The 57671-nt window shown below is 43.7% G+C and carries 49 protein-coding genes, 3 tRNA genes, 1 pseudogene and 1 riboswitch (1 of these 54 running past the window's edge); of the genes and pseudogenes, 19 read left to right on the top strand and 34 right to left on the bottom strand.

All coding sequences use genetic code 11. The features are described 5' to 3' along the window. The 3 genes in view from G496_RS0116420 to G496_RS0116410 are tightly spaced (at most 19 nt apart) and all read right to left on the bottom strand, a layout consistent with a single transcriptional unit that may run on beyond the window. On the bottom strand, window positions 1–796 hold the 5' portion of the coding sequence (locus tag G496_RS0116420; protein ID WP_027180227.1) for a glycine betaine ABC transporter substrate-binding protein. Its footprint begins 56 nt before the window's first position; only the first 796 of its 852 coding nucleotides appear in the window; its start codon is at window positions 794–796; its stop codon lies beyond the left edge, outside the window. A 19-nt stretch (window positions 797–815) separates the two neighbouring features. Next, complete coding sequence (locus G496_RS0116415; protein ID WP_027180226.1) at window positions 816–1649, bottom strand: ABC transporter permease; 834 nt, start codon at window positions 1647–1649, stop codon at window positions 816–818. Between the two features lie 5 nt (window positions 1650–1654). Beyond that, window positions 1655–2845: a quaternary amine ABC transporter ATP-binding protein gene (locus G496_RS0116410; RefSeq protein WP_027180225.1), complete on the bottom strand. Its 1191-nt coding sequence runs from the start codon at window positions 2843–2845 to the stop codon at window positions 1655–1657. Between the two features lie 1288 nt (window positions 2846–4133). On the opposite strand from G496_RS0116410, the gene G496_RS0116405 reads away from it, so the two are divergent. Beyond that, the gene (locus G496_RS0116405) at window positions 4134–4934 is read left to right on the top strand and encodes a hypothetical protein (RefSeq protein ID WP_027180224.1); all 801 of its coding nucleotides are present in this window, start codon (window positions 4134–4136) and stop codon (window positions 4932–4934) included. Window positions 4935–5338: 404 nt separating this feature from the next. Here G496_RS0116405 and G496_RS0116400 read toward each other — a convergent pair. Further along, window positions 5339–5425, bottom strand: a tRNA-Leu gene (locus tag G496_RS0116400). 172 nt (window positions 5426–5597) lie between these two features. Here G496_RS0116400 and G496_RS0116395 point away from each other — a divergent pair. Beyond that, window positions 5598–6638 carry a hypothetical protein gene (locus G496_RS0116395; protein ID WP_027180223.1) on the top strand — a complete coding sequence of 347 codons (1041 nt, stop codon included), beginning with the start codon at window positions 5598–5600 and terminating at the stop codon, window positions 6636–6638. A 3-nt stretch (window positions 6639–6641) separates the two neighbouring features. Then, window positions 6642–9107 carry a multiheme c-type cytochrome gene (locus G496_RS0116390; RefSeq protein WP_027180222.1) on the top strand — a complete coding sequence of 822 codons (2466 nt, stop codon included), beginning with the start codon at window positions 6642–6644 and terminating at the stop codon, window positions 9105–9107. A 119-nt stretch (window positions 9108–9226) separates the two neighbouring features. Here G496_RS0116390 and G496_RS20150 read toward each other — a convergent pair whose 3' ends face one another. The 4 genes from G496_RS20150 to G496_RS0116370 all read right to left on the bottom strand — a co-directional run bounded on the left by G496_RS20150 (window position 9227) and on the right by G496_RS0116370 (window position 13263). Continuing rightward, a complete protein-coding gene (locus G496_RS20150; protein WP_034633694.1) occupies window positions 9227–10822 on the bottom strand; it encodes a DEAD/DEAH box helicase in 1596 nt (531 codons plus the stop codon). A 275-nt stretch (window positions 10823–11097) separates the two neighbouring features. Then, window positions 11098–11364: an RNA recognition motif domain-containing protein gene (locus G496_RS0116380; RefSeq protein ID WP_027180221.1), complete on the bottom strand. Its 267-nt coding sequence runs from the start codon at window positions 11362–11364 to the stop codon at window positions 11098–11100. A gap of 268 nt (window positions 11365–11632) precedes the next feature. Beyond that, the gene (locus G496_RS0116375; RefSeq protein ID WP_027180220.1) at window positions 11633–12013 is read right to left on the bottom strand and encodes a hypothetical protein; all 381 of its coding nucleotides are present in this window, start codon (window positions 12011–12013) and stop codon (window positions 11633–11635) included. 146 nt (window positions 12014–12159) lie between these two features. Beyond that, the gene (locus tag G496_RS0116370) at window positions 12160–13263 is read right to left on the bottom strand and encodes a metallophosphoesterase (RefSeq protein WP_027180219.1); all 1104 of its coding nucleotides are present in this window, start codon (window positions 13261–13263) and stop codon (window positions 12160–12162) included. A 118-nt stretch (window positions 13264–13381) separates the two neighbouring features. Here G496_RS0116370 and G496_RS0116365 point away from each other — a divergent pair, with 118 nt between their 5' ends. The 3 genes from G496_RS0116365 (at window position 13382) to G496_RS20140 (ending at window position 18916) form a co-directional block, all read left to right on the top strand. Continuing rightward, window positions 13382–13849: a DUF3124 domain-containing protein gene (locus G496_RS0116365; RefSeq protein ID WP_034633691.1), complete on the top strand. Its 468-nt coding sequence runs from the start codon at window positions 13382–13384 to the stop codon at window positions 13847–13849. A gap of 182 nt (window positions 13850–14031) precedes the next feature. Further along, window positions 14032–16803, top strand: a complete 2772-nt coding sequence (locus G496_RS20745) for a PAS domain S-box protein (protein WP_051295114.1) — start codon at window positions 14032–14034, stop codon at window positions 16801–16803. 34 nt (window positions 16804–16837) lie between these two features. Further along, complete coding sequence (locus G496_RS20140; protein ID WP_051295113.1) at window positions 16838–18916, top strand: EAL domain-containing response regulator; 2079 nt, start codon at window positions 16838–16840, stop codon at window positions 18914–18916. A 122-nt stretch (window positions 18917–19038) separates the two neighbouring features. Here the strand turns inward: G496_RS20140 and G496_RS0116350 are convergent, their stop codons facing one another. Genes G496_RS0116350 through G496_RS0116340 form a run of 3 tightly spaced genes read right to left on the bottom strand, consistent with a single transcriptional unit; the run spans window position 19039 to window position 20702 of the window. Then, the gene (locus G496_RS0116350; protein WP_027180217.1) at window positions 19039–19266 is read right to left on the bottom strand and encodes a thioredoxin family protein; all 228 of its coding nucleotides are present in this window, start codon (window positions 19264–19266) and stop codon (window positions 19039–19041) included. Window positions 19267–19288: 22 nt separating this feature from the next. Further along, window positions 19289–20338, bottom strand: a complete 1050-nt coding sequence (locus G496_RS0116345; RefSeq protein WP_027180216.1) for a permease — start codon at window positions 20336–20338, stop codon at window positions 19289–19291. Between the two features lie 46 nt (window positions 20339–20384). Continuing rightward, complete coding sequence (locus tag G496_RS0116340) at window positions 20385–20702, bottom strand: ArsR/SmtB family transcription factor (RefSeq protein WP_051295112.1); 318 nt, start codon at window positions 20700–20702, stop codon at window positions 20385–20387. Window positions 20703–21157: 455 nt separating this feature from the next. Between G496_RS0116340 and G496_RS0116335 the strand changes: the two genes are divergently transcribed. Next, the gene (locus G496_RS0116335) at window positions 21158–21874 is read left to right on the top strand and encodes a class I SAM-dependent methyltransferase (RefSeq protein ID WP_034633687.1); all 717 of its coding nucleotides are present in this window, start codon (window positions 21158–21160) and stop codon (window positions 21872–21874) included. A 342-nt stretch (window positions 21875–22216) separates the two neighbouring features. Here G496_RS0116335 and G496_RS0116330 read toward each other — a convergent pair. Both G496_RS0116330 and G496_RS0116325 read right to left on the bottom strand, forming a co-directional pair. Beyond that, a tRNA-Leu gene (locus G496_RS0116330) sits at window positions 22217–22303 on the bottom strand. Window positions 22304–22477: 174 nt separating this feature from the next. Then, window positions 22478–23767: a citrate synthase gene (locus G496_RS0116325; RefSeq protein ID WP_027180213.1), complete on the bottom strand. Its 1290-nt coding sequence runs from the start codon at window positions 23765–23767 to the stop codon at window positions 22478–22480. Between the two features lie 792 nt (window positions 23768–24559). Here G496_RS0116325 and G496_RS0116320 point away from each other — a divergent pair. The 4 genes from G496_RS0116320 to G496_RS0116305 all read left to right on the top strand — a co-directional run bounded on the left by G496_RS0116320 (window position 24560) and on the right by G496_RS0116305 (window position 28351). After that, a complete protein-coding gene (locus G496_RS0116320) occupies window positions 24560–25534 on the top strand; it encodes a 4Fe-4S dicluster domain-containing protein (RefSeq protein ID WP_027180212.1) in 975 nt (324 codons plus the stop codon). Beyond that, a complete protein-coding gene (locus tag G496_RS0116315; protein ID WP_034633684.1) occupies window positions 25534–26004 on the top strand; it encodes a hypothetical protein in 471 nt (156 codons plus the stop codon). Before G496_RS0116320 ends, G496_RS0116315 begins: the two co-directional genes overlap by 1 nt. Window positions 26005–26066: 62 nt before the next feature. After that, window positions 26067–27695 carry a tetrathionate reductase family octaheme c-type cytochrome gene (locus G496_RS0116310; protein ID WP_027180210.1) on the top strand — a complete coding sequence of 543 codons (1629 nt, stop codon included), beginning with the start codon at window positions 26067–26069 and terminating at the stop codon, window positions 27693–27695. Then, the gene (locus tag G496_RS0116305; RefSeq protein WP_027180209.1) at window positions 27695–28351 is read left to right on the top strand and encodes a cytochrome b/b6 domain-containing protein; all 657 of its coding nucleotides are present in this window, start codon (window positions 27695–27697) and stop codon (window positions 28349–28351) included. The genes G496_RS0116310 and G496_RS0116305 overlap by 1 nt, the downstream gene beginning before the upstream one ends. A 61-nt stretch (window positions 28352–28412) precedes the next feature. Here G496_RS0116305 and G496_RS0116300 read toward each other — a convergent pair whose 3' ends face one another. The 4 genes from G496_RS0116300 to argB form a co-directional block, all read right to left on the bottom strand. Then, complete coding sequence (locus G496_RS0116300; protein ID WP_027180208.1) at window positions 28413–30347, bottom strand: molybdopterin biosynthesis protein; 1935 nt, start codon at window positions 30345–30347, stop codon at window positions 28413–28415. Between the two features lie 75 nt (window positions 30348–30422). Beyond that, the gene (locus G496_RS0116295) at window positions 30423–31658 is read right to left on the bottom strand and encodes a molybdopterin molybdotransferase MoeA (protein ID WP_027180207.1); all 1236 of its coding nucleotides are present in this window, start codon (window positions 31656–31658) and stop codon (window positions 30423–30425) included. A 1-nt stretch (window position 31659) separates the two neighbouring features. After that, window positions 31660–32373: a molybdopterin-guanine dinucleotide biosynthesis protein MobB gene (locus G496_RS0116290; RefSeq protein ID WP_027180206.1), complete on the bottom strand. Its 714-nt coding sequence runs from the start codon at window positions 32371–32373 to the stop codon at window positions 31660–31662. A gap of 26 nt (window positions 32374–32399) precedes the next feature. Continuing rightward, on the bottom strand, window positions 32400–33275 hold the full coding sequence (gene argB, locus G496_RS0116285; RefSeq protein WP_027180205.1) for an acetylglutamate kinase: 876 nt from the start codon (window positions 33273–33275) through the stop codon (window positions 32400–32402). Between the two features lie 147 nt (window positions 33276–33422). On the opposite strand from argB, the gene G496_RS0116280 reads away from it, so the two are divergent. Then, complete coding sequence (locus G496_RS0116280; RefSeq protein WP_027180204.1) at window positions 33423–34631, top strand: putative sulfate/molybdate transporter; 1209 nt, start codon at window positions 33423–33425, stop codon at window positions 34629–34631. 94 nt (window positions 34632–34725) lie between these two features. After that, entirely contained in the window at window positions 34726–35082 is a 357-nt protein-coding gene (locus G496_RS0116275; protein ID WP_027180203.1) for a PilZ domain-containing protein, read from the top strand. Window positions 35083–35373: 291 nt separating this feature from the next. Here the strand turns inward: G496_RS0116275 and G496_RS0116270 are convergent, their stop codons facing one another. Further along, entirely contained in the window at window positions 35374–36543 is a 1170-nt protein-coding gene (locus G496_RS0116270) for an MFS transporter (RefSeq protein ID WP_027180202.1), read from the bottom strand. 199 nt (window positions 36544–36742) lie between these two features. Between G496_RS0116270 and G496_RS0116265 the strand changes: the two are divergent. From G496_RS0116265 to G496_RS0116255, 3 genes and pseudogenes are all read left to right on the top strand, one after another. Beyond that, window positions 36743–38008: pseudogene (locus G496_RS0116265) on the top strand (PAS domain-containing protein); the annotation flags it as partial. Beyond that, window positions 38006–39964 carry an ATP-binding protein gene (locus tag G496_RS20740; protein WP_051295111.1) on the top strand — a complete coding sequence of 653 codons (1959 nt, stop codon included), beginning with the start codon at window positions 38006–38008 and terminating at the stop codon, window positions 39962–39964. The pseudogene G496_RS0116265 and the gene G496_RS20740, both read left to right, overlap by 3 nt. Window positions 39965–39966: 2 nt before the next feature. Further along, a complete protein-coding gene (locus G496_RS0116255) occupies window positions 39967–40665 on the top strand; it encodes a potassium channel family protein (RefSeq protein WP_051295110.1) in 699 nt (232 codons plus the stop codon). Window positions 40666–40757: 92 nt separating this feature from the next. On the opposite strand, the gene proB is transcribed toward G496_RS0116255, so the two are convergent. From proB to G496_RS0116165, 16 genes are all read right to left on the bottom strand, one after another. After that, entirely contained in the window at window positions 40758–41891 is a 1134-nt protein-coding gene (gene proB, locus G496_RS0116250; protein ID WP_027180199.1) for a glutamate 5-kinase, read from the bottom strand. Further along, window positions 41875–42912, bottom strand: a complete 1038-nt coding sequence (gene obgE / locus G496_RS0116245) for a GTPase ObgE (protein WP_027180198.1) — start codon at window positions 42910–42912, stop codon at window positions 41875–41877. The genes proB and obgE overlap by 17 nt, the downstream gene beginning before the upstream one ends. 438 nt (window positions 42913–43350) lie before the next feature. Further along, on the bottom strand, window positions 43351–43620 hold the full coding sequence (rpmA, locus tag G496_RS0116235; protein WP_027180197.1) for a 50S ribosomal protein L27: 270 nt from the start codon (window positions 43618–43620) through the stop codon (window positions 43351–43353). Window positions 43621–43650: 30 nt separating this feature from the next. Then, the gene (gene rplU, locus G496_RS0116230) at window positions 43651–43962 is read right to left on the bottom strand and encodes a 50S ribosomal protein L21 (protein ID WP_027180196.1); all 312 of its coding nucleotides are present in this window, start codon (window positions 43960–43962) and stop codon (window positions 43651–43653) included. Window positions 43963–44101: 139 nt separating this feature from the next. Further along, window positions 44102–47167, bottom strand: coding sequence for a radical SAM protein (locus tag G496_RS0116225; protein ID WP_027180195.1), 3066 nt, complete (start codon window positions 47165–47167; stop codon window positions 44102–44104). Between the two features lie 50 nt (window positions 47168–47217). Beyond that, entirely contained in the window at window positions 47218–47877 is a 660-nt protein-coding gene (locus tag G496_RS20130) for a ComF family protein (RefSeq protein ID WP_051295109.1), read from the bottom strand. Window positions 47878–47895: 18 nt separating this feature from the next. Next, on the bottom strand, window positions 47896–48267 hold the full coding sequence (locus tag G496_RS0116215) for a response regulator (protein WP_027180194.1): 372 nt from the start codon (window positions 48265–48267) through the stop codon (window positions 47896–47898). A gap of 20 nt (window positions 48268–48287) precedes the next feature. Further along, complete coding sequence (locus G496_RS0116210) at window positions 48288–48905, bottom strand: flavodoxin family protein (RefSeq protein ID WP_027180193.1); 618 nt, start codon at window positions 48903–48905, stop codon at window positions 48288–48290. Window positions 48906–48914: 9 nt separating this feature from the next. Continuing rightward, window positions 48915–49109, bottom strand: coding sequence for a hypothetical protein (locus G496_RS21215; RefSeq protein ID WP_156900683.1), 195 nt, complete (start codon window positions 49107–49109; stop codon window positions 48915–48917). A gap of 209 nt (window positions 49110–49318) precedes the next feature. Then, window positions 49319–49945 carry an MBL fold metallo-hydrolase gene (locus tag G496_RS0116200; RefSeq protein ID WP_027180192.1) on the bottom strand — a complete coding sequence of 209 codons (627 nt, stop codon included), beginning with the start codon at window positions 49943–49945 and terminating at the stop codon, window positions 49319–49321. A gap of 209 nt (window positions 49946–50154) precedes the next feature. Continuing rightward, entirely contained in the window at window positions 50155–50745 is a 591-nt protein-coding gene (locus G496_RS0116195) for a hypothetical protein (protein WP_027180191.1), read from the bottom strand. Between the two features lie 122 nt (window positions 50746–50867). Then, entirely contained in the window at window positions 50868–51140 is a 273-nt protein-coding gene (locus tag G496_RS0116190) for a hypothetical protein (RefSeq protein WP_027180190.1), read from the bottom strand. Window positions 51141–51438: 298 nt separating this feature from the next. Further along, window positions 51439–51539: riboswitch (SAM riboswitch) on the bottom strand. A 134-nt stretch (window positions 51540–51673) separates the two neighbouring features. Beyond that, window positions 51674–53233: a DNA repair protein RecN gene (locus tag G496_RS0116180; protein WP_027180189.1), complete on the bottom strand. Its 1560-nt coding sequence runs from the start codon at window positions 53231–53233 to the stop codon at window positions 51674–51676. A gap of 13 nt (window positions 53234–53246) precedes the next feature. Then, on the bottom strand, window positions 53247–54089 hold the full coding sequence (locus G496_RS0116175) for an ABC transporter permease (protein WP_027180188.1): 843 nt from the start codon (window positions 54087–54089) through the stop codon (window positions 53247–53249). Next, complete coding sequence (locus G496_RS0116170; protein ID WP_027180187.1) at window positions 54090–55082, bottom strand: ABC transporter permease; 993 nt, start codon at window positions 55080–55082, stop codon at window positions 54090–54092. Window positions 55083–55304: 222 nt separating this feature from the next. Further along, entirely contained in the window at window positions 55305–55670 is a 366-nt protein-coding gene (locus G496_RS0116165; RefSeq protein ID WP_027180186.1) for a winged helix-turn-helix transcriptional regulator, read from the bottom strand. Between the two features lie 134 nt (window positions 55671–55804). On the opposite strand from G496_RS0116165, the gene G496_RS0116160 reads away from it, so the two are divergent. From G496_RS0116160 to G496_RS0116150, 3 genes are all read left to right on the top strand, one after another. Beyond that, complete coding sequence (locus tag G496_RS0116160; RefSeq protein WP_027180185.1) at window positions 55805–56416, top strand: NAD(P)-dependent oxidoreductase; 612 nt, start codon at window positions 55805–55807, stop codon at window positions 56414–56416. Between the two features lie 157 nt (window positions 56417–56573). Next, entirely contained in the window at window positions 56574–57389 is an 816-nt protein-coding gene (locus tag G496_RS0116155) for a DODA-type extradiol aromatic ring-opening family dioxygenase (protein ID WP_034633677.1), read from the top strand. Window positions 57390–57518: 129 nt separating this feature from the next. Then, window positions 57519–57594 (top strand) — tRNA-Ala (locus G496_RS0116150). Window positions 57595–57671 lie beyond the last annotated feature (77 nt).

The raw sequence follows: 57671 nt of genomic DNA, 5'->3' as shown, positions 1-57671 counted from the left end.
TCTCATAGCGGTCTGAACCGGGTTCCTGGTTCCAGGCCATAACTTTCTGGAGCTGATCGATGCTGGTGTACTTGAAGTTGTTGAGCACTTTATAAACTTCAGGCATATCTTCTTTAAGACCTTTACGGACAACAGTATCAATATGTTCTGCGCCGCCTAACACCTGCTTGGGATCTTTAAGATATTTGAGGTCCCATTTTCCGAACATCCAATGAGGGGTCCATGCTGTTACAATGATCCATTCTTTGTTTTTGATGGCATTGGAAAGTGCTGCGGTCATAGTGGCTCCGGAGCCTTCAACAAGTTCAAATTTATCAAGATTATATTCTTTAAGAGCGTTTTCAGAAACTCTCATCAGGCCTGCACCGGGATCAATACCGATGATTTTGCCGTTGAATTTGTCAGCATTTTTGTTGAGATCTTCAATGGAATCAACTGTAACATATGAAGGTACAGCCCATCCCAGTTTTGCGCCGTTGGCAATGGGGCCGAGGTCTTCAACTTTATCTTTAAATCTTTCAAGGTAGTCAGCATGTGTAACCGGAAGCCATGCGGTTACCATTCCGTCTACATCACCTGAGGCTACAGCCTGCCACATTGCAGCTGCTGCAACAGGAAGAATTTCAACATCGTAACCGAGTCGTTCCTGAAGAACAGCTTTTACAATGTTGGTACTTGCTGCGGCGCAATCCCATTCAACATAAGCGAGTTTAACTTTTTTACCACCGGCAAAAGAAGGTACAGCAAGGGCTGCGATAAGAGCTACTACTGCCAGAAGAGTGACTATGCGTTTCATTTATCCTCCAAAGTTTGAGTTAGTTATTGCGTTTACCTATCTGTTGGAGCACGCGGTCAAGAATCATGGCGACGATTACAATACCTATACCTGCTTCAAATCCATTACCCATCTGGAGTCGCTGGATAGCCTTCCAGACTTCACCACCGAGTCCTTTCGCTCCGATCATGGCGGCGATAACAACCATGGACAGCGAGAGCATAACGGTCTGGTTTACACCGGCCAGAATTGTGTTGGTGGCCAGTGGAAGTTCAAGTTTTATCAGTCTCTGCCATCTGGTCGAACCAAAGGCTTCGGCACATTCAACAAGCTCTGTGGGAACCTGACGGATACCGAGGCAGGTAAGCCTGATGGACGGCGGCATGGCAAAGATGACTGTTGAAAAAATAGCTGCGACCTTACCAAGACCGAAGAACGGAATAGCCGGGATAAGGTATACAAAAGCCGGCATTGTCTGCATTACGTCGAGAATAGGCATTACAATGCGGTTTGTAGTTTTGTTCATAGCTGCAAGGATGCCAAGCGGGACACCGATAAGGATAGCAATCAGGGTCGAGATCAGTACCAGTGCTATAGTGCTTATGGTAGCATTCCATAAACCGAGGTTTAAAATAAGAGCCAGCCCTACAAGGGTGAAAATACCAAGAGAGCGTTTTTTAGACAGGAACCAGACCAGTGCAGCCGCAATAACAATAAAAACAAGCGGCGGAACAGCCATCATGGCATGTTCCAGAAACTCAAGTCCGGCTTCCATGACTACCGAGAAAGCTTTGGTTGCGAATGAAAAATGATCTACAAGAAAGTTGATAAACAGTTCAATAAAGTGTCCGATCGGAATTTTAGGTATATCCATCATGTTTAGTTTCCTCCTCTTTCAGCCAGTGCTCCGATGAGAGTTCCGCGCACGATTACACCCTTAAGGTGGTTGGATTCGCTGACGACAGCCAGAGGATAGTTTATGTTTTGGATTATTGTGAAAAGGTCCTGAGCCGGCGTTTCAGGAAGAACTGTTCTGATATCGGTGCAAATGACATCAGTGAGATCTTTACTGCCCTGTTCCACTAGCATTGCGCAGTCTTCCGCGCCGACAACACCGACAAGGCGGCGTTCCTGATTGACGACGAACAGGCTTGAAATATTATTTTTCTGCATTTTACGCAGAGCCGCGCGGGGGCCGTCTGTCTTTAAATATCCGACAGCTTCGGTTTTCTTCATTACAGATTCGGCTGTGAGTACTTTGGTGATGTCCACGTCTTCAACAAAACGGCGAACATAATCGTTGGCAGGGTCTGTCAGAATATCTTCCGGCGTTCCGACCTGCACAATCTCACCGTCTTTCATCAGTACGATGCGGTCACCGAGTTTCAGCGCTTCATCAAGATCATGACTGATGAAGAGAATTGTCTTTTGCATCTTGTCCTGAAGATTGATGAGCTCATCCTGCATATCTCTGCGGATAAGTGGATCGAGAGCACTGAACGCTTCGTCCATGAGGAGAATATCAGGATTAAGAGCCAGTGCGCGGGCAAGGCCGACCCTCTGCTGCATTCCTCCGGAAAGTTGTTTCGGATAGGAGTTTTCCCATCCGGCAAGTCCTACAAGCTCAAGGGCTTCAAGTGCGGCTTTTTTGGACTTTTCAAGATCTTCGCCTTTGATCTCAAGTCCATACAGGGTATTGCTCAAAACAGTTCTATGCGGGAAAAGGGCGAAGTTCTGAAAAACCATTCCCATTTTGCTGAGACGCATTTTACGAAGCTGGTCCCGGTTTAAAGAGGTTATCTCCTCGTCATCAATATAAACTTTTCCGTGTGTGGGTTCTATCAGGCGGTTTATGCAGCGGACCAGAGTGGATTTACCACTTCCGGACAATCCCATTACAACGACAATTTCACCTTCTTCAACTTCGAAGTTGGCATTATTTACGCCGACCCCGTGTTTGGTTTTGTCCATAATTTCGCTTTTAGTAGCTCCGTTCTCTAAAAGCTTGATTACTTTTTCCGGTTGAGTTCCGAAAATTTTGTAGAGATTTTCAACTTTGATCTTACTCATTTTTTCTCCGTATAATCGATTTATTCAGATACCCGAAAAACAAATGAAACAATCATTTCAAGCCGGCTGGAAGATCTGAACTCCCAGATAAGAAACGCTGACCGCAGATCAAACTGCATAATGACGTATTTTTTGGCGTGTGTATACAGACGTTGAAAGTCTGTTGTAACGATTTGTGAAAAATGCTGCCCGGAAACAGGATGGTTCCGGAACTGGTTTCAAATGACGGGTAACATTAATTGTTATTTTTTTTCAGGCGGTTGAAAGAGGATAGCGATCTCTAAGATCGCTGGGAATATTGGTGAGAAACCAATCCTGAAAAAGACTTCGTTCCCCATTTAATTTTGAAAAATAATATATACTCATAATATAATGTAAAACCATCAAAGTACATTAAATTTAATGTAACTATTGCCATGATACTAATCTATTTCTGAGTAAAAGTGGTTTTACTGCGTAAAAAGTAATGTTGCAATTTGGAAAAAAAAGAAAGCTCAGAAACTTAATAGTGTATTATGATTAGTATCTATAAACAAAGAACTGAACAAGATGTGTTCTGATTAAGAAGATATATAAATGGTAAGTTTTTGTCAAATGTAGTCAAAAAATGTATAATTGCTGACAAAATTTTATAATCAACTTCAAGCAATAATGAGCAAAATATGCATGTGTTTAAGGACACAGTTTTTGTAGAAAATGTTTATTTTTTTCAAATGGTTATGATATCAAAATAGGGGGTGTGTTTTTGGCCTGTATTTTTATGAATATTGTGGTCGGATATTCGTCCTATAATGGCGGACATAATTGGCTTGTAGTAGTAAAATCTATGTAAAAATACGCATAAAAAAAATAAATAACTTTTTAATACTTTTGTTTTCAAAATTGTAACAAATATATAGTTATATTTTTTAAAAATAAGGTCACTAAAAAACAGTTTTATTTAAGTTTTATTTCTATTTTGTAACTTTTATAACTATTAATATTTATTATTAGTTTAATTTAATAGTAATTATGTTTTAATAAGATTTAATTTTATTTTTAAATATAATGTTAAAATTAATAAAAATGCTAAATGAATATTTGCTCTTCATAAAATACGTTTTTTTAAATTTAATTAAGCATAAATTAAATACAAAAAAATTAAATATTGATTGAAAATATGAATAATATATAATCTGGAGTTATTTTTTGCAGTACAGTTGCAGTCTTTATTTGACAATGAAATTGAGGGATGTATATAAGCGTTCTTATTATATCCACTTAAATTGATTAAAAGGAAAATTTAATTATGCAGGGAATTTATTCTAAAAAAACATTTTTATCAGCGGCTTTATTACTTGTTATGCTGCTTTTCACCACCGCAGCTAATGCAGGCTGGGTGTTGTATGATGACTTTTCTTCAGGCAAAATAGATATCACTAAGTGGGAAATCAACGACGAATCCTCCGGTACTGTCAGCTGTTATGTCTCTAACAACAAACTTATTTTCGCAAAATCAGCTGCTTCTAATGATGAAGTTGATTATGGACTGTATGTAGCGAACCTGCCAGCAGGAGCTAATGGTCTTAAAGCAGATGTTCGCCTTGTATCTGCAACCGGTGAAATAAGTGTTCAAATGGAATTTAGAGTTGATGGTGGAGATGAATACTTTAATACTGATACAGAGCATGCAACTACAACAAGGTTTAGAAATACATTTACAACATACGATAGATGGGATTCCACCGGATTTTATAACGAAGCTTTATGCAGGCGTCAGGCTGTTGATGACAGTAGCCTGAGGGAAGTTTACGGGCTGAGCCGGCTGTACCTGAATGAGTCTGATGAATTGTATAAAGTCCATACTTCATCTGTTCAGGTTTCTGATGCTGAGGCATATCTCACTAATTGTGGTGGCAGATGCAGACTTTTTCAGGAACGCAATGACGGTGTTGAAACAATGAACAACAAGGTTGTTCGTATCAAATTTAATGGTACTCCCGAAGGAACAGGAACAATGGAAGTGGATAACGTATACATCCACGTTGGAGATATGGAAACTGAAGCCCCGGTATCGCGCAGAGTAGTCGTTGTTCCTATAGGCTCATAGCCTGCATAATGCATCTCGGGTCATTGATCCGAATGAAGATATTTGGAATTAAAAATCCCGCAAGTTCGAACTTGCGGGATTTTTATTTAATATCTGTTAATTTTACCGAGATAATCATTAAGATTTAAGTAGATATAAATTTATACCGTGCTTATTGCTGTTTAGTGTATTTAAGGCAGGTGTTTACTAGTAAAAATGAACGAGCATGACTACGAATCAGTACTCATAGCGTACTTGCTATACAGTCTTATGCTTAAACTGCTAGTGCAGAATTTACTTTAAGGATCAGTGGCGGGAAAAGTGGATCAGTTGGTGGTTAAAGTTGCTGCATATATAATTTTTCAGGCAGGCTGCTAAAAAAGAAAAAGCCTCCAGTCATTGACTGAAGGCTGTTCTATTCAAAATGGTGCCGAAGAGAAGACTCGAACTTCCACGGGGGAACCCCCACTAGACCCTGAACCTAGCGTGTCTACCAATTCCACCACTTCGGCACGGAGAAATGTGTATATTTACTCTGCGTAGAAAAAGCAAGCTATTTTTACAGAATAATCCTATTTGTAAATGCTTATAAAATTACATAGTAATAATAGAACCGTATTTGTAATAAAAATCCGTATCTGTTATTCAGCGTATAGATGTAATCCGTTTTATTGGAGGAAATAAATGACACCAGAATCACTGATTCCGACAATGGAAGTTATTCCGGTCCATCCTTTCTGGCCGGAAGTTCTTCTGGTTGTGACTTTCGCGGCTCATATTCTTTTTATGAATGCAGTGTTCGGCGGGACTGTGATTGCGCTAGTCAGAGGTTTGAAAGGGCAGAGTGAGATTTCCAGAGAATTATCACGCAAGCTGCCTACGTTACTTGCCCTGACTATAAATGCCGGGGTTGCCCCGCTATTGTTTTTGCAGACTCTTTACGGGAATTTTGATTACCCGGCCTCAGTACTTATGTCTGCTTACTGGCTTGCGCTTATAGGAGTGTTGCTGCTGGCCTACTATGGGCTGTATCTATATGATTTCAGTTACAAGAGCTTATCCGCTGGTCGGCGCAGGTTTCTTTTAGTCTGTGTCATTGCCATGATGGTCTACATTTCATTTATGTTCACTAATAATATGACCCTGATGCTGCGTCCCGAGCATTGGCCGGATTATTTCAAAAACCCTTACGGAACGATACTTAATCTTGATGATCCTACGATTATACCGAGATATCTGCATTTCTTTATAGCGGCACTTGCGATAGGCGGCCTTTTTGTCGCTCTTGTAGGCAGCTGGAACAAGGATAATTCCTTTATAGAACATGGTATGCGCTGGTTTGTAAGAGGGACTCTTGTAAATCTGGTTGCAGGGATATGGTTTCTTTTTTCGATACCTGAAAATATTATGATGAAATTTATGGGGCAGGACATTCTTAGCACCCTGATTCTGGTTGTAGTGTTGATTTTTGCTGCATTAATGATTCATTCCGGTATGAATCTCCGGGTCCGCATGGCTGTCATCTCAACTGTAATTACTGTGCTGCTCATGTCCGTGGAAAGACACTTTCTGCGAAATTTTTACCTTGAACCGTATTTTAAAATCGAACACCTCACGGTATCGGGGCAGTGGACTCCTATGCTCATGTTTTATGGCTTTGTCACCATAGGAATTGTTGCGATAACATATATGATCAGACTCTGGCTGAAGGCTGAAAGGAGTTAGAAGATGGAATATCCGATATGGCATCTTACGGCATTAGGCGGAGGATTTTGGATCGCCCTCATTGCTACGGTTCATGTTTTTGTTGCACAATTTGCTGTCGGTGGCGGATTATTTCTGGTTGTAAGTGAAAGGCAGGCTTATAAAAGCGGTTCTGAAGAATTGCTGGAATATGTGCGGAAACATTCCAAATTTTTCCTTTTGTTGACTATGGTTTTCGGTGGAGTGACCGGTGTTGCTATCTGGTTCATCATTTCTTTACTGAGTCCTCAGGGTACACTGACACTTATAAGACAATTTGTTTTTGCGTGGGCCTCGGAGTGGGTCTGTTTTGCCGGGGAAATTGTAGCCCTGCTTGTATATTTTTATTCATGGAAGAAAATGGACCGCAGGGATCATATGCGGGTTGGCTGGCTTTATTTTGCTTTTGCATGGATGTCTCTTTTTCTGGTTAACGGCATAATTGCATTTATGCTGACTCCGGGTGGCTGGCTCGAAAGCGGAAGTTTCTGGCAGGGCTTTTTTAATGACACTTTCTGGCCATCACTTTTATTCAGAACTTTTATCTGTATCATGCTGGCCGGTCTTTTCGGCTATGTGACCTCAACGTGGATAAAGGATACTAAAATCAGGTGCTCCATGGTCCGGTTATGCAGTTTATGGACTCTGGTAGGCTTTCTGTTCATGCTTCCTTGCGGATGGTGGTATATAAAGGCTCTTCCTGCCGCACAAAGTGAACTGATGTTTGATCAGTCCCACCGCATTCACTACTTTATGCAGTGGTTTCAATATCTCGCCCCTGTGGTTTTTATTGGCGGACTTATTATGTCTTTCTGCATGCCCCGAAAAGTCAAACTATCCGGGGCCGTACTGCTTCTTATTCTTGCTCTCGGGCTTACTGGATCGTTTGAATTTATTCGTGAAGCAGGTAGAAAACCGTTTGTTATCTGGGGATATATGTATTCAAACTCGGTGCTGGTTGATAAAGCAGCTGAAATGCAGGGTAACAGCTTTTTCAAACATGCAAAGTGGGCCCCTGAGGATTTACGTCAGATAACTGATAAAAATAGAATGGATGCCGGCAGATGGCTGTTTCAGATGCAGTGTGCATCCTGTCATTCCATAGGCGGACCTCTTAATGATATAAAAAAGAGAACCTCAAAATATTCTCCTGCGGGTATGGATGCTTTTCTTTCTGGAATGGGAAAACTCAGCAGGTATATGCCTCCGTTTTTCGGTGATAAAAGTGAAAGAATGGCGTTGGCCGATTATATCACCGAAGAGTTGAATGGTTATAACCATGCTTCACCGCAAGGGATTACTCAAAAAGATAATGCCGTTCAGAAAGCCGCTGACGGAGAATATGTTCTGCTTGCCTGGCCGTTGCAGGGAATGAGCATTGTGAGCAATGATGGCATGATTCAGTTTGCATCAAGTCAGGGAAATCAGCTGCGCGCACAACTGATTCTTAAAGGTGATTCTCCTGAAGTTATAACAGATGATGTCTCATTGGTTTGCAGAGTCAAAGGCTCTGCAAATGAATATAAAATGGTTGCTGGAGATGGCTATTTCGAGTCTGAGCTGATTATATATAAATCAACCACGGCAGATGGTTACGATCCCCTGCCCGTGGCCGAGGTAGAAGCCCGTGACAGTGATGGCAAAGTAATCGCTTCAACCGTGACTGATGTTCCGGCAACCTCAAGAATGAACTGCTACAACTGTCATGGCGGGAAATCATTTTCAGAGACTGGCGGTCTGGCCGATAGCACCGCTATGGATATTTTGAGAACTCATGACCGTGACAACAGAACTGATTTTTGTTCACTGGTTGAAAAAGGTGAGCAGGTAAAATGCTCTTCATGTCACAATGGTAAAAGTCAGCTTGGTGTTTCCGCAGCTCTTCACGGTTTCCATGCCGTGTATTTAAGTGGACGGTCTAATGATGCCTGCACAATGTGTCATCCACCTGAAAGTATGCGTGGTTTTCACACTTCAGTCGGCCTCGAATGTGTTAACTGCCATGGCTATATAGAGGATCAGGCTATTGCTTTGCTTAAAGGTGAAGCTTCAGTGCATTCATCAGGAAGGTTTTTGAAACTGCTTGCTACAAGTTCTGATTTCAATTCAGCTGAAGAAATTAATCCAAGGCAGGCCTGGAAACAGGAACCTGATTGCCTGACCTGCCATGAGGATTTCAGCGACCCGATAGCTTTTTCAGCCTTCAATGTCTGGAATGGTGATAAAGCAGAACTTTACAGTAATCGTAAAGGAGACATGTCTGCCATAATGTGTGCAGCATGCCATGACGCTCCGCACGCTGTATTTCCATCCGAAAATGAACTTGATAATATGGGAGCTATTCGCCTGATGGGAGAAGCTAAACCAGTAGGATCAGGAGGTACTTGTACCGTCTGCCATGAAAATGAAATGGAGTACCCGGCGCATCATCCGGGGATGGGCTTGGAGTAATCTTAGCTGTTCCATGATATCTGGTTGCCTTGTAACTTAATATCGAGGCGCGATTTGAATAAAAAAAACAGCCCCTTTGAAATTCAAAGGGGCTGTTTTTTTATTTATGGTAATTGATACTATTTGCGTCTTCTAGCGAAAGGTCTGCCATCTCTGGTTGAGTGGTTGAGAGCTCTCAGAATTCCATCTGTTTCAGATGCAGGAACAGTAAATGTGGAGTATTTACCGTTAATTTTGACATTCTGAACTCTGACCGGATGGATACGGGCTTTGCGAGCGATCATGTCCACGAACTTGCGAGGGGTCATACCGTGAGCGCGGCCTATTTCTGCTGTCAGGCGAACTCTTGAACCTCTTGCATTTCTAGAGCCACCGCCATTTTGAGAAAATCCTTTGACATCCTCAATTTTTCTGTAGCTATTGATATCAAGTTCGTTTCCGAAAGATCTTTTGAGCATGGTTGCAATGATTTCGACCGGCTCTCCGCCATCAAGCAGCTCTTCAGCCAGACTGATATAGGAAAGGTGCTTTCCGCTTTCAGCTATTGCTGTAAGCTCAGCGCCAAGGCGTGCTTTTTTAGCTTCGATTACATCCTCAACTTTAGGAAGAGGGCGTTTCTGAACCTGTTTAAAGCCTGCATTGCGGGTTATAAACTTGAAGCGTCCGAATTCATGCGGAGCGATGATCGTAACCGCAACTCCGGATTTACCAGCTCTGCCGGTACGTCCGATGCGGTGAACATAACTTTCCGGGTCCTGAGGCAGGGAGAAGTTTACAACGTGTGTAAGGTCGGGAACATCAATTCCGCGTGCTGCAACATCGGTTGCCACGAGAATTTTGCAGCGGCCACGTTTAAAACGGGAAAGGATTTCTTCGCGCCTTGCCTGAGAAAGATCTCCGTGAATTGGATCAGCAGGGTATCCTTTTTCAGCCAGAAGTGATGCTATGCGGTCGGTATCAGCCTTTGTACGGCAGAATACCAGACCGTAAAATCCTTCCTGAGCGTCAATTACACGGCAGAGAGCTTCAAATTTGTCTCTTTCGTTGACTTCATGGAAGAACTGGTCTGTCAGAGGATTTTCATCTTTTTGTGGCTTGACCACTATTTTTTCGTATTCACCCATGAATTTTTCGGCAATGTGCTGCACTTCAGGCGGCATTGTTGCAGAAAACAGCAGAGTGTGTCTGTCTTCTGATGCACTTTCCATAATTTTGGAAACATCTTCGAGGAAGCCCATGTTGCACATCTCATCAGCTTCATCAAGAACGAAGAATGAAATTCCATCAAGCTTGAGAGTCTTTCTGCTGAGATGGTCCAGAATACGACCCGGAGTACCAACGACAATATCGGCACCGCGTTTCAGACTTCTGATCTGGGGCATCATTGACTGGCCGCCATAAATACTGACGACGGAAATTCTTTTTTTACCTTTGAGGGTGTTCAGTTCATCCGCAACCTGACAGGCCAGTTCACGGGTTGGGGCCAGAATTATTGCCTGAACATGTCCGGCGCGTTCCTTGATTTTTTCTATGATGGGCAGTCCGAAGGCAGCTGTTTTTCCTGTTCCTGTGCGTGCCTGACCTATGATGTCTTTTTCTCCTTTGAGGAGAACGGGAATAGTGAGCTCCTGAATAGGGGTAGGAGCTGAGAAACCTTTACTTTCCAAAGCCTCAAGAATTACTTCTGAAAGGCCCATATCCTTGAATTCTATCATTTTTTCCTTGAATAATGTTCGTTTTTTAGCCGGAGTGATTTCTCCGTGCGGGAATGATGAGGTGGGTCTATTAACTTATATGCGTCGGGCTGTCACGCCGACTCCCCGCGAAAAACACGAAATGGTATCAGCTGATATTACATCTTGAAAATACTGAAGAATGCGAAGTGATGCCCGAAAAAATCAGCCGGGAAAATATCCGGCCCATATAAATTCACAAAGCCCACCCCGGAAAACCGGGGAGGGCTTTACCAACAATATAAAATTAACGCTTACTACCAACGAGGGCGGCGTTCAGTGCGGGGGCGGGCTTCATTAACCTTAATGTTACGACCACCGAAGTCGCTGTCATTGAGGCTGTCTATGGCTTCCAGAGCGCCCTGGTCTTCCATTTCTACGAATCCGAATCCACGAGGACGTCCAGTTTCACGGTCTTCAATCAGTTTAACAGAAAATACTTCACCAAACTGGGAGAAAGCATCGCGAACGTCGTCTTCAGTTGAACTCCAGGGCAGGTTGCCTACATAAATGTTCTTAGCCATTCCTAAAAAATCTCCAAAAATTAAAAAGTAACGGTGCACTGCACCTAAAAAATAAGACCTCAGTACAAGTGCGTACAAGGCCTCTTGCAAGAAGTCAGTCTTAACGTGAGTAATTTTAAAAAAAATACTCAGACTGACAGGGACCACATAATCATTTGTAACCTGACGAGTCAAGTTAAATTTGCTATAAAAGCAAAAAAATTTGTCGGCCCTGCGTAAAGGCAGGGCCTTGTTCAAGGAGGTATTTCAAATGTTCATAGGCTGAAAATCAGCCGCCGAACCATCCAGGGCTGATTACTTCTAAAGCTTTAGTGTAATTTGTTCTTAACGAATCAAGTTTATTGCTTATTTCGCTTTCTTTATCACTCATATTGATGGGGCAGATGTCGGTCATTTCATCTTTTACGGCTTCAATCTCTTTCACCGTTGATTTAACCAGATTGATGGTGTCTGTAACGCTGGCTCTATTGGCGGTATCCATTGCGTCAACTTCCACCAGTACATCATAGAGCCGGGCCTTCCACGAATTCAGTTCCATTTCCAGACCCTTGCAATAATTTGCTACAGCTTTTTTCTTACCATCTTCAGTGCTGCAACCGTCAACTCCCAGACAACTGGGGCATGGGCCCGGATAATCCATGTTTGCCATAGGTGATCTCCTTATGGTGCGATTGAGTTAGTAAAAGGTAAATTGTTATTTCAATAATACACGAAGGAGATCGAATGTAAATCAAAATGGAAAAAAATTTTATATGAATTGTATTTTATATTTGTACCCATTGTGATTAGACGGGCTTAAAGAGTGATCCGCATCAGAATTATCTGGGATCTGCTGTTGGTGCGCAGCGGCGGACCCCAGAATCCTATTCCGCTACTGACATAGAATACAGTTTGTTTCTTGATAAGTTCCCCGAAACTGTTTTCAAAAATTTTGTCCACAAGATAGTTGAATGGAAATAGCTGACCATTATGAGTATGTCCTGAAAATTGAAGTTTAACTCCGCAATCGGCAGCTTCTTCAAGTTCTCTGGGGGTATGATCAATTACTATGGTCGGTAGTTCAGGTGCTTTCTCAAGGATATCAGCCAATGGGATTCTGGTTGAGTTAAAACGCAGACCGGCAAAATCATCTCTCCCTACAAGAAGCAGGCGGTTGTCTATGACGGTGCTGTTGTCTCTTAGTATATTTATGCCCTGTTCTTTCAGTCTGGCTACAGACCAGTCGGCACCGATGTAATATTCATGGTTGCCAAGCACAGCATATTTACCCAGCGGTGCAGACAGTTTTGCAAGCTCTTTAAGAGCCCCACTTGGTAGGCAGTCTCTGGAATCAAGCGTGTCTCCGGCAAGAATTATCAGGTCCGGTGTTGTCTTGTTAATGGCTTCGACCATTCTGGCAACGGTCTTTCTGGTCATCAGTTCACCTGCGTGAAAATCTGATACAGCGGCTATGTCATATTCTTTAGCTGTTCCAGTACCATTGGAAAAATCATAATGAACTTCCTTAACAACAGGGGAAGTTGCACTGATATATCCGCCTACAACCATGATGATGCAACCGCAGCAGAGCAGGGCAAAAATTTTTTCTTTAGGAATTTTCAGGTTGGGGGCAAGAAATTTTAGTCCTATCCTCAACGGTTCAAAGCAGACCGCCAGTGGCACACTGCATGCGATGATCGCAGCCCAGGTGTAACCTGCGCCCAAAAGGATAAGCTTTAAATTTAACGGCATGAAGTCTCTGGAGAAAACAGCTATGGGCAGGCTTAGTGTCATTATGTCGGTGGCAATGAGAATGATGAGTTTTGTCTTTTTTTTCTCACTCAGCATTCTGCATATCCAAAGCCGTATGTAGAGATAGCAAAGTATGTAAATAATGGTGACTTTTATATGAAATGACATTTAGATTTTCCTGTGTATTTTTAGCGGGTGTGTCTTCAGGTTTCTTGAGTGCTGATGTTTTGTTGCCACAAATATGATTTTAATAGTATTTTATTTGAAACCATACAGGAGTGTAATTATGAAATCAAAAATTCTGTTCTCCTTTTTTCTTTTCCTTTCCTTTTTTGCCAATCCGGTTGGCAGTTATGCCCACGAGTCATTCATGGGGCAATTGCTTTATGTTCCTGTATATTCACACATTTATATTGGGGACAGTGATCGTCCTTTTTTATTGAGTGTTACTTTAAGTATCAGGAATACAAGTAGAAGTGATAAAATACGTGTTACTCAAGTTGATTACTATGATTCCAATGGAAATCTGTTGAAGAAGTATGTCGACAAACCTGTAGAAATAAAAGAATTCAGCTCGATAAGATATGTCGTCAGGCAGTCCGATAAAGAAGGCGGCTCCGGGGCAAAATTTCTGGTCAGGTGGGAGTCCTCTAAAAGAGTTAGTGCTCCGGTTGTGGAGTCCATAATGATCGGGGCCTCTTCTCAGCAGGGAATTTCTTTCAGCTCAAGAGGAAAAGAGCTTGAAAAGCATTAATATTGTTTTCAATTGGATAATTCCCTCCGAATGATCAGGCATTAATGAAGTATGTGCATTATCTGCGTTAGTCTGTTATACTATAATAGACTGCGAATCATATTTATGGTGTACAAAAGTTTCAATGCTGTTTTAACCGTGTTTTTTCGCTAGGTGACGTGTTTTATCGGGGTAGATTCAATATGCATGATATCAGTATCAAACCGGAAGTCATGGTGCTAGGGAGCAATATTGCTCCTTCCATTGTTGTGGAAAAATATTACCCGGATACACCTCGTATAGATTTTAAAATTTTTGAAGACCTGACACAGGCTTTGAACTCTGTTAAGGACTTTGAATTTACTGCAATCGTAGCAGGTTCCGATTCTTACGCTGAAAGTGACTCAAAGCTGGTCACATTATTGCGGGAAGGCTTGAAGAACCGCAAAACGCCTGTATTTTTTATTGCGTATCAGGAACAGCTTGAAAAAAATATGAATACGGTGCTTGAACATGATGACGTTGAATATATTTTAAATGCCGAATCATGTGCTGTTCTTCTGGCCGGCAGAATAAAATCCCTGTTGAATAGATGTTCTGAACTGTGCTCTCTAAATGAGCATAATAAAGAACTGGAGGTTTTTAATAATCACTGCCGTGATGCTTTTGACAGTATGCCCATTGGATACGTCAGCTATAAGCTGTCAGAAGACGGAAAGGAATTTATTGTCACCAGTCTTAACAAGTTCACAACGGTAATTACCGGAATTTCGGAGGATGGTGCTGTTGGAAAATCTCTGATCGAAGCTTTTCCGCATCTTGCGGGATCTGGATTGCAGAAAATATTCAGAAGGGTTTTGGAAACCGGAAAATCTGAATTCAGTAACGAGAGGACTATTACCGGAAGCGGAGAAGACCGCTGGTTCAGGGATCATGTTTATAGAATGTCATCCGGTGAAGTTGCTGTTCTCTTTTCTGATATCACCGAAATAATGCATGCCCGGCTTGAGCTTAAAAAAAGTGAGGACATGCTTAAAGCGGCACTGGATGTGGTTAATGACGGTGTCTGGTCGTGGGATCTTGAAAACGATGAAATGTTTTTCAGTCCGAGATTTTTTGAGATGCTGGGGTACAGTGAAGGCGAGCTGGAACACAGCAGACATGTTTTGAGAAGCCTTGTTTATCCTGATGATATTCAGGCTCTGGATAAAAAAGTTGAAAATGATTTGAAAAAAGGAAAATCATATTCAATTGAAATAAGAATGAAGCATAAGGACGGTGGGCTTTGCTGGATATTAAGTCGTGGCCGCGCCTGTGAATTTGATTCCGAAGGTCTGCCGACCAGAGCTGTTGGTACCCATGTTGATATCACCTCTCAAAAAGAGTCCGAGCTGAAAATAAGAAAGAGCGAGTCCAGCCTTGCCGCCGCCCAGAGAATAGCCAATATGGGAAGCTGGGAGCTGATACCCGGCGCAGAGCGTATGGAGTGGTCTGATCATACATTTGAACTTTTCGGATATCATGCCGGTGAAATCGTTCCTACTGTAGATTTTTTAAGAAGTCTGGTTATTCCTGCCGAGCGCCACAAAATTAACGAAATCTTAAGTTGTTCGCTTCGGGATGAAACTTCCAGACAGGCTGAATTCAGAGTCAGAAGAGCTGACGGTGTTGTCAGGAATTTTTTATCTGTGGTCTCGTCTGACTGTGCGTCTGAAAGTGCCTCTAATGTTTTCCACGGAGTCTTTCTGGACATAACTAAACGCAAGCGGGCCGAAGAACATCTTATCGAACAGCAGACCATTCTTGATTCAATTTTGACGGGAATAAAAGCAGCGTTTCTCATTGTTGATCCTGACACAATGGAGATTCTGGACAGCAACGAGCAGGCCGCGGATCTTTTCGGATTGGATAAAGAACAGATTCTATCCAGCAGGTGTCAGAATCTTCTGGAGTCTGATCTCTGTGATATTGAAGATTTTCTGGATGAAGATTTTGTAGGAGAAGGATCTTTTCTTGACCGCGAGTTAACATTTAAAGGCCCTGACGGTAATATTATTCCTATTTCGTTAAGCCGTATTGAACTTCTGATGGATGGTGCGCCGTGTTTTGCTTTGATTCTTTTTGATATAACCGAAAAGAAAAGTCTTGAGCGTCAGCTTTCATTTGCCCAGAAGCTTGAGGCAGTAGGTCAGCTTGCTGCTGGAATAGCACACGAAATAAACACTCCTATTCAGTATATAGGCGGAAATCTTTCTTACCTTGAATCAACCTTTGAAAAGGTTTCCGCGCTGATAGAAAAAAGCAACGCTTTAAAGGAAGAACTGTCTGATTCTTCTGAATTAAAATCTGCATCTTCATTTCTGGAAACATTGGAAGAAGTTAACTCCGAATTTATTGAAGAAGAATTCCCCATGGCAATAAAGGATTCCCTGCACGGGGTGGAGCAGGTTGCCTCAATTGTTCTGGCTATGAAGAAATTTTCTCATCCTGAGGTAGAGGAAAAGACCGCCGTAGACATAAATGATGCTGTTTCAAGTGTTGTTACTGTTGCTAAAAATGAATGGAAATATGCTTCGGAGTTGAACTTGAATCTCGGGGATAATATCCCTCTTGTCATGTGCAATCCCGGTGAAATAAATCAGGCTGTTTTAAATGTCCTTGTAAATGCGGCTCATACAAATGCTGATAAAATGAAAGTAACAGGGGCGATGGGTAAAATTGATATTTCAACCAGAGTGAAAAAGAATTTTGTCGAAATTTCCATATCCGATACCGGCAACGGCATAAAAGACGAGGATGCAGATAAAATTTTTGATCCATTTTTTACAACTAAAGAGGTTGGTAAAGGGACCGGACAGGGGCTGTCTATCACCTATTCAATTATGGAAAAAAATGGTGGAAGTATTGATTTTAAATCGAAGCTTGGAGAAGGCACAGTCTTTACTTTACGGGTTCCGATAGCGGAAAATTCCTGAAGTTTAGCGCAAAAAGCTGGACGGTAATGATATTATGATGCGGAAGGATAAAGCCGGTAAGCCGGTTATTTTATTTGTTGATGATGAAGAACTCGTCCTGAAATCTCTCGAACGTCTGATGTTTTACGAACCTTTCAACGTGAAGACTGCCGGGAGCGCGGCAGAGGCCATGAGCCTGCTTGAAGAAAATCATGTGGATGTAGTTATCAGCGATGAAAAAATGCCGGTTAAAAGCGGCAGTGAATTTCTGGCAGAAGTCCGGGAAAAGTATCCTGAAATATGTAGAATTATGCTTACCGGACATGCTGATCTGTCCGCGGCTGTTCACGCTATAAATGAAGGACGCATCTTTCGTTTTCTACTTAAACCGGTTGATTTAACTGAGCTTGTGTCAGCTGTTAACGATTTTTTGGATGAAAGATTCAAAAGTCAGCAGAAGCTTGCTTTTTCACAGCAGGCCGCAGGTGTGTGCAGTCTGGAAATGTCAATTTCTGAGAAAGGTGAAGTTGAATATCTATGGTCCCTGAATACCAGACAAATGCTTAATCTTGATGAAAATGCAGTGCTTGACGGTATGGATGTCCTTTACAGCCGTGTTCATCCTGATGATCTGCAAATGGTTATTGAAAATAACGGAAGATGCACAGCAAGCATGTATTGCCCTGAAATAGAGTTCAGGATTGTTCTTCCTGATCGCGGGGAACGCTGGATTTTACAGGCCTCTGACGGATTTAGAAGAGGGGATGGCAAGGGGTACAGCATTGTAACTGTTTTTAAGGATATTACAGACAGGCTTAACCAGAGGGAAATGCTGCATTATCAGGCCTATCATGATTCTTTGACCGGAATGGGAAACAGGTCCAAATTTGTTGAAGAGCTGGAACAATGTCTGAATAGCTCTGAAAAGTGTAAAGATATTGCGGTCATGTTTATGGACATTGATAATTTTAAATTGATTAATGACAGCATGGGGCATGTTTTTGGAGACTGGCTGCTTAATTCATTTGCTGCACGGCTTAAAGATATTATTCCTGATAATGTGCTATCCGCCCGTCTTGGCGGGGATGAGTTTGCACTGATTATATACGGGGCTGCTCCTATTACACCTGAGAAACTGTCTCTTAAGATAATTAATGATCTTAAACGACCGTTTATTATCGAAAATTATAAAATCCATATCAATGTCTCCATAGGAATAACCAGACATGGCGGGCGCGATTCGGTCAGTGTTGACGATTTGCTGCGTGAAGCTGATACAGCCATGTATGAGGCTAAGGGGAGTGACAAATTTCCTGTTAAATTTTTTGAAAGTTCAATGCGGGACAGAGCTGCGGATATCTTCCGTATGACCGGGGAGCTGCATCAGGCTGTTGAAGAGAAAGAGTTCTTTCTGGAGTATCAGCCTGTGGTTGATCTGGCTACATTCAGGCTTGTGGGCTTTGAGGCTCTTGTGCGCTGGAATCATCCTGAGCATGGACTGGTTATGCCGGACAATTTTATCCCCCTTGCTGAATCAAACGGAATTATAGTGGACCTCGGTCTGCTTGTTGCAGAAATGGCCTGTTCGCAGGTCGCTGAGTGGGATAAAGAAAAGCCGGATAACAATTTTTTTATGAGCTTTAATGTTTCTGTTCATCAGATTCATCAGCTTGATTTTGTTGATAAGATTAAAAAAATAATGCTTGATTCCGGGGTAAAGCCGCAAAGGTTTAAAATAGAAGTAACTGAAAGCGGTCTGATGAAAGATATAGATGTTTCTTTAAAAGTGCTTGATGAAATTAAAGAACTCGGTATCGGGTTGCAGATAGATGATTTTGGAACAGGATATTCATCGCTTGAATATTTTCAGCGAATCCCCGCAGATTTTTTAAAAATCGACAAGTCTTTTATAACTGACGTTAATAATAATCCGGATAAATTTTCTATAGTTAAAACAATTATTGACCTTGCGGACAGTGTGGGCATGAGAACTGTTGCCGAAGGAGTTGAAAAAAAAGGTGAGCTTTCTGTTTTACGCCAACTCGGTTGTGATCTTGTTCAGGGCTATCTTTTTGACAGGCCGCTGCGGTCCAGTGATGCCGGTGATGTTAAAGAGTATAAGCAGTTTTCATAGCTACCTTGATTAAGTTCATTAATTAAAATGTTTAAATGAGTCGTGCCAAAAAAGTAAACAGGATTCTCCAATGAAGGAAAATCCTGTTCAGCATGCAAGTTGAACTGATTTAGTTCAGTCAGTTAAAGCCAGCCCATTACTTCTTTTTTGCTGGGAGCTTTGCCCACGACCATAACTTTGCCGTCAATTGCTACTGCCGGTGTGGCAAAAACGCCGAATCCGGCAATTTCTTTGAAGTCAGTAACTTTGATGACTTCTGCATCAATTCCTTTTTCTTCCACTGCTGCTCTGACATTTTTTTCAGCCTCTGCGCATTTGGCGCATCCGGGGCCCATGACCTGTATTTTCATTTTTAACTCCTTAATAAATTATCTAGATAACAGCGTTGAATAAATAACCTACGAGCAGGATACCGCATCCCACAACGCCTATAAAAGCGGCTATCAGTTTAGGCTTGAGAACTTTGCGCAGGATAACCATTTCCGGGAACGAAAGAGCTATCACGCTCATCATAAAAGCCAGTACTGTTCCAAGTGCCGCTCCTTTGCCCAGCAAAGCTTCGACAATAGGAATTATACCCGCTGCATTTGTATACATGGGGATACCGATGACCACTGAGAGGGGGACTGACCACCATGATGAATCTCCCATGATTCCAGCAAGGTATCCTTCAGGTACATAGCCGTGGATACCTGCACCCACAGCGATTCCTAAAATTACATATTTCCATACTCGGCCGATGATTTCTTTCACAGACCCGAGCGCGTATTCAAACCTCTGCTTCCAGCTCATCTGCTGGTCTTCAAGGCCGCTTTCTCCTGCCCGGATCTCCATAACCCAGTCTTCCACATGCCTCTCAAGGTTCATGCGACCCATCACCCATCCGGCGACTATTGCGATCATTATTCCAGTGGCAAAATACAGTGCGGCAACTTTCCAGCCCAGCAACCCGTATAAGAGCACAAGGGCTATTTCGTTAACCATGGGTGCAGATATCAGGAATGAAAAAGTTACCCCGAGAGGAACTCCGGCAGTCATAAAGCCGATAAAGAGTGGCACTGCCGAGCATGAGCAGAATGGGGTAACAACGCCGAGCAGAGCGGCGAGCACGTTCCCCGCTGATTCTCTTCTGCCAGCTAAAATTTTTCTTGTTCTGTCAACAGTTACAAATGACCGCAGTATCCCTACAAAAAATACCACGATCAGCAGGAGCATAAGTACTTTCGGGGTGTCATATACAAAGAATTGCACTGCTGACCCCAGATGGCTTTCGGGAGATTGTTTGAGCAGAGTGTAGCTGAACCATTCGGAGAAAGGCAGCAGTTGCATGTAGATACCGTACCATACGGCTACGGCTGCGATAATTCCCAGAACGATTGTCCCGGTGCCTGTACTTTTTTTCTCGGTAATATTCTCAGACATATCTTTCTCTTTATTTGGCTATTTCGCCAAGTGTCAATTAAAAAAATTATTTGCCGTTGGCGATAACAGATTCCACACAATGAAAAAAGTTTAAGATACACGGGACCTTAAGCCTGTAAAAAACCTGCTTCCCACGCTTGTCATCATCAACAATTCCAGCCTGCTTGAGAATGCGCAAATGCTTGGAAACTGTGGAAATATCGTATCCTACAAGGTCCGTCAGTTCGCATACACATTTTTCACCATGAGATAAGGCGTCAATCATCATAAGCCGTGACGGATGAGCCATGGCCTTCATAACTTTTGCCCGAACCTCATAATGCTCGCTGCTTTTGCTGATAGGATTTAATTCTAAATTTTTCATAATTCATTTTCTATTTAAGCCAAATGTTTTGCATGGTCAAGGGCGGCTAGGTTATTAAAATTAGACTATGAGTGTTTAGAAGCTATATCATATTAAAATTGTTGATTCTTTTGTCTATAAAATCTCGGCTGCAGAAAATTTGCTGGCGCCAACTTAAATACTTAAGCCTATAGACACTAAAAAAGCTTGTATCAGGACGTTGTGCTGTCTTTTGGGAGAGTTGTATTAGGTCACGATTTGGTAAGGCCGAAAATGGTCCTCATATTCCTGAATTGCAGAAACAAATTGAGAGTGCTAATTTAGGTTAGATTATTTTCACAACTGATAACATCTCTATTTTAATATAAAAATGGAGTTGTTATGCATAAGTTACGGGCGCCTTATATAGCTGAAATAAAAAATTTAGCATTATATGAGGATACGTCAAACTACCGTTAATCTTAAAAGGAAAATCAATGCAGTTTCAAAATAAGTCGACAATAGAAGAAATAAAGGATCGTTTTGATAATGATGTTGAGCGCTTTTCAAATATAGAAACCGGTCAAACTGCTACTATTGATGCTCCGCTTGCTATGGAATTAATTACTAAAGCGGCATTTGCTTCAACCAAAAACATTAATAGAGTGTTAGATATAGGCTGTGGAGCAGGTAATAATACGATCAAACTTCTTCAATATGTTTCTTCTTTTGACTGTGATCTTATCGATTTAAGTTTGCCAATGCTTGAAAAAGCAAAAGAGCGAATCTCTGAAATTAATAAAGGGAATATCAATATACATCATGGCGACTTTCGCAATATCAATCTTCCTGAAGAATCATACGATGTAATCCTTGCCGCTGCTGTTTTACATCATCTTAGAGATGATAAAGATTGGGAGACAGCATTTGGAAAAATTTTTAATTTAACTGCCCCCGGCGGAAGCGTATGGATAACAGATTTAGTTTCTCACGAATCCGATTCTATACAATCCCTTATGTGGAGTCGCTACGGAGACTATCTGACCAATCTAGGTGGAGAAGCATATAGGGACAACGTATACAATTATATAGAAAAAGAAGACTCACCGAGACCGGTAACCTATCAAATCGATTTATTGAAAAAAGTAGGCTTTAAACATGTAGAACTCCTGCATAAGAACTCCTGCTTTGCCGCTTTTGGCGCCATAAAATAAACAGATTAACCAGACGTTCCAGCGGCCAGCTAAAACAAGCGGCCGCTGAACTCCTTGTTCAAAAATCGAAAAGTAATTTTTGATAATGTCGAATTAGGTGATCCGTTGTATTTCAAATATAGGTGCCTTTGAAAAAACGTTGGAGCGTTTCCGGCTGGTTTACCGCGAGCATTATCTCTGTCTGGCAAAAGAAATTGTGAAACCCGATCAATCCAACCAAAGTAGGTTTCTCACTGAAGGTATCATTTCAGTGCAGAGTGCTTCATTCCAATCCTTGTATCGCATTTAGCTAACAAAAAGAAAAAGCCTCCAGTCATTGACTGAAGGCTGTTCTATTCAAGATGGTGCCGAAGAGAAGACTCGAACTTCCACGGGGGAACCCCCACTAGACCCTGAACCTAGCGTGTCTACCAATTCCACCACTTCGGCACGGAAGAAGCTTTTAGCTGTTTACTATATTCTTGGCAAGCTTTTTTTTAGTGTTTACCGCGCTGATTTATTGTTTTTATCAAAAAAATAGGCTGCGGGGTTTCCCCCGCAGCCAGGTCGTGAGCTTAATCATCTTTCCGCAGAGCATCTTTACGATCTATGCGGAAAATCAGATTATTTCCTGAAATCTATGGGCACATAAACCCGTTCCGTATTACCGGTATAGATCTGTCTCGGGCGGTGAATCCTTGAATTAGGATTGGAGTATCCTTCATACCAATGGGCAATCCAGCCGGGCATGCGGCCTATGGCGAACATTACCGGGAACATTGCCACTGGAATTCCAAGGGCGCGCAAGATTATTCCAGAGTAGAAGTCTACATTCGGGTAGAGCTTTCTTTCAGTGAAATATTCATCAGAAGTTGCGACTTCTTCAAGTTCAAGGGCAATATCAAGCAATTCATCGTTGAATCCTGATTTTAGCAGATCGTGTGTCGCATTTTTGAGGATGCGGGCGCGCGGATCGAAGCTCTTGTATATGCGATGTCCGAATCCCATGAGACGGCATTCTTTCTTTTTAACTTTCTCAATATAATCAGCAATGGAAGTTTCTCCATCTCTGATCTGTTCGAGCATTTCAATTACCGCGGCGTTGGCTCCACCGTGGAGTTTACCCCAGAGGGCGCAGATTCCCGAAGCTACGGAAGCAAAAATGTTAGCCTGAGTTGAGCCAACCATCCTGACAGTTGAACAGGAGCAGTTCTGCTCGTGGTCTGCATGCAGCATGAAGAACAGCGAGAGAGCTTTAACAGCTTCTTCGGGCGGATCATAATGCTTGTTAGGAATAGAAAACATCATGTGCAGGAAGTTGCGGCAGTATGTAAGCTCCGGGTTAGGGTACATAAACGGTCTGCCGATTGATTTCCGGTATGAAAAAGCCGCAATTGTTCTGACCTTAGAAATTATTTTACCTACAGCCAGAAAAACCTCGGACTTTGATTCAATATTGTAGAGGTCCGTGTGGTAACTGCCCAGCGCATTGATAACCGCTGAAAGTATAGCCATGGGCTGGTTCTTGTGTGAAGGGAAGCCGTTAAAATGGTGCAGGAGTTCTTCGTGCAGCAGTTCTTCATCACACAGCAGTGCGCGGAAACGCAACAGGTCTTCCTTGCGCGGCAGCTCTCCAAAAATCAGGAGCCATGCGGTTTCAATAAAGTTACCGTGCTCCGCCAGCTCTTCAATGGGGTAGCCCCTGTATCGCAGGATGCCCTTTTCGCCATCAACATAGGTTATGTTGCTTTTGCAGGCTCCTGTGTTTCCGAAACCGGGATCATAAGTGATCAGACCGCTTTCGTTTCTCAGTTTACTGATGTCGATGGCAGTTTCGCCTTCGGTGCCGATGATAACCGGAAGCTCATAGGATTTGCCGGCATAGGTGAGTGTGGCTGTCTCTTTTTCGCTCATTACTTGAGTCTCCTCTTATGAGTTCAACAACAATTTGACTGCCGATAGATGGACGCATGAAGATAAAATTTCGGTTCTTGAAACGATCTGAATTATAAAAAGCAGACAGTTCAAGCCGGTTCACGGTTCTTTTGGGGAAGCGTGTCCGATGAATAAATTCGGAAAGTTGTATGTGTCCCGAAATCTTACCCTGTACACTGTTGGCGGCCTTGGATTGAGAGACCTGAGTCGGTCAGTGTCATGCGGGTCCTGCAGATAAAATAACGAAGGGCTTGTCCCTGATGTTGAAAGAAGGAATACGAAATATCCGTTAAAAAGTCCAGTCTGGGTTCTAAAAACTCATATAAAAGCTCATTTTGCGGTACATTTTGACTCTTTAGAAATAGTTTAGATGTAACATGTTGTTTATATTACTTATTGGCGTGGGTGCTTTATATTATGGCAATATTTATTGTGGGAATAACAACTGTGTCGTAAAATATAAATACGCAGAACTACAGAGTTAACCGACGATAATTTCTACTCTAATGTCGCTGCTGAATAAAATTCTTTATACACCTACAGTTTGAAATCAACAATTCTGAAATCAAAGCAGTTACATCATGATCGTTAACTATGAATTTTGTTTATTGTAATTTTTATGAGCACTAAATTTATCTGATTCTTAACGCTGATCGTGAAAAAACTTTCATACTTTACCTGAAAATAATTATTATGATACTAAGTTAGATGAGAATATACGACCCAGAGCTTTATAATAAAGTCTACGAACTGTAAGGGTAAAAAAATAAGATGGTAAAAAAAAATATTTCCAGAAGATCATTTGTAAAAGGGTTGGCTGCCGGAACCGCCTCTCTGGCAATGCCTTTCAATGATCACAAGGCTGAAGCTTCAGATACGTCAGAGCTGGTAACTCTTCTTGATCTTTCCCGCTGTATCGGATGCGGTGAATGTGTTGAAGCCTGCCGGACTGTGAACGGTCATAAATTTCCTCAACCGCAAAAACCTTTTCCCGAGATGGTACCCAAAGGGCGGGCTAAGGTTGAAGACTGGTCAGACAGGCGTGAAGTGGATGATCGCCTCACTCCATATAACTGGCTCTATATTGAAAGTGTTGAAGTCGAATATAAAGGGGTAGTTCATGAAATCAATATTCCCCGCCGCTGTCTGCATTGTCAGAATCCTCCCTGCGCCAACCTCTGCCCTTGGGGAGCGGCTGAAAAGCAGCAGAACGGAATAGTTAGAATTCAGCCTGATGTCTGTCTCGGCGGAGCAAAATGCAGAACGGTCTGTCCATGGCATATCCCGCAGCGGCAGACCGGAGTGGGCTTATATCTGAGACTGCTGCCGGGATTCGCCGGAAACGGAGTAATGTATAAGTGTGACCGATGCTATGACCGGATTGATAAGGGAGAGCTTCCAGCCTGCATTGAAGCCTGCCCTGAAAGTGTGCAGAAAATAGGGCCGCGGCGTGAAATTCTGAATGAAGTTCATAACATCATCCATGAAAAAGGATGGTTTGCTTACGGACTTGAGGAGAATGGTGGAACAAATACAGTTTATCTTTCTCCTGTTCCTTTTGAACTTCTGGACGCTGCTTCACGCAAAGGACCCGGATTGCCCGGACTCAATAAGGTTGATGCCGCCATGGAGGATGAGGAGAACCTTGCTGCGGCAGTGGCGATTGCGCCGTTTGCCGGACTGGTTGCCGGAATGATCAAAGCCGGCAGATTTGTCAGCTCAAAATTGGGAAAACAGGAGAAATAATGAGACATTCACTGATCTCCAATAAAATTTCCATTGTTCTGAAACTGACAATATTTGTTCTGGCCCTGACCGGAGCCGCCCAGATGCCGATATTTAAAAGGTATTATATTGCGGACCTTCCCGGTCTGGGTTGGCTCAGCGATTTCTATCTTACCAATAAAATACATTATATTTTCGGAGCAGTGCTTCTTTTTCTGCTCGCATATATTTTTACTCTTTATCTGGGAGTCTTTTCCAAGACTCACTGTGTGACTGTTTCCGGAAAGATAAAAGGACTGTTCTTCATACTTGTATGTGCGACCGGTATAATGAGGGTTATAAAAAATTTGAATTCAGTAACTTTGGACCCCTTCACCGTGATGCTCATTGACTGGATCCATCTTGGGTTTGCAATTCTTCTGGGACTCATTGCCGCAGTAACTTTTATAACAGGTAAGAAGAGGTATCTTAAAAGCCTTAAAGATCATTGAAGTAAAAATTAACCGGCGTGGTGAATCATTAATTGGTTGAAGCCGAAACATGGAGGACCGTAATGAGGAAAAGACTGCTTTTAGCTGTATTTATTTTTCTTACCGCCTTTTTATTGATGTCGACCTCAGCAATTTCTGATGAAGATGCCCCCGGAAGGGAAATGGCCCGGCAGGCTGTTAAAGGTCAGCAGAAATGGGTAACCGCTGACCATTCCAGATTTGATGCTCTAAAACAGAAGTTCAAGAGTGGGTCTGAGGTCACCAGAGCGTGTCTGAGTTGCCATAACGAGGCCGGGGAACAGTTTATGAAAACCATTCACTGGACATGGCTGGACCCCTCGGCGGCAAAGGAACTTAAGGTCGGCAAGGGTGGGCTGATTGTTAATAATTTCTGCATCAATATTCAGTCTAATGAGCCTCGCTGCACTTCCTGCCATGCCGGATATGGCTGGAAAGATAAATCTTTTGATTTCACAGATCAGAGCAAAATAGATTGTCTGGTCTGTCACGAACAGACCGGCTCATATAAAAAGTTTCCGACAATGGCGGGTAATCCTCCGCCACCTCCGGGTAAGAAGTTTTCAAATAAGTTTATAGCCTCCCCCGACTGGAATCTGGTAGCCCAGAGTGTTGCCCGGCCGACACGCCGAAACTGCGGAACCTGTCATTTCTACGGAGGCGGCGGTGATGGTGTAAAGCATGGAGATCTGGATTCATCCATGATGAAACCCGGAAAAAATCTTGATGTTCACATGGGGCTTGATTCAAGAAACTTTCAATGTACCCGTTGCCATACAACCGTGAATCACCGCATAGCCGGAAGAATTTATTCCACTCCGGCAGCTACGGAGCGCAAGTCTCTTCTTGAAGATGACCTTGGTTCTAAAATTATGTGCGAATCCTGCCACAGTTCAACTCCGCATAAATCAGAAATAGGTTCTAAAATGAATGATCATACTGACAGGGTTGCCTGCCAGAGTTGTCATATTCCTACATTTGCGCGTGAGCTGCCGACCAAGGTCTGGTGGGACTGGTCTAAAGCCGGAAAGCTTAAAGACGGCAAACCATACAATGTCAAAGGTGAGTGGGATAAGCCGGTATATATGAGTAAAAAGGGTGAGATGAAATGGGCTAAAAATGTCGTCCCCGAATACTACTGGTTTAATGGAACCATCGATACCATAACGGCCAGAACAGCAATAGACCCATCGAAGGTGGTCAGAGTCAGCAGACCTGTGGGAAGCATTGATGATCGGCATTCGCGCATAATGCCGTTCAAGGTTCACCGTGGAATGACACCTTACGACAAGGTTAATAAGAATATGGTCATTCCCCATCTTTTTGGAAAGGATAAAAAAGCTTTCTGGAAAGGTTTCGACTGGACCGTTTCAGTTAAAGCCGGAATGGAATACGCAGGTCTGCCGTTCAGTGGAGAAGTCGGCTTTGTCGAGACCGAATATGTCTACCCGACAACACACATGGTTGCTCCCCGGGAGAATGCTCTGGCGTGTGAACAGTGCCACAGCAAGCATGGTCGTCTTGAAAAAATGAATTGTATGTATCTGCCGGGGCGTGACTCAAACAGTGTGGTAGACGCTGGTGGATGGTTCATTGTTATCGCCTCTGCCGTTGGTGTAGTTTTGCATGCCTTAGGTCGAATTTTTATGAAAGGTCGCAGGGAGGATGTGTAATGAATACAAATCACAATATGAAAAAGATATATCTTTACACCAGATTTGAAAGGTTCTGGCACTGGACACAGGCCGTGCTCATTTTTCTTCTTATGATCACCGGCCTTGAAATGCACGGAGTCTTCTCCTTCTTCGGTTTTAAAGAAGCCGTCAATCTGCATAATACACTTGGAATAAGCTGGCTGGTCCTCTTTGTTTTTATCATCTTCTGGCTGCTGACAACGGGCGAGTGGAAACAGTATATTCCGACAACAAAAAAACTGTTTGCTGTGGCGTTATATTATGGTTCTGGAATTTTTAAAGGTCAGGAGCACCCTGTTCAGAAGAGCAGGTCCGCAAAACATAACCCTTTGCAGCGTCTGGTCTATCTGGGACTGTCGGCTATACTGCTGCCGTTGCAGATGATAACCGGGCTGCTTTACTGGACCTATAACGACTGGGAAGCGTGGGGAATCGGTTTTCTGAATCTATCCGTGGTGGCAACTGTCCACATGGCCTGCGCGTATGCTATTCTAGCTTTTCTCGTAGTGCATATTTATATGACAACCACGGGCCATAGCCTTACTGCGCATATCTCTGCCATGTTCAGTGGATGGGAAGATGTTCCGGAAGACTACAAAGCGGAAGCGTGGGAAGTTCACGATAGAAAGCAGTAGAAACAAAAAATCCCCCGTATTGTTTAATACGGGGGATTTTTTATATTAATACTTATGAATATCAGCCAAGTCCCATACCGGGTTTCATTTCCTGCCCGGTCAGAGTGGTTTCATATCCTCCGAGATTGTTGATGGCATTTTTTATTTCATCAGAGGAAATCAAATCAAGAAGCGTTTTAATGCGGATGTCGTCAAGATGTTTTTCGGGAATGATAAGATCGTACCTCTCTCTGGCCAGCGGAACAAAATCAAGGTCCAGAGCATTTGCTGCGGCTTTTATTCCGAGTCCGCAGTCAGCGGCACCTGTCAGCACATTTGCCGCTACAGCCATGTGAGTGTGCTCTTCACGGTCGTATCCGGTGATATCTCTGGGTGAAATTCCTGATTTTTTAAGGTGGTGGTCAAACAGAATTCTCGTCCCGGCACCACGCTGGCGGTTTATATAATTAATTCCGTCAGCCGTAAGGTCTTCTATTCCGCTTATATTTTTAGGATTACCTTTAGCTACAATCAGTCCCTGATGGCGTATGGCAAGGTTTATTACCACGGTTTTGATATCCGGGAGGTATTTTTCCAGAAAGGGAAAATTGAAGTCTCCAGACTCAGGATCAAAAAGATGACAGCCGCCGAACATGGCGTAATTATTTTTAATTGCAGTCAGCCCGCCCATTGATCCGGCATGAGTGGAAACCAGATGAAGCGGATAACTGAGACCCATTAATGTGTTTCCGATAAGGTCAAGGGTATTATCATGACTGCCCACATGCATGATGACTTTTGAGAGGGCATTTTCAGAACTCAGCAGCTCAACATTGATTGTCTCGCCTTCCTCAACCCCTTCGCTGTTTTCAGGAATTCTGGCAATTCCCTGCGCTTTAGTCAGGGTTGTTATCATACCTGCCCCACGGGGAAGGGGAACTCCTACATATTCACCATCGACTTCACCAACAGCAAGTCTGATGATTTCCATAAGCCCCGGCTTGGAAGGAGTTCTCCTCGCAAGCTTAACCTGTATTCTTTTCTTTTCAGGTATAGGCTTCCCTGAAAGCCATGAGGCTATGGGAGTGATGATATCTTCAAAGCAGACAACTGCGCTTACCGGATATCCGGGTGAGCCAACCAGCAGTTTCCCTTCAGCTTCTGCAAGAATGGTCGGTTTACCGGGCATTATCGCTATGCCGTGGTTGAGCAGGCGGCCTTTTTTTTCAAATACCTTGCGGGTAAAATCTTTACTCCCGGCTGAGGAACCTGCCCCGACAACCACAATGTGCGAGTTTTTAAGGGCAAGATCGATTGCATTGGAAAGGGCCTCTTCATTATCAGGCACCGGTCTTACATTTTGAAAATCGATGGAAAGATTTCTGGAGAGTCCTGAAAAAACCTGAGAATTGGATTCAATAACTTCTCCTGATCCCGGATTCGGTTTTTCCCGAAAAGGCAGGACTTCATCGCCTGTGGGGATAAAGGTCATCTGGACTTTTCCCCACACGTTAAGGTCGTAAATTCCTGCCGAAATAAGTGCTCCGACATCAAAGGGGGTGATTGTATGGTTTTGCGGCAGGAGCATTTCTGTAGCGACAATATCTTCGCCTATTCTGCGGACGTGCTGCCATGGAAAAGCCGGAGATTCAATGCTGACGGTGTTTTCATCAACCTGAACCACGTTTTCAATCATGATAACAGCGTCCATACCTTCAGGGAGAGCATTTCCGGTATTTACCGGTTTATAGTCCCGGTTAAGCTCAAGGTGCAGGGGATTATCTTCCCGTGCCGAAAAGGTTTTGCGGCTGCATACGGCAATCCCGTCCATTGCGGCGGAATGATAAGTCGGTGAAGAGTATTTTGCGTAAACGGCTTCTGATGTAACTCTGCCCGTTGATCTGTGGGTAGGTATTATTTCAGGCTTGATAAGCTCTTCTCGGTTCAGGGCTTCCATGGCCATCTGTACTGCTTCATCTACCGGTATTGTCTTAAGATAGATATTGCGTTCGCTCATGCCTTTCTTCTCCGGTTAAATTTCATCCAATCAATAGAGTTGAACCATCGTAATTAAAAATTGGAAATATGCAAACTACAGTAACCAGATTTCAACCTGTTTTCCTGCATAACTGCCTTCAGTGTCTTCAGCTATTACCATCAGTCCTTCAGCTTCGGTCATTGTCCTGAGCAGTCCGGATTTCCCGATTAACGGATGTGCAAGAGGAAGATTGTTTTCCCGTTTTTCAAGCTTTACCCGGACATAATCTTCACGTCCCTGTTTAGAGGCGGTGTTGCGGGCCAGTTCGGCTGGAATTAAAACTCTGCCCTTGAAGGGATTTTTACTGCCGCTTATATGCTTTATGAAAGGGATAACCAGAACAAGCATAATTATCTGTACGGAAGTAACCTGTCCGGGAAGGCCCAGAATTGGTTTACCTTCAGATTTACCGAGTATGGTTGGTTTACCCGGGCTGATTGCAACTCCGTGGGCAAGGATGGCGGAGTCTTTCATTTCTTCGATAGCCTGCACCGTAAAGTCGCGGACTCCAACAGAACTGCCGCCTGAAAGCAGGACCAGATCGTTTTCAGCTAAAGCTTTTTTCAGAGCGGATTTCAGGGCTTCAAGGTTGTCGCCTATTATCCCGTAATTCTGGGGGATTCCTCCTGCTTTCTCCACAAGGCAGCGTAAAGTGTATGAGTTTACATCACGCATTTTTCCGGGAATTGATCCGGACTTTATATCTGTCAGCTCGTCCCCGGTAGACAGAATTCCTACTGAAGGCTTTTTATGGACCTTTATTTCAGAAATTCCCAGAGCTGCCAGCAGACCTACATCCTGAAATCTTATTTTCTGACCTTCTTTAAGAACAGCCTTGCCTTTGGCACAATCTTCACCTTTGAGCATCACATTCTCACCCGGTGCGGCTGATTTTCTTATCTCCACCGTATCGGCTCCCATGATGCCGGTATGTTCAACCATAACAACTGCGTCAGAGCCTTCCGGTAGAGTCCCTCCGGTAGCTATTCTGGCACATTCTCCGGGAGAAATTTCAAAATCGGGGTATTGATCCACTCCAAGTTCTGCCACGCACTCCAGATACGAAGGCTCACTTTCACCTGATCCAAAAACGTCGGCAGCATTAACAGCAAAGCCATCCATGCAGGAACGGTTTACAGGTGGAAGATCTTCTGGAGATAAAATATCCACTGCTGCAAATCTTCCACATGCCTCCTCAATGGAAACAGATTCAGTTCCTGAGCACGGGAATTCAAGCAGAAGTTTCTGAAAAGCATCTCTGCTGATAATATCAAAAAAATCGTGCCTCATTTTATTTCCCGGTATTTTTAATCGTTATCTGCAGTTCTCCGGGAGTATATCCTTTAAGCTGTCCCAGCATAGCGGTAATACCGGCGCTCAGAATATCTCTGACAAAGGGATTCAGGGCAACAGGATTTCCGTTACAGGTTACTTCCATTTCACCTGCTGTTGTTTTGCAGCCTTTTGCAGAAGCTTTTCCTGCTACAATATCCGCCGCAAATTCTTTACAGTTCTGCCTTCCGCAGGCCTTGCAGTTAAGCCCCGGAAGCAGGAATCCTCTGGAACAGACAAGCTCGGCCAGACGCTCTATCTCTTCTTCATCAAGCCCTTTTTCCCTGTTGAGCTGCGGCAGTATTTCTATTGCCAGTTCCGGCATAAACTTATCGGAATCTTCACTTCTATCTGCCAGAATGAAGCGCGGCAGCCAGCCCTCTTTACTGCTGCCTTCCATAATCAGGATGTCCGCATCAAGTAGAGGTATCAGGTCCTGCACCATGCGTTCCCTTTTCCATGAAACAAAACTTTCTTCCGGGGAATAGGCCGCGACAGCCACAGCTGTTTTTTTGTATTCTTCGGTGTCTGTTCCTTCTGCGCCATCAAAGCCGTGGTGGGAGTGCTTCAGAACACCTACTTTAAATCCTTTTTCGGTGAGCTTTTTTGTCAGAGCCAGACCTAAGGTTGTTTTTCCGCTTTTTTTGCAGCCTACGATAGAGATTGCTTTCATGATACCCTCTATTGCTCCTGTTCTGTTCAGGCTCTGATTTCAGTTCCTATGCCTGATTTGGTAAAGAGTTCCAGCAATACGCAGTTTTCAATTCTGCCGTCAATGATATGTGCTTTTTCCACCCCGTTCTGAACTGCTTCAATGCAGCAGGTCAGTTTGGGAATCATTCCGCCCTGCGCCACGCCGGAGTCGATTGCCTCGGCGGCTTCATGCCATGTCATGGATGAAATAAGCTGTTTGTCTTTATCAAGCACTCCTGAAATATCAGTCAGCAGATGCAGTCTTTTTGCCCCGAGTGAAGAAGCGACCGCGCTTGCTACGGAATCGGCATTGATATTATAGGTCGACCCGTTGTCATCAACTCCTACCGGGGCGATGACCGGGATAAACCCGTCTCTGAGCAGTGAGTTTATAAGTGTTGTATTAACTGAGGTTACTTCGCCGACTTTACCGAGATCAATCAGTTCCGGGGCGGCTTCTGATTCTATGACAAGCTCTTTTTTTTCAGCTTTGATGAGCGTACCGTCTTTGCCGGAAAGCCCAACGGCCATTCCGCCGTTAAGATTGATAAGATTGACGATCTGTTTGTTAACCTGTCCTACAAGGACCATTTCAACAACATCCATGGTCGCCTCATCGGTAACCCGGTATCCGCGTTCAAAATGACTCTCTATTTCTAGAGCTGAAAGCATTTTTTGAATCTGAGGTCCGCCGCCGTGGACCACAACCGGATTTATGCCTATATATTTCAGAAGAACTATATTCAGAGCGAAAGCTCTCTTTAAATCTTCATCTATCATGGCATTTCCGCCATATTTGATTACAATGGTTTTGCCGTAAAAGTCCCGTATGTAGGGAAGCGACTCAATAAGAAATTTTGCTTTTATGATATCTTTATCCATATCCATGGGGACAGCCCTCCTTCAGGCCGATGTTGTTACTGTTGATCTTGCCGTGAACAGAACATAAGTGAAAAAAAGATGAAGGAAAAGCCGTTATTAAAGGTGCTCCCGTGCCGGGGGTATATATTTTCAAACCGGAGGATTTAAATGCGGACAAGATTTGGAGAATTCCGTTTTAACAGAATGGAGTTTGCCGGAGCATTGGGAGATCTTGGAGCCCTGCTGCCAATTTCAATCGGACTGATCATGCTCTGCGGGGTCAGTGCGATAGGACTTTTTTTCTGTGTCGGCGCATTTTATATTCTGGGTGGGCTTTATTACCGGGTTCCCATTGCTGTTCAGCCGATGAAAGTTATAGGAGCATACGCTCTTGCCGCTTCTGTCTCAGCTGTTCAGATTTCAGCGGCAGCGCTCCTTGTCGGTCTTATTCTGCTGGCAATCGGCTACAGTGGTTTGATAGGGAAACTTGCTGCTCTGATTCCAAAGTCTGTTGTCAGGGGCGTGCAGCTCACAACCGGAGTTCTGCTTATGAGCAAGGGGGCCGGTTTTGTCATCGGAAACACGGTTTTTCAAAAAATTCAGGGAGCGTCAGAACCGTTTCTTGCATTCTCATCAATAGGGCCTGTTTCTGTGGGGCTTATTCTAGGTGTGGCTGGGTTGGCTTTAACTCTTTTCCTGCTCAACAATCAGAAAATACCGGCGGCAATGGTTATTGTTTTCGGAGGGGCTTTATGCGGTTTTCTGCTCGGTGGAGGCAGTGGGCTTTCCCAAATTTCAGCCGGGTTGCATTTTCCTGATTTTCTGCCAGCGGGAGTGCCGGGGTGGAGTGATCTTGTCTTTGTCATGTTTGCCATGGTCCTTCCGCAGATTCCGATGACATTGGGTAATGCTGTTATCGCCAACAGGGATTTGTCAGGTGATTATTTTGACAAGGAAAGTGAAAGGGTTACTGACAAGGCTTTATGCCTGAGCATGGGCTTTGCCAATTTAGCAAGTTTTCTTTTAGGTGGTATGCCCATGTGCCATGGAGCAGGCGGACTTGCTGCCCACTACCGTTTCGGCGCAAGGACGAATACTTCCAATATTTTTATCGGTGCAGTCTTTTTATTGCTGGCGGTTTTATTCGGAGACGGGCTTCTTCCAATTGTTCAGCTTCTTCCTTTGGGAATACTTGGAGTTTTGCTTTTCTTTGCCGGCGGACAGCTTGCCATGAGCATCATTGATATTAAAAACGGCAAGGACCTTTTTACCGCCATGACAGTTCTTGGTGTTGCACAGTCCAGTAATCTGGCCTGGGGATTTATTGCCGGGATCATGGTGGCTTATGTCTTCAAAAGCGGCAGAGCCTCAATATGAATCAGAAAGCCTGCTCATTATAGATGTTGCGGCAAGGCTAAAGCTTTAATAAAGTCTGACTGAACTGATAACCGGTTTTCGTCAAGGAGATAATATGCCGCCGGATAAACGCCGCAGAACACGGGTACAGGCTTCTTTTACCGTTGAGCTGGAAATGCAGAACATCATTGTATCCGCCGTGACGGTTAATCTTAGTCTTAAGGGTATTTTGTGTGAACCTGTAGATGGTTTCGCGCCCGGTGACCTGTGTATTGTCCACATTATTCTTTCAAAAGATGTCAGAATCTGTATCAACGGCAGTGTGGTCAGGTCGGACGAGAAGGGGGTGGCAGTGGATTTTCTTGATATGGATGATGAAAGTTTCACCCATTTGAGAAAGCTGGTGCAGTATAATTCGGAAGATGCTGATTCTATTGACAGGGAGCTTATTTCGCCTGCTTTTGACTCTTGATTGCGGGAATACAGAATCTTGCAGGTTTAAAGAGGCAGAGCTCATAAACTCTTGCGCATCTGCGTGCCTTTTGTGTGGGTAAGCCGCACTCTTTCAATCTACAGTAAATATGCAGAGGATTGAAAATGTGTCTTATTTTGTCTGTTAAGCAGGTTTTCATTTCTAAAAATCTTTGTTGCAGTTGATTTTCGTCCCGTAAATGGCATTCCTGTCCCTGTTTCATTGCCATTCCGTCATCCGGTTTGGCAGACTATTAAAAAAGCGTCAAGAGCTGATTCTGAGCATCAATTATTATGCTGGCTTTTTCTTATCCAACGTTAAAATACTTACTGCCATAATGCATGCTGAAACAACAACTCCTGAATAAAATACGGCGTTTATGCCAAGACCTGAGTAAATAAGTCCCATCAGAAGCGGTGCAATTGTCTGGCCGAGTCTGAGCAGCATTCCATTCATCGACATGAATGCCGCCCGATGCTCAATTGGTGCGAGTGAAGATAAAAATGACATGGTATTAGGGAGGTTGAGTCCCTGACCAAGTCCGAAGAAACAGACCGGAAGAATGCACCAGTAGGGCCCTGTCATCTGCGGAACTAAATACATTGAAGCGGCATAAGCAACTGCTGAAATTCCTATGAGGGTTTTCTGACTGAAATATCTGGACAGTTTCCCCATCTGGGCCGCTGAAATAGCTGTAATGAATGAAGCACTCGAAATAACAATACCGATGGTAATCGGCTGTGAAGAGAAGGAGTTATGCATCATTACCGGCAGGTAGGTGATTATAGGGCCGTACAGGATTATGAATGTCAGCAGTGTGATAGCAAACAGTCCCAGGACCTGAAGATTTTTCATCCCGGACAGGGCATTTTTTACATACTGAATTAAGTTACTGTCTGATTTTGGTTCCGGGTTATTGAGTTTGGCTGAAACAACCCATGCCATAGGCAGGGCAGAAAGTGAGAGCAGAAAAGGTGCTCTCCAGCTCATTTGAGCAAGTATCCCGCCAATTGCCGGCAAAATGGCTGTTCCCATGCTTAAAACTCCGGCATTAAGACCCATGGCTTTTATGCGCTCACGCCCTTCAAAAAGATCTCCTATGATAGTCAGGCTGAGTACTCCGACCGCTGCGGCCCCTATGCCCTGAATCAGTCTTAAGACAAGCAGGATTTCAAATGTAGGAGCAAAGTAGCAGGCGGCCCCGGCAAGACCGAACAGGACCAGACTTGGTACAAGAATTTTTTTTCTTCCTGTACGGTCTGCAAACACTCCGGCTAAAGGCGAAAAAATTATTCCCGGAAGAGTGAAAACGGTGAAGATAAGCCCGATAGATGAAGTTTTTATACCAAATGCTTTAATGATTAACGGCAGTGACGGGATAATGCTTGAAACACCCATGATCGCTACTAAAGTCACGGCAAAAATTATTTGAAGATTTTTATTTTTATATATCTTAGCCATAAGTGATATCCTTGTTCGTAAAATGAGAGTGGAGGCTACTCTAAAAGAATATAAAAATAAACTGGCTGAAAGTGGTGGAAAATACTGTATGAATTGTATTCATTGATTAACGGGTATAGATAGTATTAGATTATTTTCAGCTTAATCTTTGGAAAGTTGAAAAAGGCATAATCCTATTTCTGAATAAACGGGTTTTATAATGAAATTTAAATTCCTTATATTTCTTTTCCTGTTCGTCTCCTTCCTTGGAGCTTCAACGGCCAATTGTGCCGTAAAAAGTGAGATTACTCTTAATGAGGCTGAAATAGCCTGGATGAAGGTCCATCCTGAAAAAATAAAATTTTATATGTACGGCAATATGCCGCCGTTTTCTTTCAAAGACGATGATGGAAGCTTTAAGGGGCTTACCATTGATTATCTGCGTCTTCTTGAGAGAAAAACCGGACTCCAGTTTGAAATACATGATGCCGGTTCGTGGAATGCTTTGCTTAATACTTATGAAGAAGGCCGGGTGGATGTTGTTGGTGGAATTCAGCCTGAAACCGACAGGGAAGTCCGCTTTGTATATACTTCGGCATATATAAGTGTTCCTGAAGTTATTCTGGTCCGTTCTTCGGTTACCAGAGATCTTACCCCTGAAAATCTTAGAGGCATGAAAGTGGCCGTGGTCAATGGCGGCATCAGCTGGAAGGCTTTGCAGGAAAAATATCCGGATATTGAATTCGTCAGCTTTGAGAATTCTGCAAGAGGCTTGCAGAGTGTTTCTTTCGGCAGATCGGACGCTATGATAACTGACATGGCTGTGGCCTCGTTTCTTACTGAAAAACTCGGGATATCAAATCTTCGTGTTGCAGGCAGGCTTGATGCTCCCAGAAAGTTCTCTTTCGGTTGCCGCAGCGATCTTAAAACACTGCGCAATATTATGCAGGAAGGGCTTAAAAATATCAGTGAGCCTGAATCCAGAAAGATAAAGAACCGCTGGATCACTGTAGAAGGGATGGATTATTCACCGTTTGCAGACTGGCGTATATATGCCCTGAGCTTACTCAGTATGCTGGTTGTAATCGCGGCTGTATATTTCCGTTTTCGCAGGCGTGACAAAATGGTTCTGGTAAAGGCCGCCGATCTTCAGAGAGATAAAGACCGCCTTGATCTGGTTTTAAGCGGTAGTAACGATGGTTACTGGGACTGGGACCGCGATACCGATATAGTTTATTATTCACCGTCATGGAAAGCCATAATCGGCTATCGGGACAGCGAAATTCCTAATGAACTTGAAGAATGGCAGAAGAGAATCCATCCTGATGATTTGGACCGGGTGAATGAAGCCAATAATGTCTTTTACAAAAGTAATAAAAGCCATTTTTAGGTTGAATACCGGCTGCTTCATAAGGATGGAAGTTATCGCTGGGTTTCAGGACGGGGAACCTGTTTAAGGGATTCACAGGGAATTCCATACAGAATGGGTGGAGTTCATACCGACATAACCGAAAGTGTAAAAGCCAAAAATGCGCTGATTGAAAATGAAAAACGCTACAGGGCGTATCTCGATAACTCACCTATGGCTATAATTGTAACCGATCTTGAAGGATGTGTGACCGAAGTCAATGTCTCGGGATGCACACTCATAGGGCTTGCCAGAATAGAATTGCTCGGGCGCAGTCTGGCAGAGTTCTGGAAGGGGAATTTTAAATCTGTCCCTTCAAAAATAAGAGTCTCAGGAAAAATCAGCTCGGAACAGCATTTAATAATTAACAGCGGTGAAGAAATTATAGTCATGGTCTGGGCCAATGTTGTTAATGATGATGCTTTTATGTTTTTTCTTGTAGATATCACGGACAGAAAACGCATGGAAATGGAGATCAAGGACAGCCGCAGACTGCTTATGGAAGCTCAGGCCATGGCCCACATGGGCCATTGGATTATGGAAATCCCGTCAATGCAGCTTCAATGGTCTGATGAAACTTTTAGAATTTTCGGTTTTTATCCCGGAGAAATAAAACCTGATTTTGATTTCCTTTTGAAAAGAATTCATCATGATGATTCTCCAAGAATCTTTGAAGAGTTTCAGGCCGCTTTAAAGAGCAAAGATGAGTACAATCAGGAATACAAAATAGTGCATCCTGACGGCAGTATTCGGTATGTGCATTCCAGAGGTATGCTTAAACGCGGTGATGACGGAAATGTTTTCAGAGTTCTTGGAACAATGCAGGACATAACCCAGCGTAAATTAGGCGAGATGGAAATTATTTCTGCACGGGAGCAGGCTCTGGCGGCAAGCAGGGCCAAGTCCGAATTTCTGGCCAACATGTCACATGAGATAAGAACTCCATTGAGCAGCATAAGCGGAATTTTGAATCTCCTGAAAGATGTTCCCCTTGACCCCGTTCATGAAGACCTTGTCCGTCATGCTTCAAAATCCACTAAAAGGCTCACCGGATTGCTGAGCGATATTCTCGATCTGTCACGACTGGAATCAGGACAACTGGTCTTGAGGGAAAATCTCTTTAAAATATCAGCGATTAGAAATTCAATTCTTGAGCTGTATGAACTGACGGTAAAGAGTAAAGGAATAAATTTTGATTGCAGAATTGCGGAAGATTTTCCCGAGTATCTGATTGGTGATGAAATAAGACTGTCTCAGGTGCTCGTAAATCTTGTGGGAAATTCCATAAAATTTACTTCACAGGGGGGAGTTCAGTTGGAAATCAGCTGCCCGGAGCGTTCAGAGAAAAAAATTATGGCGCAGTTTACAGTCATAGACAGCGGACCGGGAATACCTGAAGAACAATATATAAAAATTTTTGAATCATTTGAGCACGGTGAGGATAACTATCAACGTGATTATCAGGGTGCAGGTCTTGGGCTGACCATAGTCCACAGGCTGTTGTCATTGATGGGAGGAAATATCGCCGTTGAGAGTTCAGAAGGAAACGGGGCCTCGTTTTATGTCCGTATTCCTTTCAGGCTTCCGGCAAAGATTAAACCGGCGCTTGGGACCGGAAAAAACGATGATTCAGATGCTGACCTAAATAAATTCAAGATACTGCTTGTTGAAGATGATCCCGGAAATCAGATTACACTGATTAAGCAGCTGGAACGTATCGGATATAAAACTGATCTGGCTGAGAACGGTCAGGAAGCGGTGAACAAAATCAAGGAAGGCTCCTATGGTTGTGTGCTGATGGATATCCAGATGCCGGTACTTGATGGGGTGGAGGCCACCTCTGCAATCCGGCAGGGTCTGGCAGGTGAGAACAATAAAAATATTCCGATTATCGCGCTTACAGCATACGCCATGGTCGGTGACCGGGAAAAATTCATAGATGCGGGAATGGATAACTACCTCTCAAAGCCGGTTGATATGAAAAAGCTTTCGGCAATCCTTAAAAAACTTGAAGAGCTGGCAAGGCGGTTTTAAGGATGTTCACTTTTTTAGGTAGGTTCAGCCCTTTTGCCGTTTTCAGAAAAGTTAATACGAAATTTACTTTTCTGCTTGTTTTTCTGGCATTGCAGGGGATTGTTTCTTCTATGGCGGGCAATGCCGTTATCTTTCAGAAGATTCTTTATTTTTATACATATCTGGTTTTTCTTGCAGCTGTTTCAGCTATTATTGAAAATAAAGTCAGACTTTATTTTTTTGCAGGGCTTTTTGCGTTGTCTCTTGCCTGCTCAATGCTGTTTTTCAGCAGTGGTCAAATAATCCTTCTGGCTGTGAGCGAATGTTCAGACTCCATTATGCTGCTAATGACTTCACTTGGAATACTCGGATATATGCTCCGTCAGAAAAGGGTAACCGGTGATCTTGTTTCAGGTTCTATATGTATTTATCTGCTTATGGGATTGTTATGGACCAATATTTATGCCTTGTGCGTGATGGCTGACCACGGAGCTGTTTCAGGTCTTTCCGAAGTCAGTAATATTTTTATAATTAAAAAGGATCTTAATTACTTCAGTTTCATGACCATGCTGACTGTCGGTTACGGAGATATAGTTCCGGTAAGTGATCTGGTAAAAGCTTTTGCGGTTCTTCAGGGAATTTTCGGGCAGATGTATATTGCCGTATTTGTAGCCAGTGTTATCGGGATGTTTTTATCTCAGGAAGTCCGTAATAGTGACTGAATTTTTGAATTTACAGCGTCTATAATAAAAGCCCAATAAAAAAGACGGTATAGTCATACCGTCTTTTTTTATCAAAATATATTCAGAGAAAATCAGATAGCTGCATCTATAAGCATATTGTCTCTGTGGATAGCCTCACTGTAGTTGCAGCTGCCTAGAATATTACTTATTTCGCATGATTTGTGGCTTTTTATCCTTTCAAGATCACATGAAGAATAGTTGGTTATTCCAGCTCCCAGTGACTGGCCTTCTGAATTTAAAATTCTGACCAGTGCGCCGGATTCAAAGCTGCCTTTAATTTCTGTAATGCCAGCGGGTAAAAGACTTTTACCTTTTTCATGCAGAGCTTTTTCAGCACCTGAATCCACGATGATATCACCTTCAGGTTCGTGATTGTAGGCCAGCCAGAATTTACGGCGGGAAACGTTTTTATCTTCCGGTGTGATCCATGTTCCGCATTCTTCCCCTGCAAAAACACGTTCGATTATCATGCGTTTTTTGCCGGAAATAATAAGTGTCGGCACACCAAGTTGGGCAGCTCGTCTGGCTGCGCGCATTTTTGAAAACATTCCACCGGTTCCGGCTGCTGTTTTGCCGTCACACATGGCATCAAGATCCAGCTCGGAAATGTTGTCTATGACCGAAAGGTGCTTTGCGTCAGGATTTTCATCCGGGTTTTTATCAAAAACACCATCAGCAGAGGTCAGATTGATAAAAAGATCTGCCTCCACAACATTTAAAATCAGACTGGCAAGTGTATCATTGTCACCAAATTTAAGTTCCTGAATTGATACGGTATCATTCTCATTAATAATTGGAATTACCCGCCATTCAAGCAGTCTGGACAAGGTGTTGCGGGCATTCAGAAAACGTTTGCGGCTTTGAAGGCCGTCACGGGTCAGAAGCACCTGCGAGGTTGTCAGTCCGAATCTTCTGAATGTTTCATCGTATTCATGCATAAGGCGGCTCTGCCCTATGGCAGAAGCAGCCTGTCTTGCAGGAAGGTCGTTAAGCTCGATTTTGTTGTGCATAGCCCCTTTTCCGGCAGCAACCGCGCCGGAAGAAACAAGGACAATATCAACTCCGCGTTCGTGCAGAGCTGATAACTGGTCGGCAATACGGCATATCAGTCCAAGGTTTATGCCCTCTCCAGTGGTAAGCACCGCGCTGCCGATTTTAACAACTATGCGTTTGGCTTCACGCAGAACATCAAGCCTGTTGCTCATCATCTTCCTCTTTATTTAATAAAGTAAAACGTTCCCACATAAGTTCTACGAGGTCTTCAACCCCGTCACCATTCAAGGCTGAAATGAAATGGATATCAAGACCTTCATCCTGAGCGGCCTTTTTAATTTCTTCCAGTCTTTCCGGCGAAAGCAGGTCTATTTTATTAACAACTCTGATCTGTTTTTTCTCACCGAGAGTTTTATCAAAAAGGCGAAGCTCTTCATCAAGCAGTTTGAACCCTGCAAACGGCTCGTCTTCTCCGATGTCTTCAGCACTCAAAATGTGCAGCAGAAAGCGTGTTCTTTCCACATGCTTGAGGAATTTATGCCCGAGTCCGAGGCCCTCGCTTGCGCCTTCAATTAGTCCGGGGATGTCGGCTATGACCAGCTTGTTACCCATTCCATCATCAAGCACTCCGAGGTTTGGAGTGAGAGTGGTAAAAGGATAAGCTGCGATTTTAGGCTTGGCAGCTGAAACTCTGGATATAAAAGTAGATTTACCTGCGTTGGGCAATCCCAGAAGTCCTACGTCAGCAATAATTTTAAGCTGAAGTCTGAGCCTTTTCTCTTCTCCGGGGAAACCGTCTTCAGCATAACGCGGTGTCTGATTGGTTGAGGATTTAAAATGAATGTTTCCTCTACCGCCTTTTCCACCTTTGCAGATCAGAACTTCCAATTCATTTTCAGTTATATCGGCAAGCAGTTTTTCGCTACCGTCTTCAAAGACTTCATATACAAGAGTTCCGACAGGCAGTTCCACAATCTGGTCATCAGCAGATTTTCCATAGCAGTCACTGCCGAGTCCCTGCTGTCCGTTTTTAGCTTCATAAACTCTTTTGAGTCTGAAATCGTAAAGGGTCAGCAGTTTGTTGGAGCCTTTGAAAATAAGGTCTCCGCCTTTACCGCCATCTCCTCCGCTTGGACCGCCTTTGGGGATGAATCTTTCTCTTCTGAATGCTACACAGCCATTGCCACCTTTGCCGGAACGTACTGTTATGGTAGCTTCGTCAACGAATCTCATTAAATTTCCTCGTGTTGAAGGGCATTATAGAGCCCGTATTAGTACCTGAATATTTCAGGATTATATTTGGATTTTTGGTGCGGTCAACCGCTACCGGTGGAGTATGGATGCAGCTTGAAATTTTGGCAACATCAGAATGCCTGAAACTTGAAATTTATTGTCCAGTCATCAGTGTCGGGGGAGTAGAGGGGGGGATATTTTTATAAAAATTAAAATGCAATCCAAGCCGACACTAACAGTGTCAGTTCAGATTTTCAGAAAATGTCAGGCTGCAAAAATTCCGGTTCGGCCATTATCAATAAATATCCATCGCAGTCTCAGGTATAATTGTTCCTTTCTGACCACATGATGGATATTGAAAATAACAACGCTAAAAAGCAGGGAACACTCTTTTTTATGAAGAGCGTTCCCTGCCGGAAAAATGCTTTCGCTTAAAAACTAAGCTTCTGCTGGTACGATATGAACTCTGGTCTTTTCGCGGTTGTTGCGAACGTACTTTTCATACTGAACAGTACCGTCTACAAGTGCAAAAAGAGTCCAATCCTTACCTGTGCCGACATTTTTGCCGGGGTGGATTTTAGTTCCGAGCTGGCGAACAAGAATGTTGCCTGCGAGAACCTGCTGGCCGCCGAAGCGTTTTACACCGCGTCTTTGACCGGCACTATCGCGTCCGTTTTTAGAGCTACCGCCCGCTTTTTTATGAGCCATGATGAGTCTCCCTTTTCAGACTGAAAATAATTAAGCCTGAATAGCTTCAACTTTGATTCTGGTGAAATCCTGACGATGACCGTTCTTTACAGAAGAGTCCTGCCTGCGTCTTTTCTTGAAGACGATGACTTTTTTGTCACGGCCGTGTTCAAGAATTTCACAGGAAACCTTGGCTCCTTCAACATAGGGAGCACCGATTTTTACATCTTCGCCCTGTCCAACCAGAAGAATTTTATCCAGATCTATTTTAGCGCCTGCTTCTGCATCCAGTTTCTGGACGTTGAGCTCAAGGCCTTCTTCAACGCGGAACTGTTTGCCGCCAGTCTCGATTATTGCATACATATTTTGCTTACCTCCGTCACGTAAGAGATGGGAACGTATCTGCAAGACAGTATAAAAGTCAAGCTCGGATTTAATTTTTTTCCACTTGAAGAAGTCTTTTTAACGTTCCAAAATAGTTTTTGTGAGAAAATCCGTTATATTAACTGCCGGATTTTTTAATTACGGGGCAATCAGCCCCCATACACTCTTTATTTAATTTCATCTGGTTGCAATGTATGTCAACCTCGGATTTCAGTTTTATACCTAAAAGTTCTTCAGAAATTTCAGCGCAGGCTTTGAGGGCCAGCCATGAATCGCGCTGGCAGCATCTGGCGGCTTCCATTTCTGCTATATCTTCAAGTGCGGCCAATGTGCCTCTTTGTGCAAACGATCTGGCCTGCGCCGTATAGGGTGTCCCTTCTAAAATCGTGCTTACTGCAATTCCAACTCCCATAGCCGCTCCGCAGATGCCCATAAATCCGCAGTACCCTCCGGCAATTTTGGCCCCGCGGTTTACCGCGGTTAAAATTGCCTTATCAGTAATGCTGCCTCCGCTGTTACGGTAGACTGCTGTTATTATCCCGGGAACCAGAGAGTGGTGTTCCGGTCCGTGAACAGGAATAGCCGGATGCTTTCTTATCTTTATAAGCAATTCAACCAGGTCTGTTTCCGTACTACCCAGCAGCATGTGTTTTATTACTTCCAGACCATCTTTGCTGTGACATGAATCGCATACAAAGTGTCCTTCTGCACAATATGCGTTTGTTTCGTAATCCTGATTGCAGTAGCAGCAGGTCATGGTTAGCGGTTCTGAGGTGTATTTAAGATCACTGCCGCAGACCATGCACCCGGAGTTTTGTTTTTGGGGAGAAGTAAGTATTTCCGCTTGTGCTTTTTCCGAAGGAGTGCAGCATGCCTGAAGCGTGTCTGGAGTATCTGCACCGTCAAAAGCCTGTGGAGTGGGGCAGCAGCATGATGAACCGATATCAACGTTGGTAACGTTATCGTCTTCATCTATTATGAAGGCTGAATCTCCGAGTGTGCGTGCATACAGCTTTGGTACTTCCGTAATTTCTCCCGGCAGAATGATTGTGCCGTCGGCTGTCTGCGCAGTGGAAAAAGGACCTCTGTAAATTATTTTGACTTTATCTTTAAGCTCCGGTTTGCAGGCTGAAAAAGTAAGTGAATAGAACTGATGCCCGCCGACTTCGCGGTATGGAAATCTTTTTATGATATGGAAATTATCAAATCCTGATTCCAGAAGCAGCCCCTTGAGATTCTTTACAGTCAGCGCACCGGCTATGCACTCTCCGTGCAGCTGGTCGTTGTTTCTTATCTCCGGTCCGGGTTCTGTCTCACAGACAACATCGGAGACAGTTATTCTTCCTCCGAATTTGAGGACTCTAAATATTTCATTGAATGTTGAACGCTTATCCGTTGAAAGGTTCAGCACACAGTTTGATAAAATCAGGTCAACCGAGGCCTCTTCGAACGGCATTTTTTCAAGGTAGCCTTTCCTGAAATCAATATTTGCATAGCCTAAATTTTTTGAAACAGCATTTTTACCCTGTTCGGCTATTTTCAACATTGGGTCCAGCATATCCAGTCCGGTAACATGCCCTTTTTCCCCGGTCATTTTAGCGGCAATGAAACATTCGATACCTCTTCCTGATCCGAGGTCGACCACGTATTCTCCCGGTTTTATTTCAGCGTCCATAACCGGGCTGCCGCAGCCGTAGCCTCTGAATCTGAAATTTTCAGGAATGTGGGCGACAACGTCTTCACTGTAACAGACCGGATTCAGAATATCTTCGTTGGCTGTTTCCGCTGCTCTGGAATAAAAATCTTTTACAACGCTTAAGCTGTCATTTCCGGCTACAGCCAGAAGACAGTTGTTATGGGTCAAAGCCACTGCACCGTGATCGGAGCAGCTTGAAAGCACATCACCCATTTTAAGCCGTAATGCCGGTGATCTTTTAACCGGGTTCATCGCTGCCTTTCGGGCGATAAGCTCAAGTGCTATGGCTTTACTTAATTCTGAATAAGGGTCCGCACCGCAAAAACAGTTACTGTGCATGTAACTGTGATCCAGATCACCGCCGCCGAAAAACAGTCTGAGAGGATCGCTCAAATCTTTGGCTGTTGTGTTTCTGATTTTCCCCAGTACTTCACTTTGTCTAATAGATGATAGAAGGTCTCCAACTACAGGAGTAGCCAGCTCCGGTACAGCCACGGTTGCTGCGGAAGGATAAATTTTCCCGTCCGGACCGATTGCGACTGATTCCCAGCCAGCGGAGCTTCCATCGTGAATTGTTCCGCAGGGCGCGAAAATCATGCTCCGCACAGCCTCTATATTATCAATGGTGATCCCTTTGCGGGCTGCCAGAGTTTCAGCCTGTAATAAATATTTCATTATTTCAGACGGTTCTATAAAATCTTTTTCTTTTCCGCGCCCACGGATGAAATACCACATGAAATGAACGTTGGAGGCTCCATTTTCAGCGGCAAAGTTGACAATCTCCGGCATCTGTTCCGCATTGGATCTGGTCACACACATGGAAAGAGTAAAGGCGGTTTTAATTTTTCTTAACTCGGCAAGATTTTTCTGAAGCCTCTCGAACATCCCTTTGCCGCGGATTTTGTCGTGGGTGGCTTTTATTCCGTCAACGCTTATCTGCAGATGAAGTCTTTCCGGGTCGAAGTTGTGCTTTTTTAAAAAGTCAGCAGCGTCAAGGCCGTTGCTGAGAATAACGGCGTGACTGTTTTCAATTTCCATGATCGCGGAAATTATTTTTTCTATTCCGGGGTGGACGAAGGGTTCCCCGCCTGTAAGGGCAAAAACTCTGCATCCGTTAAGCTCTGCTTCCTTAATCAGTTTCAGAACTTCTGCAGTAGGCAGTTCCGGTTTTGCAGTAGGAGCCGAAGAAAACAGGCAGTGGGTACAGGCCATATTACACCTGTCAGTAAGATGGAACCATAATTCTCTGATTTCAGGCTGACCCAGTAAAACTGATCTTCCGGGGTATGAAGCTTCACTCTTTTCAGGAAGACGTTCAATAAAGTTCAGAGTCCGATAATCGTAAGGTTTACACCGATCGGTTTTAAGACCTTTAAGCAGTTCGTCTCCGGTATTATCAGGCACAAACCAGTCCGTGGAATCAGGGCGCATGTAGACTGGGGTTTCATTATATTCAAATCTGATCCATTCAGAGATATCGAAGCTCAAATTTTCCTCCAGAAGTGCGAAAGGGAATAAGTATAAAGCAGCTTATAGCACTAACCATGTATGGGCGTTCTGGCTATAACCAGAATCTCAGTTCCGGTGCAACCGGCCATTTTTAGCAGATCACAACATTCAGCAGTTGTTGTACCTGTTGTCAGGATATCATCAACCAGCAGTACTTTTCTGCCGCTGATTTTATCGGGAGAGACCTCAAATGCTCCGGTAAGATTTTTTTTTCTATCCTGTGCGTTAAGTCCTGCCTGTGGTGTTGTTTTGCGGACCCTTTTCAGAATATTTGCTTCCACGGGCCTGTCAAGACATCTTCCAACGGCTTTTGCCAGAATCAGGCTCTGGTTGAAGCCACGTTTTTTGAGTCGTGAAGGATGGAGTGGGATAGGGATGATAACATCCGGAGGATTTGAAATTTGAATGGCAGCTTCGCAGGCCAGCTTCTTCATTATGCGGCTCAGCTCAAGTTTCTCCTTGAACTTCCATTTTAAGATTATTTCACGCAGCACTCCCTTGTACGGTCCGTAAAAATATATGGCTGCTGCTTTGTTGTCGGCAGTGATCAGTTTGCGCTCTTCCTTATTCTTTTCAAGAAGGGCAAGGCAGTCTGCACAAAGGGCATCCTCTGACTGATATGGACTGGAGCAGATGGGGCATCTTTTTTGGAAAAAAAAATCTTTGAAATAAGCTGATAAAAATTTCATTAGCATGGACGTCGTAAATTATTTCTGCTTTGCTGCGAAATTATTTACAATCTCCAGTAAATTTTCTTTTAGTATGGGCTTGTTGAGAAATCCTGTGAAATAGCGGCCAAGCTTTTCGACATTCAAATCTGATTCATCAAAGGTCGTCATTCCGAAAATGGGAATTTCAACCCCCATGCTCCGGGCTTTGCTCACAACCTCCGGTCCGTCCATTTTGGGCATCTGCATATCAACAAAGGCCAGATCGAATTTTGTGTTTCTAAGCTCCGAAAGAGATTCACGGCCGTCTTTTGCAAAGCTGACCTCAAAACCTGCATCGGATAAAAATTTTTTGATAATTAGCCTGATCGGGGCGGAGTCGTCTGCAACGAGAATTTTTAGCTCGGACATGTTTCAGCCTTTTATATTTATTATGGTCTCCGGTTTTTATTACCGGTGTATTCAAGCCAGGCTTTTTTTCCTGAATCAACTATGAGTTCTGAAATCTCACTATTTTCAGCCAGATCTTCAGGCCCGTCAATTCCCCGGAAAAGTAATGGCGGCTGCATCTTCAGGTGGAAAAAATCCAGAAAGAATTTCAAGGTCAGTTCAGCTCCCTGAAAAAGCCGCTCCCCTTTAGGTCTGCCAGCTACCATCATGCAATAGGCCGGTCTTACAGGAAGGGATAATATTTCCGGGGCCATGGCCTGACCGGCTTCCCATCCCCATTGGCCGCGGTCAATGAATGTTTTGAATCTTGATGGCAGGTGATAAAAGTAGATGGGTGAGGCAAAAAACACCAAAGGTGCGGACATCATTTTTTCAAAAAAGGATTGAGCCGCATCTTTTTTTATATGAACACAGTGGTGGCCCGGGGATGTCCTGCATTTGCCGCATCCGTTACACGGCACGAAATCGTAATCTCCAAGATAAACAATTTCCCCGTCACCGCCGGAAAATCTTAATCCTTCAAGGAACAGTTCGCAGGCCCGATCGCTGTTACCGGACCTGCGGTGACTGCATGAAAATAAGACCGGAATCCGGTTCATATCTTTTTACTACCCCTGATTCTTTTTGTTTATGATATCCGTACGTTTAAAAACAGCCTTGATGTGATCTGTCTCTTCTTCAATTTCAAGGCTCCATTCAGGGAGGATATCAAGCTGATTGTACAATTGACCTTCTGTCCCTTTGTCAGCGAGGGCCATCACGGTCTCCTCACGGCCGAAACGGAGATACCAACCTACCTCCATTCCTATGCCTCAACATTGGCCGCGAACATCCACCACCTTGATTCCCTCAGGCATGCTGCTCATTTCAGATCCTTTGTTACAGTTATCAGTTTCTACCCAGTGGTTTGCTGCCGGTGCAGTTTACCGTTTTACAGACATCCGTATTTAATGAAATCAGGTGCAGAAACTTCGATGAAGAACAGTTTCATACACCTGAATTTTAATTAATATTAAATTTCAACCCCACTGAAAAACGGGTTGTGAGTTTTTTCTTCATCATTTGTGGTCATTGCCCCGTGTCCGGAAAGCAGAGCTGTGTTGCCGGGAAGGGGGAATATTTTCTGGATGACGGAATTCATGAGCTGTTCAGAGTCTCCTCCGGGGAAATCTGTCCGGCCCACTGAGCGTTTGAAAACAAGATCGCCGACAAACGCAAGTTCGGCTTCGGGAAAATAAAAGGTCAGGCTTCCCGGAGAATGTCCCGGTGTGGCCAGAATTTTACATTCCAGACCAATAAAATTTTCTTCGCCTTCGCTGATGTTTTCATACTCAAACGGATCATTTACAGGAGTACCCATAAAACCGCCTCTTCCAAGTTCTGAATCCATAAGAGCGTTATCATCGGAACTGGCGTATATTTTAGCTCCGGTAGCATCGCTTAAAGCTCTGCATCCGCCTGTATGGTCGAAATGGAGGTGTGTTACGAGAATCCGGTCAAGTGTCAGACCTGATGATTTGAGATATTCCAGAACCGGAGAAGGGTCTCCTCCCGGGTCTACAACCAGAGCTTTGCCGTTGTTTGAGAGCACATAACAATTGGTTTGCAGTGATCCCAGCGGGAACGCTTTTAAATCCATTAATATTCTCCAATATAATGACTGTTCAGTGGTATCTTTTTTCGCCTGCATTCAGCTTGAAATTCTTACAGCTGTCAGAGTTTTTAAGCCTGAATGTCAAGTATATTTTCCGCCGGACCGACTAAGGGTAGCCACATACCGTAACAAGAAATCTGTATGCTGCAACGGATATGTAAAGCCTGTTTATACGGTCCTGATTTTTTGGTCTGCTAAAACGGAACGCCTCTGAAGATGTTTAATTTATTTACGGCGTTATCAAATTCTTTAGGATTAAGTGTATTGCTGAGATCACTGTCGAAGTTCCCGAAATTTTCTTTTAACTGGATTGCTTCAGCTTCTTCTTTATCAATTACGCCATCTTTGTTTCTATCAGCATCGGAAAAGCTGGGCAGCGGCTGTTTTACTTCATCACTGTCAACGGCTGCACAGCGGATGTGTTTTGTGTCCAATGCATAACTGACATCAATATTGGCTTCAGGATCGAGGTAAAGTTTAAAACAACTGTCACCGGACCATAAGTCCCGTTTGTTTGGATCTTCGCGGACTATTTTTACTTTTGATTTTCCACCGCCCTTGTCAAAGCAGTCTTTATTGTAGAGCGGATTGCATGTGCATCTGGTAATGGTGCGTGGTTTTACACGGCAGAATATGAAGTCACCCGTTTTACCAACCACTCTTAAAACATCATTTGTATGGTTGATTATGGTGAATCCTTTTTCATTGGCCGCGGCCGGTCCTGCGGACATCAGCGCAATAACGAGGCAGGCAGAAAACAGAATTGCGGTTTTAAAGATTTGCATTGGTCCCCCATGAAATTAGTATTGCTCATGGTTTTAACCTTGTCAGGGGATAATTGCAAAGATGGAAAATAGTGGGGAAATAACAAGACCGGGCCGCATGCTTATGCGACCCGGTCTGTGTGTTAAACAATCTTGCCGAATGACAGGATAATATTCTTGCGGAAGGTGCGGTTTCTCCAGATTTCTTCTGGTCCCTGCTCTTTAACTTCCGAGCTTAGGATTTGTCTCAGTTCATTTTTTTGAGATTCATCGAGATCTAAAATCCTGATATCTCCAAGCAATGCCAGCGGATCGCTGTAATCACAGGGAAAAGGTTCATTTACGTTGTCTTTACAGATGAAACGAACCATTCCGCAATCGTTGTTTGAAGAAGCTTTGAACAGAATGTCAGTCATTTCAGATTAACTCCTGCTTTTGCAATCGACCCCCATTGAATGCCCCGGGGCGATTGCATGCAAAATCGGATTAGCCGAACCGATTTTTTCTTAACTGGGCATTTTAGCGGCAACTGTTTAGGGTGGGTCCGCAATTGGCCATAAATCTACCCACCAGAGGAACTTTCGTTCCCCGCGCTGTCACCTCAGGCGACAGGTTGTTCTTTGCGTGCTTCACATTCCCCCTGTGTCAGGAAATAAAAAAGGCCTCTCCGAATGGAGAGGCCCTGAATAATATCCTGATATATATCATAATCATATCTCATGGCCCCTTTCGGGGTTTTTTGGCATTGGCACCTTGCTTATAGCAGGTTGCCGGGTGGTCTTGGGGCCAATTCCCTCGCACCCTCTTCATGAGTGTCTGACAATATGTTTCAACATAAAACTATTGCCAGCTTGCGTGAAGCACATTCAAAGAACTGAGAGAAAAACTATACTCGCATAGTCTGGTAGTCAAGAGGTGAAAATGTTTTTTTTGAAATTTAATAAAAAAGCTATTCTTTACCGGACATTCGCTCCAGTTCCTGTGTCAGCTTGTTACCTTCAAGCTGGCGGCAGGTGGTGAAAGTTTCTCCTTCACTTATTTCTTTATGTATCAGGAAATGACGTTCTGCAAGCTTTGCCAGCTGTGGCCAGTGTGTAATTACAACCAGTTGCTGTCTGGCTGCCAGATCACGCATTTTCTCTCCAACCCTGTTAAGAGTTGTTCCACCTATTCCAGCGTCAACCTCGTCAAAAATCAGGGTTGGTTTTTCAAGCTCTCCCTGAAGTCCGGCTATTGCCAGCAGGAATCTTGAAAGCTCTCCACCAGAAGCTATTTTATCAAGAGGCTGCGGAGATTGTCCGGGATTCGGTATCCAGAGCAGTCTTCCTCTTTCTTCCATAATGCCGGGATGCAGCTCATGCGGTTCAAAATCAAATTTGATGCGGACGTGCTTTGAAAAACCGAGATGCGTCAGCTCTTTCATTATCCTGTCCGTAAGCAGTATTGCCGCCTTTTCCCGCTGGGCATTTAATTTTTCAACTATGCCTGCCAGTTCTGCCGCTTCTATCTTTTCCTGTTTTTCAAGACGCTTGATGTCAAGGGAACAGGAGTCGAGAAAGGAAATATTCTGCTCGATCTCTTTTTGGAGATTAACGATTTCCTCCAAAGATTTACCGAGCTTGCGTTTTAGTTTTGAAAGTTCGTAAAGGCGTTCTTCAATATCATCCAGACTTTCATCCATATCAGCATGGCTGGGCTGAATTCTCAGGCGTTCAGAAATATCATCCAGCCGCAGCCGGAATTCATTTATGGTCTCAAGATCTTCTTCATACTCCTGAAAAAAATCACAGACGCGTTCCATCTCTGTAGACAGGGCGGAGAGTCCTCCTGAAAGGTCCGTTACCCCCAGCATAAGATCAAGTGCTTTCTGAATGCTTTTGCCTGCCTGCTCATTTTGTTTAAGTCCTGCTTTTTTTTCTAAAAGCTCGTCTTCTTCACCCTGATACGGAGCTACTTTTTCAATTTCATTACGCTGAAACTCCAGAAAATCTCTTTTTTCTTCGAGAGCAGCAGAGCGGTTTTTAAGATTTTCTTTTTTGGCCAGTGTGTCGCGTAATTTTGAGTAAGCCTGATCCTTTTCAGCCGCAAGCTCCGGTGTCTCAAGAAAGGTATCAAGGATTCTGCACTGAAATGATGGTTGCAGAAGTTTCTGCTGGGCATGCTGGCTTGTGTGCAGGATGAGGGAAGACCCCAGCTCCTTTATTACAGATTGCGAACTGAGTTTGTCGTTGACGTATACTCTGCTGCGTCCTGTTTCTGAAACAAGTTCACGCCGGATTATTTTTTCTTCGCCATCGGTCGTTACAAAAAGGGCTTCAACTGTGGCTTTATCCCTTCCGGGCCTTATCATTTCCGTAGACATGCGCTGTCCAGTGAGGAAATCAATAGCACGCAGTATGAACGATTTACCGGCTCCGGTTTCACCGGTAAGCACGTTCATGCCGGAAGCAAATTCAATTTCGGCATCTTCAATCAAGGCGAGGTTTTTAATCCGCAGGAGTTCGAGCATTTAATGTGTCCGTTTATTGTTTGAGTCTGGGATCAAGAATATCTCTCAGACTTTCGCCAAGAAGGTTATAACCTAGAACAGTGAAAAGTATCGTCAAGCCGGGAAAAACAGAAAGCCACGGAGCTATTTCCAGAACTTCTTTTCCTTCCATAAGCATATTTCCCCATGAAGGGTCCGGTGGCTGAACCCCAAGCCCCAGAAAACTGAGAGATGATTCAACAAGTATTGCTCCGGCAACTCCCAGTGTGGCAGATACCAGCACAGGGGTAATCGCATTTGGAAGAATGTGCGTCAGTATTATCCTTACCGGGCCTGCTCCTGCAAGCTTTGAGGCCAGCACAAAATCTCTTTTTCTTAGTGACAGGGTTTCAGCCCTTACCAGTCGGGCCACTCCCATCCATGAAGTCAGTCCTATGACCAGCATTATGTTAAATAGTCCCGGTTCCAGAAAAGCTATGACTGCGAGGATAAGAAAGAATGACGGGAAACAGAGCATTACATCGACTCCGCGCATAATGATCTCGTCAACCCATCCACCAAAATATCCTGATACAAGTCCCAGTACAAGTCCTATTGCTGTTGATATTCCTACTGCCACAAATCCTACCCATAATGAAACCCTTCCGCCGTAAAGTATCCGGGTCAGCACATCTCTTCCAAGTGCGTCTGTTCCGAAGGGGTGCTGCCAGCTTGGCGGCTGGAGAAGTATATTAACATTCAGCGCAAAAGGGTCATAATGAGTTATCAGAGGAGCTAAAATCGCAGCAATTGAAATACCGCCAACGAGAAACAGTCCTGTAAAAAACAGTCCGTAGCGTTGGAACCGTGAGGTCGGTGCAAGTTTCTTTATGCGCATTTAGCTGTTCCTCCCGGAGCGAACTCGGGGATCAGCCAGACCGTAAGCGATATCCGCAAGTATATTCCCGGCAAGAGTCAGTATGGCTCCAAGAACCAGACTGCCCATAATAAGGGAATAATCTCTGGACATTACCGCACCGTAAAAGAGTTGTCCCAGTCCCGGCAGGGCAAAAATGGACTCAATAATTACGCTGCCTCCGATTAATCCCGGAATTGAAAGTCCGAGCAGGGTAATTACCGGTAGCAGGGCATTGCGCAGTCCATGATGGAAAAGGACTCTGTTTAGCGGAAGCCCCTTTGCTTTTGCTGTGGTTATGTAATCCTGCCTTAATACTTCAAGCATGGATGAGCGCATGAAGCGTGACATCCCTGCGAGGCTTCCAAAAGTATAAATAAAAATAGGCAGGGTGAGATGTTTTGCAAGGTCCAGCAGCTTCCCCGTTGTGGAAAGCATATCGAAATCAAGAGATGTCAGGCCTGAGATGGGAAGAATCGGGTAGTGGATTCCAAGCCACAGCATCAGCAGCAGAGCCAGCCAGAATCCCGGAACAGCAAACCCTATAAAAACGAAAATGGTCATTCCCCGGTCAAACCAGCTGTTCTGCTTCCATGCCGAGAACATTCCTATGGGTATCGCTATAAATAAAGTCAGCACCATCGAAGCCACATTCATTCCGAAAGTCAGCGGCAGCCGTTCTTTAATACGGTCCCATACCGGGCGGTTGTCGCCGGACATTGATCTTCCGAAGTCAAAACGCACCATACGGGAAAGCCAGTTGCCGTATTGCACATAAAGAGGCTTATCCAGCCCGTAGATTTTATTGAGTCTTGCCCGCGCTTCGTAGTTGGAATCCGGGTTCAGGGTGGTCTGCATGTCCGTAGGAGAGCCTGGTGCCAGATGTATAACCCAGAAGCTGATTACCGTGATTCCCAGAAAAACTATTGCAACCCAGAAAAGTTTGGTCGCAATTTTGAGTGTTAGTTCAATCATGATACTCCGTTAGGAAATGGAAAAGTTAACTCTTCTGATGAGCGGCCAAGATAATCCAAGTCTGAAGTTCAATCAATATCCCGCAAGTTCAGGAATGTTAAAATAACATGGATTATTCAGCTGATGATATTTAATTTTTCTGCTGCCTGATTCTAGATGCCAGAAGCCTGAAACCGGAAGCCAGACGTCTGAAGACGTTGTTTTTTTTAGACAGGCATTGTTTCAGCGTTTTTTTTCATAATTCTGTCTGGCAAGCACAATGGCCTGATGGTTTTCATTGGCCCAATTAATCAGACCGGCCATAGGATCGAGAAAAGATTTTCCAAGCTCCGTCAGTTCATACTCCACTCTGAGCGGTACCTCCGGGTAGAGCGTGCGCTTTATGAAGCCGTCTTTTTCCAGCCTTTTAAGGGTCTTGGAAAGCATCTGTTTGGAGATGTCTCCAAGGTCACGCATAAGTTCGTTGAACCTGAATACTCCTTTTGAAAGGGAATTTAAAACAAGCAGGCTCCATTGGTCCCCTATGCGGTCAAGCACATCACGGATAGGGCATGGTTCTTCAAAAGATATGAGCATATCGGCTTTCATTTTATGTTCCTGATTTTTGGTAGGTCAGCAGACGGTGACCTGATCATTTTATCCTGACTTCTTGTTATAAGATTTCAAGTGAGCTAAGGTCTCAGAATAAGACCACGTCTTAAAATTATACCTTGGAGGTCATTATGGCAAGTGTAGCACTGATCGGAGCTTCCGGTAATGTCGGAACAAGAATTCTGAAAGAGCTTATTTCACGGGGTCACGTTGTAACAGGAATAGCCCGTCATCCTGATAAAATAGAAAAGATGGAAGGAGTTACTCCGGTTGCAGGCGATACCCATGATAAGGAAAAGCTGGCCTCAATTTTAAAAGGTCACGATGTAGTTATCAGTGCTGTAAGGTTTTTAGATACTGATCCAGAAGAATTGATACAGGCTGTAAAGGATTCCGGTGTGAAACGCTATATAGTTGTAGGCGGAGCCGGAAGTCTGGAAGTTGCGCCGGGTAAAATGGTTATTGATCAACCTGATTTTCCTGAAGCTTTCAAGCCTGAAGCCTCAAAGGGTGTTGTTTTTCTGGATGTTCTGAAAAAAGTTGAGGACCTTGAATGGACCTTCTTATCACCTTCGGCAATGTTTACCCCCGGTGAAAGAACCGGTGTTTTCCGTTTGGGAAAAGATCAGCTCTTGAGCAATGAAAATGGTTCCAGCATTTCATTTGAGGATTTTTCCATAGCACTGGTTGATGAACTGGAAAAACCGCAGCATATTCGTGAGCGTTTTACTGTTGGTTATTAATTAAAAATTGAGTCAGCCGAGCTTAAGTGTTCGGCTGACTCAATTATATTGTACCACCTTAAAAAAGTATCGAACCGATTTCTTTTATGCTAAATTGCAGTCTGTTTTTGGCTTAATATCTAACAATTATAAATACATTTGGGAGCAGGGAGAAAAAATGTCAGGTCTGCAGGAAAAGAAACGTCAGGTTCTGTATCTTTCACATGGAGCCGGGCCATTGCCTCTTCTCGGTGATGCCGGACATAAGGAGATGGTTGATAATCTGGAGTCACTGGCTGCAAAAATAGAAAAGCCATCAGCTATACTTCTCATCAGTGCCCACTGGGAGGAGCAGGTTGCTACGCTGACATCAGGTCAGGCCCCGTCTCTTATTTACGATTATTATGATTTTCCGCCACAGTCATACACAATAAAATATCCGGCTCCCGGAGATCCTGACCTTGCTCTGGCCGTCAGAGACAAGCTTATTGAAAAAGGAATAAGCAGTCGTCTGGATGATTCCCGCGGTTTTGATCACGGTATGTTTGTTCCTCTTAAAATTATGTATCCGGAAGCAGATATTCCTTGTGTAGAGCTGTCTCTGGTGCAGGGACTTGATGCCGAGCTTCATCTGGATATCGGTGCTGCGCTTGCGGAATTGTCCTACGATAATCTGCTGATTATAGGTTCAGGATTTTCGTTTCATAATATGAGAGCCTTTTCCATCAAAGATACGGAAGAAAGCCGCAGTTGGAATGAAAATTTTGAATCATGGTTGATTGATACCTGCTCGGATACCTCGTTTTCTGCTGAAGAACGCTGGGAAAGACTGCGTAACTGGACTATCGCACCGCATGCCCGTTATTGCCATCCAAGAGAAGAACACCTCATTCCGCTGCATGTATGCGCAGGCGCAGCCGGTGGCCCATGCTCAGAATTTTATGAACTCGAAATACTTGGTAAGAAAGCAAGTGTGTACTTGTGGCAGGAATAATTCATCGAAGACTGTTAAAGATCATGATCCAAGCATTAAATTTAAAAAAAGCAGCATTAAGATATTGACTTCAAGAGCTTTTTGTTGCAATTAAATCCACCTGCATACATAAAAAAATGCACATAAAGTGGGGCTGTAGCTCAGTTGGGAGAGCGCTTGAATGGCATTCAAGAGGCCGTGGGTTCAATTCCCTCCAGCTCCACCAGATATTTCAAGGACTTAGAAGAAAAAATCTTCTAAGTCCTTTTTCTTTTACGCCGCACTTTTACGCCGTTTGAATTC

The sequence above is a fragment of the Maridesulfovibrio bastinii DSM 16055 genome (assembly GCF_000429985.1).
In the GTDB taxonomy this organism is placed as follows: Bacteria; Desulfobacterota; Desulfovibrionia; order Desulfovibrionales; family Desulfovibrionaceae; genus Maridesulfovibrio; species Maridesulfovibrio bastinii.
This window is presented reverse-complemented; position numbering and strand designations above follow the sequence as displayed.

Excerpts from the sequence above, each read along its gene's own strand:
- G496_RS0116415 (WP_027180226.1), bottom strand. The coding sequence starts at position 1,649 with ATGGATATACCTAAAATTCCGATCGGACACTTTATTGAACTGTTTATC.
- G496_RS0116410 (WP_027180225.1), bottom strand. The coding sequence starts at position 2,845 with ATGAGTAAGATCAAAGTTGAAAATCTCTACAAAATTTTCGGAACTCAA.
- G496_RS0116405 (WP_027180224.1), top strand. The coding sequence starts at position 4,134 with ATGCAGGGAATTTATTCTAAAAAAACATTTTTATCAGCGGCTTTATTA.
- G496_RS0116395 (WP_027180223.1), top strand. The coding sequence starts at position 5,598 with ATGACACCAGAATCACTGATTCCGACAATGGAAGTTATTCCGGTCCAT.
- G496_RS0116390 (WP_027180222.1), top strand. The coding sequence starts at position 6,642 with ATGGAATATCCGATATGGCATCTTACGGCATTAGGCGGAGGATTTTGG.
- G496_RS20150 (WP_034633694.1), bottom strand. The coding sequence starts at position 10,822 with ATGATAGAATTCAAGGATATGGGCCTTTCAGAAGTAATTCTTGAGGCT.
- G496_RS0116380 (WP_027180221.1), bottom strand. The coding sequence starts at position 11,364 with ATGGCTAAGAACATTTATGTAGGCAACCTGCCCTGGAGTTCAACTGAA.
- G496_RS0116375 (WP_027180220.1), bottom strand. The coding sequence starts at position 12,013 with ATGGCAAACATGGATTATCCGGGCCCATGCCCCAGTTGTCTGGGAGTT.
- G496_RS0116370 (WP_027180219.1), bottom strand. The coding sequence starts at position 13,263 with ATGTCATTTCATATAAAAGTCACCATTATTTACATACTTTGCTATCTC.
- G496_RS0116365 (WP_034633691.1), top strand. The coding sequence starts at position 13,382 with ATGAAATCAAAAATTCTGTTCTCCTTTTTTCTTTTCCTTTCCTTTTTT.
- G496_RS20745 (WP_051295114.1), top strand. The coding sequence starts at position 14,032 with ATGCATGATATCAGTATCAAACCGGAAGTCATGGTGCTAGGGAGCAAT.
- G496_RS20140 (WP_051295113.1), top strand. The coding sequence starts at position 16,838 with ATGATGCGGAAGGATAAAGCCGGTAAGCCGGTTATTTTATTTGTTGAT.
- G496_RS0116350 (WP_027180217.1), bottom strand. The coding sequence starts at position 19,266 with ATGAAAATACAGGTCATGGGCCCCGGATGCGCCAAATGCGCAGAGGCT.
- G496_RS0116345 (WP_027180216.1), bottom strand. The coding sequence starts at position 20,338 with ATGTCTGAGAATATTACCGAGAAAAAAAGTACAGGCACCGGGACAATC.
- G496_RS0116340 (WP_051295112.1), bottom strand. The coding sequence starts at position 20,702 with ATGAAAAATTTAGAATTAAATCCTATCAGCAAAAGCAGCGAGCATTAT.
- G496_RS0116335 (WP_034633687.1), top strand. The coding sequence starts at position 21,158 with ATGCAGTTTCAAAATAAGTCGACAATAGAAGAAATAAAGGATCGTTTT.
- G496_RS0116325 (WP_027180213.1), bottom strand. The coding sequence starts at position 23,767 with ATGAGCGAAAAAGAGACAGCCACACTCACCTATGCCGGCAAATCCTAT.
- G496_RS0116320 (WP_027180212.1), top strand. The coding sequence starts at position 24,560 with ATGGTAAAAAAAAATATTTCCAGAAGATCATTTGTAAAAGGGTTGGCT.
- G496_RS0116315 (WP_034633684.1), top strand. The coding sequence starts at position 25,534 with ATGAGACATTCACTGATCTCCAATAAAATTTCCATTGTTCTGAAACTG.
- G496_RS0116310 (WP_027180210.1), top strand. The coding sequence starts at position 26,067 with ATGAGGAAAAGACTGCTTTTAGCTGTATTTATTTTTCTTACCGCCTTT.
- G496_RS0116305 (WP_027180209.1), top strand. The coding sequence starts at position 27,695 with ATGAATACAAATCACAATATGAAAAAGATATATCTTTACACCAGATTT.
- G496_RS0116300 (WP_027180208.1), bottom strand. The coding sequence starts at position 30,347 with ATGAGCGAACGCAATATCTATCTTAAGACAATACCGGTAGATGAAGCA.
- G496_RS0116295 (WP_027180207.1), bottom strand. The coding sequence starts at position 31,658 with ATGAGGCACGATTTTTTTGATATTATCAGCAGAGATGCTTTTCAGAAA.
- G496_RS0116290 (WP_027180206.1), bottom strand. The coding sequence starts at position 32,373 with ATGAAAGCAATCTCTATCGTAGGCTGCAAAAAAAGCGGAAAAACAACC.
- argB (WP_027180205.1), bottom strand. The coding sequence starts at position 33,275 with ATGGATAAAGATATCATAAAAGCAAAATTTCTTATTGAGTCGCTTCCC.
- G496_RS0116280 (WP_027180204.1), top strand. The coding sequence starts at position 33,423 with ATGCGGACAAGATTTGGAGAATTCCGTTTTAACAGAATGGAGTTTGCC.
- G496_RS0116275 (WP_027180203.1), top strand. The coding sequence starts at position 34,726 with ATGCCGCCGGATAAACGCCGCAGAACACGGGTACAGGCTTCTTTTACC.
- G496_RS0116270 (WP_027180202.1), bottom strand. The coding sequence starts at position 36,543 with ATGGCTAAGATATATAAAAATAAAAATCTTCAAATAATTTTTGCCGTG.
- G496_RS20740 (WP_051295111.1), top strand. The coding sequence starts at position 38,006 with ATGGGTGGAGTTCATACCGACATAACCGAAAGTGTAAAAGCCAAAAAT.
- G496_RS0116255 (WP_051295110.1), top strand. The coding sequence starts at position 39,967 with ATGTTCACTTTTTTAGGTAGGTTCAGCCCTTTTGCCGTTTTCAGAAAA.
- proB (WP_027180199.1), bottom strand. The coding sequence starts at position 41,891 with ATGAGCAACAGGCTTGATGTTCTGCGTGAAGCCAAACGCATAGTTGTT.
- obgE (WP_027180198.1), bottom strand. The coding sequence starts at position 42,912 with ATGAGATTCGTTGACGAAGCTACCATAACAGTACGTTCCGGCAAAGGT.
- rpmA (WP_027180197.1), bottom strand. The coding sequence starts at position 43,620 with ATGGCTCATAAAAAAGCGGGCGGTAGCTCTAAAAACGGACGCGATAGT.
- rplU (WP_027180196.1), bottom strand. The coding sequence starts at position 43,962 with ATGTATGCAATAATCGAGACTGGCGGCAAACAGTTCCGCGTTGAAGAA.
- G496_RS20130 (WP_051295109.1), bottom strand. The coding sequence starts at position 47,877 with ATGAAATTTTTATCAGCTTATTTCAAAGATTTTTTTTTCCAAAAAAGA.
- G496_RS0116215 (WP_027180194.1), bottom strand. The coding sequence starts at position 48,267 with ATGTCCGAGCTAAAAATTCTCGTTGCAGACGACTCCGCCCCGATCAGG.
- G496_RS0116210 (WP_027180193.1), bottom strand. The coding sequence starts at position 48,905 with ATGAACCGGATTCCGGTCTTATTTTCATGCAGTCACCGCAGGTCCGGT.
- G496_RS21215 (WP_156900683.1), bottom strand. The coding sequence starts at position 49,109 with ATGGAGGTAGGTTGGTATCTCCGTTTCGGCCGTGAGGAGACCGTGATG.
- G496_RS0116200 (WP_027180192.1), bottom strand. The coding sequence starts at position 49,945 with ATGGATTTAAAAGCGTTCCCGCTGGGATCACTGCAAACCAATTGTTAT.
- G496_RS0116195 (WP_027180191.1), bottom strand. The coding sequence starts at position 50,745 with ATGCAAATCTTTAAAACCGCAATTCTGTTTTCTGCCTGCCTCGTTATT.
- G496_RS0116190 (WP_027180190.1), bottom strand. The coding sequence starts at position 51,140 with ATGACTGACATTCTGTTCAAAGCTTCTTCAAACAACGATTGCGGAATG.
- G496_RS0116180 (WP_027180189.1), bottom strand. The coding sequence starts at position 53,233 with ATGCTCGAACTCCTGCGGATTAAAAACCTCGCCTTGATTGAAGATGCC.
- G496_RS0116175 (WP_027180188.1), bottom strand. The coding sequence starts at position 54,089 with ATGCGCATAAAGAAACTTGCACCGACCTCACGGTTCCAACGCTACGGA.
- G496_RS0116170 (WP_027180187.1), bottom strand. The coding sequence starts at position 55,082 with ATGATTGAACTAACACTCAAAATTGCGACCAAACTTTTCTGGGTTGCA.
- G496_RS0116165 (WP_027180186.1), bottom strand. The coding sequence starts at position 55,670 with ATGAAAGCCGATATGCTCATATCTTTTGAAGAACCATGCCCTATCCGT.
- G496_RS0116160 (WP_027180185.1), top strand. The coding sequence starts at position 55,805 with ATGGCAAGTGTAGCACTGATCGGAGCTTCCGGTAATGTCGGAACAAGA.
- G496_RS0116155 (WP_034633677.1), top strand. The coding sequence starts at position 56,574 with ATGTCAGGTCTGCAGGAAAAGAAACGTCAGGTTCTGTATCTTTCACAT.